The sequence below is a fragment of the Streptomyces sp. AHA2 genome (assembly GCF_036857595.1).
GTDB lineage: Bacteria > Actinomycetota > Actinomycetes > Streptomycetales > Streptomycetaceae > Streptomyces.
The window spans coordinates 228697-284136 of the sequence record NZ_JAUQWJ010000002.1 but is presented as its reverse complement, the minus strand read 5'-3'; the positions used below and the strand labels follow the sequence as shown (position 1 = coordinate 284136).

Annotated in this window: 56 protein-coding genes and 1 tRNA gene (2 of these 57 cut by a window edge); 30 read left to right on the top strand and 27 right to left on the bottom strand. The window is 72.2% G+C overall.

The window, feature by feature from the left end; all coding sequences use genetic code 11:
* Nucleotides 1-1016: the 3' portion of a peptidoglycan-binding domain-containing protein gene (locus Q5694_RS05145; protein WP_333930811.1), read on the top strand. 502 nt of this gene lie to the left of the window's left edge; 1016 of the gene's 1518 nt are visible here — the last part of the coding sequence; its start codon lies beyond the left edge, outside the window; its stop codon occupies nucleotides 1014-1016.
* Between the two features lie 26 nt (nucleotides 1017-1042).
* Nucleotides 1043-1576 (top strand): chloramphenicol phosphotransferase CPT, encoded by a 534-nt coding sequence (cpt, locus tag Q5694_RS05140; protein ID WP_333930810.1) that lies wholly within the window; start codon nucleotides 1043-1045, stop codon nucleotides 1574-1576.
* Nucleotides 1577-1791: 215 nt separating this feature from the next.
* Here cpt and Q5694_RS05135 read toward each other — a convergent pair whose 3' ends face one another.
* Both Q5694_RS05135 and Q5694_RS05130 read right to left on the bottom strand, forming a co-directional pair.
* Nucleotides 1792-2451 (bottom strand): HAD-IA family hydrolase, encoded by a 660-nt coding sequence (locus Q5694_RS05135; protein ID WP_333930809.1) that lies wholly within the window; start codon nucleotides 2449-2451, stop codon nucleotides 1792-1794.
* A gap of 202 nt (nucleotides 2452-2653) precedes the next feature.
* A complete protein-coding gene (locus Q5694_RS05130; protein WP_333930808.1) occupies nucleotides 2654-3235 on the bottom strand; it encodes a TMEM165/GDT1 family protein in 582 nt (193 codons plus the stop codon).
* Between the two features lie 387 nt (nucleotides 3236-3622).
* Here Q5694_RS05130 and Q5694_RS05125 point away from each other — a divergent pair, with 387 nt between their 5' ends.
* The 5 genes from Q5694_RS05125 to Q5694_RS05105 all read left to right on the top strand — a co-directional run bounded on the left by Q5694_RS05125 (nucleotide 3623) and on the right by Q5694_RS05105 (nucleotide 8967).
* Nucleotides 3623-4267 (top strand): HNH endonuclease family protein, encoded by a 645-nt coding sequence (locus Q5694_RS05125; protein ID WP_333930807.1) that lies wholly within the window; start codon nucleotides 3623-3625, stop codon nucleotides 4265-4267.
* A gap of 80 nt (nucleotides 4268-4347) precedes the next feature.
* Nucleotides 4348-5985, top strand: a complete 1638-nt coding sequence (locus Q5694_RS05120) for an alkaline phosphatase D family protein (RefSeq protein ID WP_333930806.1) — start codon at nucleotides 4348-4350, stop codon at nucleotides 5983-5985.
* A 243-nt stretch (nucleotides 5986-6228) separates the two neighbouring features.
* Nucleotides 6229-6678 (top strand): DoxX family protein, encoded by a 450-nt coding sequence (locus Q5694_RS05115; protein ID WP_333930805.1) that lies wholly within the window; start codon nucleotides 6229-6231, stop codon nucleotides 6676-6678.
* A gap of 278 nt (nucleotides 6679-6956) precedes the next feature.
* Complete coding sequence (locus tag Q5694_RS05110) at nucleotides 6957-7553, top strand: DedA family protein (RefSeq protein ID WP_333930804.1); 597 nt, start codon at nucleotides 6957-6959, stop codon at nucleotides 7551-7553.
* Nucleotides 7554-7683: 130 nt separating this feature from the next.
* A complete protein-coding gene (locus Q5694_RS05105) occupies nucleotides 7684-8967 on the top strand; it encodes a phosphatase PAP2 family protein (protein WP_333930803.1) in 1284 nt (427 codons plus the stop codon).
* An 18-nt stretch (nucleotides 8968-8985) separates the two neighbouring features.
* On the opposite strand, the gene Q5694_RS05100 is transcribed toward Q5694_RS05105, so the two are convergent.
* Complete coding sequence (locus Q5694_RS05100; RefSeq protein ID WP_333930802.1) at nucleotides 8986-9216, bottom strand: DUF2277 domain-containing protein; 231 nt, start codon at nucleotides 9214-9216, stop codon at nucleotides 8986-8988.
* Nucleotides 9217-9320: 104 nt separating this feature from the next.
* On the opposite strand from Q5694_RS05100, the gene Q5694_RS05095 reads away from it, so the two are divergent.
* Together Q5694_RS05095 and Q5694_RS05090 are read left to right on the top strand one after the other, a co-directional pair.
* A complete protein-coding gene (locus tag Q5694_RS05095; protein ID WP_333930801.1) occupies nucleotides 9321-10226 on the top strand; it encodes a ketopantoate reductase family protein in 906 nt (301 codons plus the stop codon).
* A gap of 51 nt (nucleotides 10227-10277) precedes the next feature.
* Nucleotides 10278-10631, top strand: a complete 354-nt coding sequence (locus Q5694_RS05090) for a hypothetical protein (protein ID WP_333930800.1) — start codon at nucleotides 10278-10280, stop codon at nucleotides 10629-10631.
* A gap of 10 nt (nucleotides 10632-10641) precedes the next feature.
* Here the strand turns inward: Q5694_RS05090 and Q5694_RS05085 are convergent, their stop codons facing one another.
* The gene (locus Q5694_RS05085) at nucleotides 10642-11274 is read right to left on the bottom strand and encodes a DUF305 domain-containing protein (protein ID WP_333930799.1); all 633 of its coding nucleotides are present in this window, start codon (nucleotides 11272-11274) and stop codon (nucleotides 10642-10644) included.
* Between the two features lie 88 nt (nucleotides 11275-11362).
* Nucleotides 11363-11785 (bottom strand): DUF6153 family protein, encoded by a 423-nt coding sequence (locus Q5694_RS05080; protein ID WP_333930798.1) that lies wholly within the window; start codon nucleotides 11783-11785, stop codon nucleotides 11363-11365.
* Nucleotides 11786-11961: 176 nt separating this feature from the next.
* On the opposite strand from Q5694_RS05080, the gene Q5694_RS05075 reads away from it, so the two are divergent.
* Nucleotides 11962-12501 (top strand): hypothetical protein, encoded by a 540-nt coding sequence (locus Q5694_RS05075; RefSeq protein WP_333930797.1) that lies wholly within the window; start codon nucleotides 11962-11964, stop codon nucleotides 12499-12501.
* Between the two features lie 61 nt (nucleotides 12502-12562).
* Here Q5694_RS05075 and Q5694_RS05070 read toward each other — a convergent pair.
* A tRNA-Val gene (locus Q5694_RS05070) sits at nucleotides 12563-12634 on the bottom strand.
* A gap of 198 nt (nucleotides 12635-12832) precedes the next feature.
* Here Q5694_RS05070 and Q5694_RS05065 point away from each other — a divergent pair.
* Both Q5694_RS05065 and Q5694_RS05060 read left to right on the top strand, forming a co-directional pair.
* Nucleotides 12833-13684, top strand: coding sequence for a DUF4097 family beta strand repeat-containing protein (locus Q5694_RS05065; protein ID WP_333930795.1), 852 nt, complete (start codon nucleotides 12833-12835; stop codon nucleotides 13682-13684).
* Nucleotides 13685-13758: 74 nt separating this feature from the next.
* Complete coding sequence (locus tag Q5694_RS05060) at nucleotides 13759-15159, top strand: hypothetical protein (protein WP_333930794.1); 1401 nt, start codon at nucleotides 13759-13761, stop codon at nucleotides 15157-15159.
* Between the two features lie 19 nt (nucleotides 15160-15178).
* Here Q5694_RS05060 and Q5694_RS05055 read toward each other — a convergent pair whose 3' ends face one another.
* From Q5694_RS05055 to Q5694_RS05045, 3 genes are read right to left on the bottom strand one after another with little or no spacing between them, the layout of a single operon-like run.
* Nucleotides 15179-16351, bottom strand: coding sequence for an amidase domain-containing protein (locus Q5694_RS05055; protein ID WP_333930793.1), 1173 nt, complete (start codon nucleotides 16349-16351; stop codon nucleotides 15179-15181).
* Between the two features lie 49 nt (nucleotides 16352-16400).
* Nucleotides 16401-17699 (bottom strand): hypothetical protein, encoded by a 1299-nt coding sequence (locus Q5694_RS05050; protein WP_333930792.1) that lies wholly within the window; start codon nucleotides 17697-17699, stop codon nucleotides 16401-16403.
* Nucleotides 17700-17754: 55 nt separating this feature from the next.
* Complete coding sequence (locus tag Q5694_RS05045) at nucleotides 17755-19929, bottom strand: transglycosylase domain-containing protein (RefSeq protein ID WP_333931296.1); 2175 nt, start codon at nucleotides 19927-19929, stop codon at nucleotides 17755-17757.
* Between the two features lie 252 nt (nucleotides 19930-20181).
* Between Q5694_RS05045 and Q5694_RS05040 the strand changes: the two genes are divergently transcribed.
* Nucleotides 20182-20406 carry an FmdB family zinc ribbon protein gene (locus Q5694_RS05040; protein WP_333930791.1) on the top strand — a complete coding sequence of 75 codons (225 nt, stop codon included), beginning with the start codon at nucleotides 20182-20184 and terminating at the stop codon, nucleotides 20404-20406.
* A 59-nt stretch (nucleotides 20407-20465) separates the two neighbouring features.
* Nucleotides 20466-21260, top strand: coding sequence for a DedA family protein (locus Q5694_RS05035; protein WP_333930790.1), 795 nt, complete (start codon nucleotides 20466-20468; stop codon nucleotides 21258-21260).
* Here Q5694_RS05035 and Q5694_RS05030 read toward each other — a convergent pair.
* From Q5694_RS05030 to Q5694_RS05020, 3 genes are all read right to left on the bottom strand, one after another.
* Nucleotides 21181-21993 (bottom strand): HAD family hydrolase, encoded by an 813-nt coding sequence (locus Q5694_RS05030; protein WP_333930789.1) that lies wholly within the window; start codon nucleotides 21991-21993, stop codon nucleotides 21181-21183. The genes Q5694_RS05035 and Q5694_RS05030 overlap by 80 nt on opposite strands.
* A complete protein-coding gene (locus Q5694_RS05025) occupies nucleotides 21990-24527 on the bottom strand; it encodes a phosphoribosyltransferase (RefSeq protein WP_333930788.1) in 2538 nt (845 codons plus the stop codon). The genes Q5694_RS05030 and Q5694_RS05025 overlap by 4 nt, the downstream gene beginning before the upstream one ends.
* A 76-nt stretch (nucleotides 24528-24603) precedes the next feature.
* The gene (locus Q5694_RS05020; protein ID WP_333930787.1) at nucleotides 24604-25770 is read right to left on the bottom strand and encodes an HpcH/HpaI aldolase/citrate lyase family protein; all 1167 of its coding nucleotides are present in this window, start codon (nucleotides 25768-25770) and stop codon (nucleotides 24604-24606) included.
* Nucleotides 25771-25997: 227 nt separating this feature from the next.
* Between Q5694_RS05020 and Q5694_RS05015 the strand changes: the two genes are divergently transcribed.
* Nucleotides 25998-26903 carry a TerD family protein gene (locus Q5694_RS05015; RefSeq protein ID WP_333930786.1) on the top strand — a complete coding sequence of 302 codons (906 nt, stop codon included), beginning with the start codon at nucleotides 25998-26000 and terminating at the stop codon, nucleotides 26901-26903.
* Nucleotides 26904-26933: 30 nt separating this feature from the next.
* On the opposite strand, the gene Q5694_RS05010 is transcribed toward Q5694_RS05015, so the two are convergent.
* From Q5694_RS05010 to Q5694_RS04985, 6 genes are all read right to left on the bottom strand, one after another.
* Nucleotides 26934-27668, bottom strand: coding sequence for a TerD family protein (locus Q5694_RS05010; RefSeq protein ID WP_333931295.1), 735 nt, complete (start codon nucleotides 27666-27668; stop codon nucleotides 26934-26936).
* A 131-nt stretch (nucleotides 27669-27799) separates the two neighbouring features.
* Complete coding sequence (locus Q5694_RS05005; RefSeq protein WP_333930785.1) at nucleotides 27800-28945, bottom strand: DUF475 domain-containing protein; 1146 nt, start codon at nucleotides 28943-28945, stop codon at nucleotides 27800-27802.
* 125 nt (nucleotides 28946-29070) lie between these two features.
* Nucleotides 29071-29646, bottom strand: coding sequence for a TerD family protein (locus tag Q5694_RS05000; RefSeq protein ID WP_333930784.1), 576 nt, complete (start codon nucleotides 29644-29646; stop codon nucleotides 29071-29073).
* A 119-nt stretch (nucleotides 29647-29765) separates the two neighbouring features.
* Nucleotides 29766-30341 (bottom strand): calcium homeostasis/redox stress adaptation protein, encoded by a 576-nt coding sequence (locus Q5694_RS04995; RefSeq protein WP_333930783.1) that lies wholly within the window; start codon nucleotides 30339-30341, stop codon nucleotides 29766-29768.
* Nucleotides 30342-30488: 147 nt separating this feature from the next.
* Nucleotides 30489-30947 carry a peroxiredoxin gene (locus tag Q5694_RS04990; protein ID WP_333930782.1) on the bottom strand — a complete coding sequence of 153 codons (459 nt, stop codon included), beginning with the start codon at nucleotides 30945-30947 and terminating at the stop codon, nucleotides 30489-30491.
* 107 nt (nucleotides 30948-31054) lie between these two features.
* Nucleotides 31055-31492, bottom strand: coding sequence for a DUF3052 domain-containing protein (locus Q5694_RS04985; protein WP_333930781.1), 438 nt, complete (start codon nucleotides 31490-31492; stop codon nucleotides 31055-31057).
* Between the two features lie 449 nt (nucleotides 31493-31941).
* Here Q5694_RS04985 and aceE point away from each other — a divergent pair, with 449 nt between their 5' ends.
* Together aceE and Q5694_RS04975 are read left to right on the top strand one after the other, a co-directional pair.
* Nucleotides 31942-34689, top strand: a complete 2748-nt coding sequence (gene aceE / locus Q5694_RS04980; RefSeq protein ID WP_333930780.1) for a pyruvate dehydrogenase (acetyl-transferring), homodimeric type — start codon at nucleotides 31942-31944, stop codon at nucleotides 34687-34689.
* Between the two features lie 84 nt (nucleotides 34690-34773).
* The gene (locus Q5694_RS04975; protein ID WP_333930779.1) at nucleotides 34774-35508 is read left to right on the top strand and encodes a potassium channel family protein; all 735 of its coding nucleotides are present in this window, start codon (nucleotides 34774-34776) and stop codon (nucleotides 35506-35508) included.
* 106 nt (nucleotides 35509-35614) lie between these two features.
* Here Q5694_RS04975 and Q5694_RS04970 read toward each other — a convergent pair whose 3' ends face one another.
* The gene (locus tag Q5694_RS04970; RefSeq protein WP_333930778.1) at nucleotides 35615-35920 is read right to left on the bottom strand and encodes a small hydrophobic protein; all 306 of its coding nucleotides are present in this window, start codon (nucleotides 35918-35920) and stop codon (nucleotides 35615-35617) included.
* 266 nt (nucleotides 35921-36186) lie between these two features.
* Nucleotides 36187-37809 carry an MFS transporter gene (locus Q5694_RS04965; protein ID WP_333930777.1) on the bottom strand — a complete coding sequence of 541 codons (1623 nt, stop codon included), beginning with the start codon at nucleotides 37807-37809 and terminating at the stop codon, nucleotides 36187-36189.
* 116 nt (nucleotides 37810-37925) lie between these two features.
* Here Q5694_RS04965 and Q5694_RS04960 point away from each other — a divergent pair, with 116 nt between their 5' ends.
* The 3 genes from Q5694_RS04960 to Q5694_RS04950 all read left to right on the top strand — a co-directional run bounded on the left by Q5694_RS04960 (nucleotide 37926) and on the right by Q5694_RS04950 (nucleotide 40767).
* A complete protein-coding gene (locus Q5694_RS04960) occupies nucleotides 37926-38558 on the top strand; it encodes a TetR family transcriptional regulator (RefSeq protein ID WP_333930776.1) in 633 nt (210 codons plus the stop codon).
* Nucleotides 38559-38631: 73 nt separating this feature from the next.
* On the top strand, nucleotides 38632-39840 hold the full coding sequence (locus Q5694_RS04955) for an alpha/beta hydrolase (RefSeq protein ID WP_333930775.1): 1209 nt from the start codon (nucleotides 38632-38634) through the stop codon (nucleotides 39838-39840).
* A 66-nt stretch (nucleotides 39841-39906) separates the two neighbouring features.
* Complete coding sequence (locus Q5694_RS04950) at nucleotides 39907-40767, top strand: DUF4429 domain-containing protein (RefSeq protein WP_333931294.1); 861 nt, start codon at nucleotides 39907-39909, stop codon at nucleotides 40765-40767.
* An 84-nt stretch (nucleotides 40768-40851) separates the two neighbouring features.
* Here the strand turns inward: Q5694_RS04950 and Q5694_RS04945 are convergent, their stop codons facing one another.
* Together Q5694_RS04945 and Q5694_RS04940 are read right to left on the bottom strand one after the other, a co-directional pair.
* Nucleotides 40852-41865 carry an aldo/keto reductase gene (locus Q5694_RS04945; RefSeq protein WP_333930774.1) on the bottom strand — a complete coding sequence of 338 codons (1014 nt, stop codon included), beginning with the start codon at nucleotides 41863-41865 and terminating at the stop codon, nucleotides 40852-40854.
* Nucleotides 41862-42326: a MerR family transcriptional regulator gene (locus Q5694_RS04940; protein ID WP_333930773.1), complete on the bottom strand. Its 465-nt coding sequence runs from the start codon at nucleotides 42324-42326 to the stop codon at nucleotides 41862-41864. The genes Q5694_RS04945 and Q5694_RS04940 overlap by 4 nt, the downstream gene beginning before the upstream one ends.
* A 96-nt stretch (nucleotides 42327-42422) precedes the next feature.
* On the opposite strand from Q5694_RS04940, the gene Q5694_RS04935 reads away from it, so the two are divergent.
* Entirely contained in the window at nucleotides 42423-42893 is a 471-nt protein-coding gene (locus Q5694_RS04935) for a GNAT family N-acetyltransferase (protein WP_333930772.1), read from the top strand.
* 18 nt (nucleotides 42894-42911) lie between these two features.
* Nucleotides 42912-43727: a serine hydrolase domain-containing protein gene (locus Q5694_RS04930; RefSeq protein WP_333930771.1), complete on the top strand. Its 816-nt coding sequence runs from the start codon at nucleotides 42912-42914 to the stop codon at nucleotides 43725-43727.
* On the opposite strand, the gene Q5694_RS04925 is transcribed toward Q5694_RS04930, so the two are convergent.
* Complete coding sequence (locus Q5694_RS04925) at nucleotides 43724-44425, bottom strand: pirin family protein (RefSeq protein WP_333931293.1); 702 nt, start codon at nucleotides 44423-44425, stop codon at nucleotides 43724-43726. The two genes, Q5694_RS04930 and Q5694_RS04925, sit on opposite strands and share 4 nt — an antisense overlap.
* Nucleotides 44426-44487: 62 nt before the next feature.
* On the opposite strand from Q5694_RS04925, the gene fasR reads away from it, so the two are divergent.
* The 5 genes from fasR (at nucleotide 44488) to fabF (ending at nucleotide 49417) form a co-directional block, all read left to right on the top strand.
* The gene (fasR, locus tag Q5694_RS04920) at nucleotides 44488-45693 is read left to right on the top strand and encodes a fatty acid biosynthesis transcriptional regulator FasR (protein ID WP_333930770.1); all 1206 of its coding nucleotides are present in this window, start codon (nucleotides 44488-44490) and stop codon (nucleotides 45691-45693) included.
* A gap of 89 nt (nucleotides 45694-45782) precedes the next feature.
* Nucleotides 45783-46712, top strand: coding sequence for an ACP S-malonyltransferase (locus tag Q5694_RS04915; protein ID WP_333930769.1), 930 nt, complete (start codon nucleotides 45783-45785; stop codon nucleotides 46710-46712).
* A gap of 15 nt (nucleotides 46713-46727) precedes the next feature.
* Complete coding sequence (locus Q5694_RS04910; RefSeq protein WP_333930768.1) at nucleotides 46728-47729, top strand: ketoacyl-ACP synthase III; 1002 nt, start codon at nucleotides 46728-46730, stop codon at nucleotides 47727-47729.
* 81 nt (nucleotides 47730-47810) lie between these two features.
* Nucleotides 47811-48059: an acyl carrier protein gene (locus Q5694_RS04905; protein ID WP_003989952.1), complete on the top strand. Its 249-nt coding sequence runs from the start codon at nucleotides 47811-47813 to the stop codon at nucleotides 48057-48059.
* Nucleotides 48060-48145: 86 nt separating this feature from the next.
* Nucleotides 48146-49417 (top strand): beta-ketoacyl-ACP synthase II, encoded by a 1272-nt coding sequence (gene fabF / locus Q5694_RS04900; RefSeq protein ID WP_333930767.1) that lies wholly within the window; start codon nucleotides 48146-48148, stop codon nucleotides 49415-49417.
* Between the two features lie 138 nt (nucleotides 49418-49555).
* Here fabF and Q5694_RS04895 read toward each other — a convergent pair whose 3' ends face one another.
* On the bottom strand, nucleotides 49556-50050 hold the full coding sequence (locus tag Q5694_RS04895; RefSeq protein ID WP_333930766.1) for a DUF3145 domain-containing protein: 495 nt from the start codon (nucleotides 50048-50050) through the stop codon (nucleotides 49556-49558).
* Nucleotides 50051-50305: 255 nt separating this feature from the next.
* On the opposite strand from Q5694_RS04895, the gene Q5694_RS04890 reads away from it, so the two are divergent.
* The 3 genes from Q5694_RS04890 to Q5694_RS04880 all read left to right on the top strand — a co-directional run bounded on the left by Q5694_RS04890 (nucleotide 50306) and on the right by Q5694_RS04880 (nucleotide 53706).
* A complete protein-coding gene (locus Q5694_RS04890) occupies nucleotides 50306-51187 on the top strand; it encodes an SGNH/GDSL hydrolase family protein (RefSeq protein ID WP_333930765.1) in 882 nt (293 codons plus the stop codon).
* 15 nt (nucleotides 51188-51202) lie between these two features.
* The gene (locus Q5694_RS04885; RefSeq protein ID WP_333930764.1) at nucleotides 51203-52177 is read left to right on the top strand and encodes an aldose epimerase family protein; all 975 of its coding nucleotides are present in this window, start codon (nucleotides 51203-51205) and stop codon (nucleotides 52175-52177) included.
* A 296-nt stretch (nucleotides 52178-52473) separates the two neighbouring features.
* The gene (locus Q5694_RS04880; RefSeq protein WP_333930763.1) at nucleotides 52474-53706 is read left to right on the top strand and encodes a pyroglutamyl peptidase; all 1233 of its coding nucleotides are present in this window, start codon (nucleotides 52474-52476) and stop codon (nucleotides 53704-53706) included.
* Here the strand turns inward: Q5694_RS04880 and Q5694_RS04875 are convergent.
* The 3 genes from Q5694_RS04875 to Q5694_RS04865 form a co-directional block, all read right to left on the bottom strand.
* Nucleotides 53657-54484 (bottom strand): EI24 domain-containing protein, encoded by an 828-nt coding sequence (locus Q5694_RS04875; protein ID WP_333930762.1) that lies wholly within the window; start codon nucleotides 54482-54484, stop codon nucleotides 53657-53659. The two genes, Q5694_RS04880 and Q5694_RS04875, sit on opposite strands and share 50 nt — an antisense overlap.
* Before the next feature lie 202 nt (nucleotides 54485-54686).
* The gene (locus Q5694_RS04870; RefSeq protein WP_333930761.1) at nucleotides 54687-55106 is read right to left on the bottom strand and encodes an organic hydroperoxide resistance protein; all 420 of its coding nucleotides are present in this window, start codon (nucleotides 55104-55106) and stop codon (nucleotides 54687-54689) included.
* 96 nt (nucleotides 55107-55202) lie between these two features.
* Nucleotides 55203-55440, bottom strand: the 3' portion of a protein-coding gene (locus Q5694_RS04865) for an NADP-dependent oxidoreductase (protein ID WP_333930760.1). Its footprint extends 785 nt past the window's final position; the window shows 238 of its 1023 coding nt (coding positions 786-1023); its start codon lies beyond the right edge, outside the window; its stop codon occupies nucleotides 55203-55205.

The following is a 55440-nucleotide window of genomic DNA, read 5'->3' as shown; positions in this document are numbered from 1 at the left end:
ATACCGGATCTCCGCACACGCACACCGCCCGTCCTCCCGGTGGCGAGTCCCCGCGCTCTCCGCACACCACGGCCGCGGCAGGCGGCACGCCGTCGCCCTCCCCCGTCGACACCACCCTGCCCCTGAGCCCGGTCGCGCCGGCCGCCGTTCCGCCGGGCCCGTCGGCCGACCCGGACGCCACCACCGTGCTGCCCACCGCACCGGCCTCGGCCCACGCCCGGCCGAGCGGACCGGCGGACACCGACACCACCACCGTGCTGCCCGCCGCCCCGGCCGCTTCGGCGGTTCCCGCGCCGCTCGCGCCCGCCGGGACCGAACCGAGCGTGGCCGATCTGCGGCTGTTCGACGGGGCGGGCGCCCCCGACCCCGGCGCGCCGGAACCGGAGGGAACCGGTCCGCGCCGGCCCGGACGGCGGCGCCGGGCCGTGATGGTGGCCGCCGCCGCGGCCGGTGTCGCCCTCATCGCGGTGGCCGGGTACGCGAGCGGCCTGTTCTCCTACGAGAGCCCGAGCCGGAACACCGCCCTGCCGGACGGCCTCCGGGCCAGCGTGCCGGACGTCCCGGCGAGCAGTGTGGACTCCACCCCGTCCGAGGGTGCCTCCACACCCGCCTCCTCCGCCCCGGCCGCGCCCTCGCCGTCCCGCACGGGCAGCCCGCCGGCCTCCCCCTCGCCATCCGCGTCGAGCGCCTCGCCGGGTCCGTCGCAGTCGGCCAGCCCGTCGGCGCCCCGGACGTCCGCGTCGGCGAGCGCCACCGGGCAGGCCCAGCCGGAGAACGACCGCCAGGGCGGCGCCACCGTCCTGCGTCTCGGTGACCGCGGCCCCGAGGTCAGCGAACTCCAGCTCCGCCTCCGGCAGGTGTACCTCTACGGCGACAACGCGGACGGCTTCTTCAGCAGCCGGCTGGAGGACGCCGTGCGCACCTACCAGTGGTCGCGCGGCGTCCAGACCCAGAACCTCGGGGTCTACGACGAGGCGACCAGGGCCAAACTGGAGTCGGAAACCCGCGAGCCCTGAGCGGCCCGGCCGCCTACTGTGACGCCGTGACCACTCAAGTGATCGTGCTCAACGGCGGTTCCAGCTCGGGCAAGTCGGGGATCGTGCGCTGCCTCCAGGCGGTCCTGCCCGACCCCTGGGCGGCGTTCGGCATCGACTCGTTCGTCGAGGCGCTGCCCGCCGGCCTGCAGGGCTCGCAGGAGGGCATCACCTTCGGCGCGGACGGCGCGGTGAGCGTGGGCGCCGGGTTCCGGGAACTGGAGGCGGCGTGGAGGCAAGGCATCGCCGCGATGGCCCGCGCCGGGGCGAGGATCGTCGTCGACGACGTGTTCCTCGGCGGCAAGGCCTCCCAGGAGCGCTGGCGCAGCGCGCTGGCCGGGCTGGACGTGCTGTGGGTCGGTGTCCGCTGCGACGGCGAGGTCGCCGCCGGACGGGAGATCGCCCGGGGGGACAGGACCGGCGGCATGGCCACGACGCAGGCGCAGCTCGTGCACCGGGGCGTGACGTACGACCTGGAGGTGGACACGACCCGGACCGAGTCCCTGGAGTGCGCCCGTCTCATCGCCGCCCACGTCGGCTGACCCCCCGGGGCATCCGACTCCGGCATCCGACTCCCCCGGCCGACGGGTCACCCGGCGTCGACGGCCACTCGTCATCGGCGACCCGGTCGGTGCCGGCGGGACGCCCGGGACAGCGGCTCACCCGGCGCGGCGTCCGCCCGCCCCGGCTCACCCGGCGCGACGGCTCACCCGGGAGCCGTGGCTCACCGGGACCGGGAAGTCGCCCGAACCGGAAGTCAGCCGATGTGGAGCCGGATCGTCCCGTCCGCCGCGCGCTCGACCCGGACCCGGGTCAGGTCCTCCACGACCACGTCCGGATCGTGGAAGCCGGCCCGGGGTCCGATGCCGACGACCTTCATGCCCGCGGCGCGCCCCGCGGCGATACCGGCTCCGGAGTCCTCGAAGACCACGCAGTCGGCGGGGGCGACGCCGAGCTCGGCGGCGCCCTTGAGGAAGCCCTCCGGGTCGGGCTTGCTGGCACCGACGGACTCCGCGGTCACCCGGACCTCCGGCAGCGCGAGTCCGGCCGCGGCCATGCGCGCGGTCGACAGCGGCACATCGGCGGAGGTCACCAGCGCGTGCGGCAGGCCGGCCAGCGAGGCCAGGAACTCCGGCGCCCCGGGGATCGCCACGACGCCCTCGGTGTCGGCCGTCTCCTCCTGGAGCATCCGGGCGTTGTCGGCGTGGTTCTGCTCCATCGGCCGGCCGGGCAGCAGCAGCGCCATGGAGGCGTAGCCCTGCCGCCCGTGGACGACCTTCATGACCTCGTCGCCGTCCAGCCCGTGGCGCTCGGCCCAGCGCCGCCACACACGCTCCACGGAGGCGTCCGAGTTGACGAGGGTGCCGTCCATGTCCAGCAGGAGGGCGCGGGCGGTGAGCACGGCGGTGGCCGTCATCGGCAGCTCCAAGGCTCGGGGCGCGTTCCAGCGCGGGCGAGGGGCGGGCGGTACGTCGCGTCCGGCGCGCCCCCGGGAGGGACAAGGCGGCCCCGCCCGCCGGTCAGGGAAAACGGGCGGAGGCCACTTTGTTTCTCCACGGTACAAAACAAACGCGCCATCGCGCCAGACGCCCCCGCCGGACGTTCACCCGGTGTTCGCCTCACCCGGTCACGGCCTCCCACAGGCTCCACACGCCGAGCGCCAGCATCACCAGGGCGGCGATCTGCGTGATCAGGCGCAGCGGCACCTTCTTCATCAGGGCCTTTCCGCCCACGATGCCGAGCCCCGCCACGGCCCACAGCGCGAGCACCGCGCCCAGGCCGACAGAGAGCGGGTCGTCGTAGCGGGCGGCCAGGTTGGCCGTCATGATCTGGGTCAGATCGCCGAACTCGGCGACGAGTATGAGCATGAACCCGGCGCCCGAGACCTTCCAGAACGACTGGTCCTCCGGCTTCCGGATCTCTTCCTCGTCCTCGCCCTTCTTCAGCAGCAGCACCGCGGCACCGCCCAGGAACAGCACGCCCGTCAGGGCCTGCACGAGCTGCTGCGGCAGCAGCGTCAGCACGCTGCCGGCCGCGACGGCGAGCGCGACGTGCAGCGCGAAGGCGGCGGCCACACCGGCGAAGACGTAGGAGGCGCGGTAGCGGGTGCCGAGGACGAGGCCGGCCAGGGCGGTCTTGTCCGGCAGTTCGGCGAGGAAGACGACGCCGAAGACGACGGCCGTCACGGTCAGGCTGATCAAGGGTTCCTCAATCGGTCGGGGCTGCCCCACCGAGAGTGCTGCTGCTCACACGACACCTCGGCACGGCAGCGCACTCGGCGCCCGCACCGGGGGGGCACGGGCGTGCACTGCTTGCCGAAGGTCTCGCTGGCGGATCCCATCCGGGACCTGCCTCCGGGCGCCGGCTCAGGCGGGCTGAGCAGTGTGTCGACGGTCCGGCGAAGAGCTACTCCCCTTCTGCGCCGTCCATGGTACGCGACGGTCCGGGCCTGAAAAGTTTCACCGCGAACCTTGTCATGTCATGGACCCGTCACTACCTTCTCACCGGGCGCACACCTGTGCGCAACACGGCTGCGCGAGCATTCCCTCGCTCGTCCGCCAACACCCCCTTCCCTCCAGGGAGTTCGCATGCCCAGGTTCTACGCGCGTCGACCGTTCGGCCTCGCCGCCGCCGCCACCGCGCTCATATCGGCCGCCACCCTCTTCAACGCCCCCACGGCCTCCGCCGCCCTCCCCACCCCCGTGAGCGGCGCCACCGCCCGTTCCTACCTCGCCACGCTCACCGTGGCGGCCGAGAACCGCACCGGGTACAACCGCGACCTCTTCCCGCACTGGATCACCCAGTCCGGCACCTGCAACACCCGCGAGGTCGTCCTCAAGCGCGACGGCACCAACGTCCAGCAGGACTCCTCCTGCGCCGCCACCAGCGGGAGCTGGTACTCCCCGTACGACGGCGCCACCTGGACGGCCGCCTCCGACCTCGACATCGACCACCTGGTGCCGCTGGCCGAGGCGTGGGACTCGGGCGCCGGCTCCTGGACGACCTCCCGCCGCCAGTCCTTCGCCAACGACCTGACCCGCCCGCAGCTCATCGCGGTCACCGACAACGTCAACCAGGCCAAGGGCGACCAGGACCCCGCCACCTGGATGCCCTCCCGGAGCGACTACCGCTGCACCTACGTCCGCGCCTGGGTCCAGGTGAAGTACTACTACGGCCTCTCGGTCGACCCGGCCGAGAAGTCGGCCCTGCAGAACCACCTCGCGAGCTGCTGACACGCGCGGAAATCGTGTCGGAACCTCCCCGCCCCTCTCCGTCGTTCCGTACCGTACGGGGCGACGGAGAGGGGAACGCCATGGCCGACCTGCGCCTCGGACCACTGCTGAGGTACACCGACGGCGCGTCCGCGACCGTCTGGATGGAGACGGACGGCCCGTGCGCCGCCGAGGTCCGCTGCGCGGACGGCGCGGGCGGGAGTGCCGGCAGCTTCCTGATCGCGGGCCACCACTACGCCCTGGTCCCGGTGACCGGCCTCACCGCCGGCACGACGACGTCGTACGAGGTGCTCCTCGACGGCGTCCGGGTGTGGCCGCTGCCCGGCTCGCCCTTCCCGCCCTCGGTGATCCACGCGCCGGGTTCGGAAGGCGCCCTCCAGGTCGCCTTCGGTTCGTGCCGCTGGGCCGCCCCGCCCGCCGGCGGGGACGATCCGGCCGGCCCCGACGCCCTGGACGCGCTCGCCACCCGTCTCGCCGCCGACCCCGACGGCGAGCGGCCCCACGTCCTGCTGCTGCTCGGCGACCAGGTGTACGCCGACGAGACCTCCGACGCCACGCAGCGCTGGCTCGCCGGGCGCCGCGACCTGAAGGAGCCCCCGGGCAGCGGGGTCGCGAACTACGAGGAGTACACGCACCTCTACTACGAGTCCTGGCTCGACCCGAGGATCCGCTGGCTGCTGTCCACGGTGCCGAGCTTCATGATCTTCGACGATCACGACGTCATCGACGACTGGAACACCTCCGCCGCCTGGCTCGCCGACATGCGCGCCACCGGCTGGTGGCAGGAGCGGCTGCTGAGCGGCCTGATGTCGTACTGGGTCCACCAGCACCTGGGCAACCTCTCCCCCGAGGAACTGGCGGCCGACCCCGTCTACGCGGCGGTGTGCTCGGCCCCGGACGGCACCGGGGCGCTGCGCGACTTCGCCGCCCGGGCCGACGCCGACGCCGCCTCGGTCCGCTGGAGCTACCGGCGCGACTTCGGCCGCGTCCGCCTGGTGATGGTCGACAGCCGGGCCGCCCGCGTGCTGGAGGAGCAGGACCGGGCGATGCTCGACCCGGGCGAGGAGGCCTGGCTGCGCGAGCAGATCACGGACCGGGGTGAGGGATACGACCACCTCCTGCTCGGCACCTCCCTGCCCTGGCTGCTGCCGCACCTCGTGCACGACGCCGAGGGGTGGAACGCGGCGCTGTGCCGGGGCGAGCGCGGCGAGCGCTGGGCACGCCTCGGGGAGAAGCTGCGGCGGGCCGCGGACCTGGAGCACTGGTCGGCGTTCCCGGAGTCCTTCGCCGGGCTCGCGGACCTGATCGCCGAGGCGGGCTCGGGACCCGGGGCGCCGGCGACCGTCTGCGTGCTGTCCGGGGACGTCCACCACGCCTACATCGCGGAGCCGTCCTGGACCGGCCGCGACCCGGACGCCCGGGTGGTGCAGCTGGTCTGCTCGCCCGTGCACAACTCGGTCCCGCTGTCGATGCGGCTGGCCTTCCGCATCGGCTGGAGCCGCGCGGCCCGGGGCTTCGGCCGCCTCCTCGCCCGGCACGGCCGGCTCGCGCGGCTGCCGGTCGGCTGGCGCAAGACGGACGGCCCGTGGTTCGGCAACCAGCTCATGACCCTGACCCTGCGCGGCCGTTCGGCCCGGCTGCGGCTGGAGCACGCGAAGGCCCGGCAGGGGTCGGGACCGGGCCTGACGACCTTGCTGGACTCCGAACTGAGCCGGTGACCGCGCCGGTGCGCCCGGGCCGGGTGTGGATTCGGTCACTCCGCTGACCACGGTCGCGGGGGCGGAAGTGGCTCCACGTGCTGCTGGGACACCGGCCGCGCGCCTCGCCGCACCCGAACCGCGTCCCAAGCCTTGGCCAAATGTTGAACTTGCAAGCATCAGTTAGGTCCACCTAACGTGATGGCTCATCGGTTCGTCCCCGACCGGCCTGCCCCGGGCCGGCCAACCGAAGGAGCCCCCCACATGACCGCACGCCTCGACGGCGCCCAGCCGTACGCACTCGGACTGTTCCGGATCGTCATGGGCCTGTTGTTCGCCTGCCACGGGGCCGTCGCGCTCTTCGGCGCCCTCGGCGGAGCGGACGGCAAGGGCGGTACGGTCGCGGCCGGCGCCTGGCCCAACTGGTACGCCGCCGTCATCGAACTGGTCGGCGGCACCCTGGTGCTGCTCGGCCTCGGCACCCGCGTCGCGGCCTTCGTCTCCTCCGGCGCCATGGCGTACGCCTACTTCAAGGTCCACCAGCCGCAGGCCCTGTGGCCGATCGAGAACAGTGGCGAGGGCGCGGCCATGTACTGCTGGGCCATGTTCCTGCTGATCTTCACGGGCTCCGGCGCGTTCGGCGTGGACCGCCTGCTGTCCCGCCGCACCTCCGCGCAGCGGCCGGCCCCGGAGCAGACGCCCGTGGCCGCCTGAGCGGCCCGGACCCGGCCCGTTCGCCCGGCGCCTCCCCGGCCGGCGGGGAGGCGCCGTCGCGTCTCCCGGCCCGAGGGGGTGCCGTGGCGTTCGTGGCCGGGGAGGGCAGAGCCGGGCGAGACGGCACGAGGTGAACAGTCGGTACCGAACGGACGAGCCCCCCGTGAACCGCCCGTCACACCCCGCGCGTACGCTGTATGGCTGTCATGGCCACTCCTGCCGCTCCCCCCGCGTCGCCGCGGCACGGTCTGGCCCACGGGGGACCACGGGGAGTTGCGGTGCTGGAGCAGGTCGGGTCACTGGTCGGCAGTCCATGGATCTATGCGGTGGTGGCCCTGTCGGTGCTCCTCGACGTGTTCCTGCCGGTGCTGCCCAGCGGCGTCCTGGTCATCACGGCCGCCACGGCCGCGGCCGCCGGCACGGCGACCGACGTGCCCGACATCCTCGCCCTGACCCTGTGCGCGGCCACCGCCTCCGTCCTCGGCGACCTGGTCGCCTACCGCCTCGCCTGGCGCGGCGGCCCCCGGCTGGACCGGGCGATCTCCCGCTCCCGGCGGCTGACCCTCGCGCAGGAACGCCTCGGCGCGGCCCTCGCGCGCGGCGGCGGCGCCCTCGTCGTCCTCGCCCGCTTCGCCCCCGCCGGGCGCTCGGTCGTCTCCCTCGGCGCGGGCGCCGCCCGCCGCCGGGCCCGCGACTTCCTCCCGTGGTCGGCGCTGGCCGGGCTGACCTGGGCCGTCTACAGCGTGGCCCTCGGCTACTTCGGGGCGCAGCTGCTGGGCGCGACCTGGGTGGCGGCGGGGGTGTCCGTGGGGGCGCTGTTCGCGGCCGGGGCCGGGGCCGCGTACCTGATGCGGCGCGAGCCGCGCACCTCGTAGACCCGGCCGACGCGCCACCACGACCACGGACACGATCGGGAAGCGGCTGAGACAGTTGACCACTCCGGCATCGCCCCAGGCGTCACGCACACGACGGATCGCGCACGCCGCGCGACGCCACCCACGGGCGGTGCTGTGGGGCACGGCGGCCGTGATCACCCTCGGTTTCCTCGTCGCGCTCCAGCTCGTCGCGCGGCACCTCGGGATACCCGGGCCGATCACCACGCAGGCCCGCGAGGTCGTGTACGCCCCGAAGTCGGGCTTCCTGCTCTACGCCAGCATGGCCCTGACGATGGTGGTGCTGACCTGGCGGCAGCGCCTGACCGCCCTGGGTGCGGCCGTCGGCATCGACCTGGTCTTCCTGGCGGTGCGCTGGGCGACCGGCGCCGACCCGGGCGAGGGCCACCCCTTCGGCAACGGCGCGCTGTGGGTGATGCTGGGCCTGGCCGTCATCGCCGTCACGCGCCGCACCGGTGCGGAACGGCTCCTGCTGCTCAAGGGCGTGGGTCTCGGTCTGCTGCTGGTGACCGGCCGCAAGACCGGGGACACCTGGCTGCTGATCACCTCGCAGACCCGGCCCGTCACCCTCGACCCGTACATCGCCATGGCCGACCACGCGCTGGGCAACCCCTCGTGGCTGGCGGGCCGGCTGCTGGAGGCGAGCGGCCCGGTCGGCCGGCACGCCCTCGACTACGTCTACGCCCAGCTCGCCGTGGCCGCGGTCGTGGTGGCGCTGTACCAGCTGCGCCACGTGGCAGCCGAGCGGCGCTTCCCGCGCCACCACCTGGTGCGGACGTTCCTGGTGATCGGCCTGGTCGGACCGGCCGTCTACATGATCTACCCGGTGGTCGGGCCGATCTTCGCCTACGGCCCCGACGGCGGGCAGTGGGCGGTGGCGAACCTGTGGCCCGACACGCTGCCGCCGGTCACCACGCCGTTCAAGCTGCCGTTCGACGAGATCACCCCGCGCAACTGCATGCCGAGCCTGCACACCGCGTGGGCCGTCACGATCTTCATCCACTCCCGGCAGGGGCCGCGCCGGCTGCGGGTGGCCGGTGCGTTCTGGCTGATCGCCACGCTGGCTGCGACCCTCGGGTTCGGCTGGCACTACGGCGTGGACCTGGTCGCGGGCGTGGTGTTCGCGTACACGATCGAGGCGGCCCTGCGCTCGTTCGACCGCGGCTGGGACCGGGCCGGGGTCCGGCTCGTCGGCTACGGCACGACGGTGTTCGCGCTGCTGCTCGCGTCCTACCGCTTCCTGCCGCTGGAGATGGCCCGCTACCCGTGGCTGGCCGGCCCGCTGCTGCTGCTGGCGATGGCGTCGGTGGTGCGCGGCTACTACCGGACCGTGCGGCTGTGGGACACGGACACCCTCGCGGCCCCGCGCCCCCAGCCGCAGCCGGAGCTGGTCTGACCCCGGGGCGGCGGGGGCCTAGCCGGCCCGGCGGGCCGTGGCCCCCCGTACCTCCAGGCCGTCGAGCAGTTCGGCCGTGGCCTGGGTGACGGCCTCGACCGCGCGGTCGAACACCTCCTGGTTGTGGGCGGCGGGGGCGCGGAAGCCCGAGACCTTCCGCACGTACTGCAACGCTGCTGCGCGCATGTCCGCCTCCGTGGCCTCTTCGGGCAGGGCGGGCGGACGAAGCGTCTTGATACTCCGGCACATGCCCCCCAGTCTCGCCCTTCCGGCCCCCCGAGGACAGCTTCGGCTGCCATGATCCTCCCGAGGCGGCCACCACGTACGGGGCCGACCGACGAGAGGAACCCTCCATGGCGAACCGACTCACCGTGGCCGTCCTGGGCCCCGGCGGCGTGGGCGGACTGCTCGCCGCCCTGCTCTCCCGCGCCGGTCACCGTGTGATCTGCCTGTCCGGCGAGCGGACGGCCGGGGTCCTGCGCGGCGACGGCATCCGGGTCCGCAGCGCCCGCTTCGGCGACTTCACGGCCCGGGTCGAGGCGGACACGGCCCTGCGCGAACCGGTCGACGCGTGCCTGGTCACGGTCAAGCACACCGCCCTCGACGCGGCCCTGGCCCGCGTCCCCGCGCCCGTCCTGTCCGACGGGCTGCTCGTGCCCTTCTTCAACGGCGTCGAACACCCGGCGGCCCTGCGCGCCCGCCACCGGGCCGACCGGGTCGCCCCGGCCGTCATCCGCGTCGAGTCCACCCGTCTCGCGCCCGGCGTCGTCGAACACGGCAGCCCGTTCGCGGACATCGACCTGACCGGGGCGCAGGTGCCCCGCTCCCGCCTGGACGCGCTCGCCGCGGCCCTCGGCGCCGCCGGCCCCGCCACACGGGTCCTGGAGGACGAGACGGCGGCCCTGTGGGCGAAGATGTCGTTCCTGGCGCCCTTCGCGCTGCTGACCACCCGGTACGGCCTGCCCCTGGGCGAGATCCGCGACCGTCACCGCGCCGAACTGACGGCCCTCGTCGCGGAGACGGCCGCGATCAGCCGCGCCTGCGGCGGGCCTGCGGACCCGGCGCAGGCCCTCGCCCGCTACGACGCCTTCCCCGCCGGGACCAAGTCGTCGATGCAGCGTGACGCGGAGGCGGGCCGGCCGCTCGAACTGGACGCCGTCGGCGGGGCGTTGCTGCGTGCGGCCGAACGGCACGGGGTGGCGGCTCCGGTCGCCGCGCGGGTGGTGCGGGAGCTGAGCCTGGCACACCCGTTCGCATGAACCACGGGAACGAACTCGCCCACCCAATTCGAACAGGCGTATCATTGCGCCGTGGCTACGACCTATGACTTTCCGAGTGACCTCCTCGCCGGTCAGGAGGAACTCCATCAGGTCCGGGCCGAGTTGTCGGCCCTGCTCAAGCGGCTGCCCTGGTCGGTCGAACCGCTGGACGGCTTCAGCGACGACAACGGCTGGCGCAAGGTGGAGCGGCCCGCCTCCCCCGGCTGGAGCGCCGACGAACAGGCCGAGGTGGAGAAGCTGCGCCGCCGGGAGCACGAACTCGCGGTGTTCGTCAGCACCCACCGCTACTGGTCCGAGCTGACCGGACCGGACCGGGTGGCGGCCCGGTCCCGGCTCAAGCACGCGCACGAGGCCCCGCCGGCGGAGAGCGGCGGAGCCCCGTGACGCGCCGGGGTCAGCGCCCGCCGTCCGCCAGGAGCCGCTTCATCTCGGCGATCTCCGCCTTCTGGGCGGTGGCGATGGCCTCGGCCATGTCCTTCGCGGGGCCGTAGCGACCCGCGGCCCGCTCGGTCCGGGCCATCGCGACGGCACCCTCGTGGTGCTTCACCATCATCGTCAGGAACGCCACGTCGAACGCCCTGCCCGTGATCTTCCCGAGCCCGGCCATCTCGCCGTCGCTCATCATCCCGGGCATGCCGGCATGGCCCGGGCCGGAGTGGTGCCCACCGCCGGCCCCCGCGTCGGGGACTTCCTCGCCCCAGGACTTCAGCCAGCCGGTCATGGTCCGGATCTCGGGGTCCTGTGCCTTCTCGATCCGCCGGGCGAGGTCCTCGACCGCGCCGGAGGAGGCCCGGCCCTCGGCGAGCTTCGCCATCTCCAGGGCCTGCCGGTGGTGTGGGATCATGCCCTGGGCGAAGGCGACGTCCTGGGCGTTGCGGGCCGCCGCGGTGTGCCGGCCGGGGGTGTCGGCCCCGGCCCCGGTGGCGCCGCCGTCGGCGCCGTCGCCGCACGCGGCGAGGACGAGGGCGGCGGCGGCCGTCGCCGCCCCGAGGGCGCCGCGGCGCGTGACGGTACGGATGCGGTTCATGGGTGAACTCCTGCTTCTGGGAGGAACGGATTCGCGGACACGGCGACACACGCCACTGATCCTTCTCGGCGTGGTGCGCGGGGTGTCTTTAGATCCGCAGGAGCTGGAGTTCGGCCAGGGAGGGCGGACCACGCGCCCCGTCCGGCTTCCCGGCGGCCCGGGCCGGCAGGGCGCTGCCGTCCGGCGCGGCCGGGGCGGGCAGGGGGACGAGCGCCGGGAGCACCGGCCCGCCGCCCAGGGCGCCCGACGCGCAGGTCGCGTCGGCGTGCCGGACGTCCCCACCGCCGCAGTGCCCGTCGGCCGCGGCCTGCCCGGCCACCGCCCCGGAAGGACCCGTACGGACCGCGTCGTGTGTCGCGTGCGCGGCCGGCGCACGGTGCGGCAGGGCTCCGCCGGGCGCCAGCCCGTGCATCCCCAGCAGCCCCGCCAGCAGCCCCAGCACGGCCAGCACCCGCCAGGACGGCGGCGCGGGGCGCGGGGCGGACGGACGGGGGCTGTTCACGCCGCACATCGTAGAGATCCGCACGGACGGGTACGACGGCACCCCCGGCGAACCCGTGTGCGTCCGGCGGGACATGGGTGCGAGTCGCCGACCCCATCGGGTGAACTCATCCAACCCTCTACAACCACCCGTGAGCCGCGGGACGTCGTACCCCCGCACGACACGATTGATCCCGAGGGGTACCCATGAGCCAGCAGCACCCGCAGCAGCCCACCCAGCCCTGTCCGCCGCAGCAGCCCGGGTTCGGCGCCCCCGTGCCGCCGCCACCGAAGAAGCGCGGCATCGGCAAGATCGCGGGGCTCGGCTGCGCGGGCGTCCTCACCCTCTTCCTCGTCGCCGCCGTCGCCACGGGCGGGGGCGGGGACGACAGCGGCGACAGCTCGAACAAGGACAAGGCCGTCACCGCCGACAGCGAGCCGAAGAAGGCCGGACCGGCCACGGGCAGGAGCCAGGCCGAGCAGTTCCGCGACTGCGTCGCCGAGAGCGGCACGGAGACGGAGAAGGCCGCCGTCGAGCACGTCACCAAGGTGACCGGCGCGGACGAGCGCAACGACGTCCTCGACGCGGCGGAGGTCTACACCGACTTCAGCGGCGGCCTGACCGGCCCGCACCAGGGCGAGGGCAAGCTCGTCGCCTCCGCGTTCACGTCCTGCTACGAGTCCGACAACGGCCTGGTCACCGTGTACGACGAGAACGGCGAGATCCTGGCCAACGCCAACTACTGACGTCCCCACCGGCGTGCGGGACAGGCCCCCGGGGGAACCCCGGGGGCCTGTCGCATCGCGGTGGGCGCGGACGGTTTCGAACCGCCGACATCCTGCTTGTAAGGCAGGCGCTCTACCCCTGAGCTACGCACCCGGCTCCCGGGTCACGCCCAGGACGAGTGGACAGCCTACCCTGCCCGGGGCGCGGTCCCGCAAACCCCTGTCCGGGCCGTGCCGGGGGTTAACCCCACCGCCGATCCGGGAGCGGCCCGGATCCTCCCGGCGGCCCCGGTTCCCTACGGTCGTGACAGCGCCCGAGAGCGCCCGTCGTTCCGTCCAGGGGGAGACCGCCATGGCCCGCACCGCACGCACCGCCCGCACGACCCGCACCGTCACCGTCCGCGCGGCCGCCCTGACCGGTGCCGTCGCGGTCCTCGTCGCCGGGCTCAGCGCCTGCGGGGCCTCCGCCGGCGACGACAAGGATCCCGACCACAAGGCCTTCGACCTCCGGGGCCGCACGCTCACCGTCGACTCGGACGACTCGGCGCTGGAGATCGTCGCCGCCGAGGAGCACCCCGCCGGCCGGATCGGGGTCACCCGCTGGTTCCAGGGCTCGGTCGTGGTCGGCAAGGACCCCGAGGTGACCTGGTCCATGCGCGACGACCGGCTCGTCCTGCGGCTGGAGTGCTCCGGCGTCGTCGCCGACTGCTCGGCCAGGCACCGCATCGAGGTGCCCCGCGGCATCACCGTGAAGGTCGAGGACGGCGACGGCAGCGTCCGCGCCCGGGGCTTCCGCGACCGGCTGGACATCCGCACCGGTGACGGCTCCGTCCGCGTCACCGACACCACCGGGCCCACCGAGCTGCGCACCGGGGACGGCTCGATCCGCGTCTCGGGCGTGAGCGGCCCGCTGCGGATGCGCACCGGAGACGGCTCCATCCGGGCCGAGGTCTCCTCGCGGGACGTGCGCACGCACACCGGTGACGGCTCCGTCCGGCTCGAACTCGGCGTCGTGCCCGACCGGGTGGAGAGCCGCAGCGGCGACGGCTCGGTCACCGTCTCGGTGCCCCGGGCGGCCTACCGGGTCACCACCCGGACCGGCGACGGGGGCGTCGACGTGTCGGTCCCGCGCGACGAGGACAGCAGGCACGTGGTCTCCGCCGAGACCGGTGACGGCAGAATCACCGTCCGAACGGCGAACTGACCGGCCCGTGTGTTCGTCCTTCACCGGTGGGAGAATGACACCGGGCAGGGTGGACCACAGCACGGGAGAGGGATGTGACGGCGACACCAGCACAGCCGTACTCGCCGTCGGTGCCGCGCGCACATCGCCCGCGCCGCCGCCCTCCCCGCGTCCCGGGCCCGCTGCGCGACGTGCTCGCGCTGGCGGCGCTGCCGGTGCTCGTCGCCCTCGCGGCGCCCGCGGCCTTCGCCGGCGGCGGCACCCGGCGCTGGTTCGGCGGCCGCGCCGACAACCAGCGCGCCGAGGCGCAGGCCGCCAAGGACGCCGCCGCTGCCGCCTTCTACGAGCTGGACACCGCCCAGCGTGATCTGCGCATCTCCATCGAGACGATCACGGCGGTCGACGACTCCCCCGCCGCCCGGCGGGCCGTCGAGGGCTTCGACGCCCTGGGGCGGCGCATCGACGAGGCCAGCCACCAGTACATCTCCGCCGTCGACGCCCACGACCTCGACCGTCACGACCTGGAGGCCGCGGCCGCCTCCCGGGCCAGGACCGAGCTGGCCGCGGCGAAGGACGAACTGGACCGGGTCAAGCGGGACCTGGACCGGTTCACCGAGGGCCTCGGCCCGCTGCTCGGCAAGGCCGAGACCCAGCTGGCCCGCCTCGCCCCCGCGGTGGAACGGGCCCGCCAGGCCCTGCTCGCCGCCTCCCACGCGCTGGACGCCGCCCGCGCCTCGGGCCTGAGGGCGGACGATCTCGCCGCACGTCTGGCGGCCCTCTCGCCGGAGCTGACCAAGCTGAACCAGGGCGCGGGGCAGCACGGCGTACCGCAGACCCTGGAGCGGGCCGAGCGGGTCACGCGCGAGGCTGAGGCGGTCCGCGTGGAGGCCGAGCGGCTGCCGGAACGCGCCGCCGAGATCGACCACCGCCTGGTCTCCCTGCGCACCCGCGCCCAGGCGCTCACCACCCGCTCCGAGCAGGTCGAGCCGACCCTGAGCGAACTGCGGCGCCGCTTCACCGCGGCCTGCTGGCAGGACCTGCAGCAGGTCCCCGACGTCGCCGCGGGCAACGTCCGCCAGGCCGAGACGAAGCTGGAAGAGGCCCGCGCGGCCCGCGACGAGCAGCGCTGGGCCGACGCCACGGCGCTGCTGTCGACCGTGCGGGCCCTGCTGAACACCACCGACGAGGCCGTCTCGGCGGCCGGTGACCGCCTGCGCCGTCTGAACGCCGTGCAGAAGGACCCCCAGCAGGAGGTCGACCGCACCCGCTTCGCGATCCGCGACGCCCAGCGGCTGGCCATGGCCGGCCGCAACACCCCCGACCCGCGCCACGCCCGCCCCCTGGACGACGCCGTCGCCCGGCTGGATCGCGCCGTCGCCGGCCTGGAGGGCCGGCACCCCGACTACTGGCACTTCCTCATGGAGACGGAGGCGGTGCGTCGGTCGGTGGCCGGTGTGGTCTCCCGGATCCGGGAAGAGCGCGGGGCCGGGCACTGAACCCGGCCCCGGCCCTGGATCAGGTGCGGTAGGCGTAGTAGTACGCCGTCGGGTACGACGCCACGAGGCTCGCCACCGACCTGCGCAGGGTGTTGTTGGAGTGGTAGGTCACGTACGGCACGCCGCGGCTCTTGTACGTGACGATCATGGTGTGGTCCTTGGACCCGTCCCGGTCGAAGTCCACCTGGAGGACGTCGCCGACCTCCAGCTGGTAGACGTTGGCGAGCGGCGTGGTCCGCTTGGAGTTCTGCGCGAACCAGGACCACTCGTTGACGCCGATGAACGAGTGCGACTGGATGTCGGCGTTGCCGAACCACCGCGTGTAGTCGTACACGTAGCCCGGGACGTGCTTCCAGCCGCCCGCCTTCAGGGACTGGCTGACGAAGTTGGTGCAGTCGCCGCCGGCGCCCTCGCCGTTGAAGTCCGGGTAGTCCTTGTTGTAGGTGTTCCAGTGCTTCTCGGCGTAGGCCGCCATGGCCTTGTAGTCGTACGTCGTGGCGGTCTTGGGCACCTGGACCGGGTAGCGGGTGGTCGCCGCCCGGGGGGCACTCGGCGTGGTGGTGGTGCCGGCCGTGGCCACCTTGACGGAGGCGGGCTTGGACAGCGTGTTCACCGCGAGGCCGCCCTCGTCGGTGTCGCGGATGGCGGTCAGCCGCCAGTTGCCGTGCCGGTCGGCCTTGAAGGTCAGCTCGTGCTCGGCCTGGAAGCCGGTGGTGCGCGGCGCGTCGCCACGGGCCCCGGCGTAGGTCAGGGTCGTGGTCTCCGTGACGGCGGCCTTGGCCGTACGGCCGGTCACCCGCGTGGCGTTCAGGGTGACGGTGGTGCCGGCCTTGCTGTACTTCTCGCCGGCCTTGGCCAGCCTCTCCTTGCGCTGCTCCAGCCGGGACAGGGTGGCGTCCTCGGTGCGGGCCGTGCCCGAGGACAGGGCGACGTCGCCGGAGAAGCGGTCGGTCAGCGGCGCGTCCTGGCCGCCCCGGCCGCCGTCGAGCAGGGCGTTGGTCCGGTCGGTGAAGACAGCGTCCGCCAGCCGCTGGAAGGTCGCCTTGGTCCGGGCGTCCACCGTCGGGTCGTCGGTGACCGCCGCGCCGGCGCTCCAGTTGGGCAGCAGGGCGACCCCGGCGACCACCGAGGTCGCCGCGGCCCCGACTATCGTGACGCGGCGTCGGGTGCCGGTCAGTCTTCTCGATCTCACTGATGTTCCTCTCTGGCCCGGCCAGGGTGTGCCGGGGCTGTGGGGTCTGTCACTTCACGACCTTCGACCAGTCGGGCGACTGCGCCGGGTCGAGGGAGCGCAGCCGCTGAAGGGTCTCGGGCTTCTGCGCGTCCAGCCAGTCGGCCAGCTCCCTGAAGGACACGCACTTGACGTCCTTCTTGGTGCACACCGTCTTGACGACCTGGTCGACGGCTCTCATGTATATGCCGCCGTTCCAGTTCTCGAAGTGGTTTCCGATGAACAGCGGGGCACGGCTGCCGTAGTACACCCGATTGAAGCCGGACATATAGGAGTTGACCGTCTGCCGTTCCCACTCGGGGTACTTCGCCGGGTCGCCCTCGGTCTCACCGTCGGACTGGTTGTACAGGAAGTTGAAGTCCATGGACAGGCCCTGGTAGTCGCCGCCCTCGTACGGCAGCATCTGCAGCGGGAAGTCCCAGATGCCGTCCCTCTTCCGCGGCCATATCTGGAAGTCGCCCGCCGAGCTGGCGTCGTAGCGCCAGCCGTACTTCTCCGCCGCCTTCAGCAGGTTGGCCTGGCCCTCCAGGCAGGGCGCGCGGCCCCCGGTGATCTCCTTCCTGGGGTCGAAGGGCAGCGGGGGGAGGTCCGTGAAGCCGGTGTTGGTCTTCCACTTCTCGACGAACGAGTAGAACTGGTCGATCTCGCTCTTCCACTCCTCGACGCTCCAGTCGCCGCCGCCCTTCTCGCCGCAGAAGTGGCCGTTGAAGTGGGTGCCGATCTCGTTGCCGTCCTTCCACGCCTTGCCCAGCTCCACCAGCGTGGTGCGGATGTGCTCGTCGGTGGGGAAGCTGATGGCCGCCGAGCCCCGGTCGTGCTGCGGCGGGGAGTAGAGGTCCCTCTTGCTCTTGGGCACCAGGTAGATGCCCGTGAGGAAGAAGGTCATGTGGGCGTCGTACTGCCGGGACAGTTCCCGGTAGTGCGCGAACAGCCCGTCGTCGCCCTGGAGCGCGCCGTCCCAGGAGAAGACGACGAACTGGGGCGGTTTCTCGCCCGGCTTGAGCGGGACCGGCTTCAACTGCTTCCTGGGCGGGCCGGTGTAGGAGGTGGAGCCGTCCCCGAGGACCTTGGTCTTGCCGTCCCACTGCGGCTGGTGGTCGTTCTTCCCGGGGGTGTTCGTGCGGGCCTCCCCGGAGGAGGCGGTCGGGGCGGTCTTCTCCTGTCGCGTCAGCACCAGATAGCCCGCGACCAGGCACGCGACGACGACGAGCGCCGCCAGGGTCAGTATGCGCGGGGACAGGGCGCCCAGCGCGCGGCGGGACGCGCTGGGGGCGCGCGGTGCGCGGCGGCGACCGGAGGGTGACTTCATGCGCGGCTCATTCTGCGAGGGAGTGGGAAGGTCTGGGTGGCGCCGGGCGCCGGGGTCAGCCGACGCCCCGGGCTCTGGACCAGATGGTGTACGGAACGCTGTCGCCGGGGGTTCCCGCGATCCCCTTCAGCGGCAGCGGTTCCAGGCTCTTGGTGAGGTCGATGCGGTAGGTGACGACGGCCGTGGACACGGACCCGGCCGTTCCGACATACCAGGACGCGGTGTCGTTCTGCGCGGTTCCGGCCTTGCCGGACACCCCGGCGGGCGCGCCCGCCTCGGGGTGGGCGGTGCGGAAGGCGTCCGTCAGGGCGGACTGGACCGCCTCGGCCGTGGACGCCTTGAGCGCCCGGCGGGACGCCGGCTCGGCCAGCGCGACCTTGGAGCCGTTGCGGGTGATCCGGTCCACCGAGTACGGCTCGACGTGTGTCCCCCCGGCCGCGAAGGTGGCGTATCCGCTGGCCATGCGGATCGCGCTGGGCGTGGCGCTGCCGAGGGACATCGCCGGTACGTGCGGGCCGAAGCTGGAGGACAGCAGGCCCGCGGCCTCGGCGGTGTCGCGCACCTTGTCCAGGCCGGTGTCCATGCCGAGCTGCATGAACGGCGTGTTCACCGACAGGGCGAGGGCCCGGGCCAGGCTGATCTGCCCGTAGGACTTCTTGCCGTCGTTGCGGGCGGCGACCTTCTTGCCGCTGCGGTCCCAGTAGGGGCCCTCGGGTGTCGTCACGGGGACGCCGTCGTCCCCGTTGTAGAGGGTCTGCGGGGTGACCTGGGTGCGGGTGCCGTCCCGGGTCTTCTGCACCCCGTGCTCCAGGGCCGCGGCGTAGACGAACGGCAGGAAGGCCGAACCGGCCGGCACGGTGGTCGCGTTGGACTCGTTGTAGCCCTGCTTGCGGTGGTCGGGGCCCCCGTGGAGGGCGAGGATGCGTCCGTCGGTGGCCACCGAGGCGGCGCCGTAGTGCACGGTCTTCGCCTTGGCCGGGTCGTCCTCGCGGGCCTGCTTGCGGGCCTTGGTCACGGCCTCGGTGAGTGCCGTCTCCTGCTTGCGGTCGAAGGTCGTGTAGATCTGGAAGCCGCCGAGGTCGAACTCCTTGTCGGAGATGCGCGCGGCCTTCTTCGCGTACTGGGTGGCCAGCTCCACGAGGTAGTCGCTCTGCTTGCCGGTGTCGTAGCCCGGCGCGTGCTTCAGCGGCTCGGGGAACTTCTTGTACTTGGCCCGCTCCGACTTCGACAGCGTCCCCACGTCGACCATGCGGTCGAGTATCCAGGACCAGCGCTCCACGGCACGGGCGTGGTTGCCTCCGCCCAGGGCGGGGTCGTAGAGTCCGGCGCCCTTGAGCAGTGAGGCGAGGAAGGCGGCCTCGCTGACGTCGAGTTCGCGGACGTCCTTGCCGTAGTAGGCCTGGGCGGCGCGCTGTATGCCGTAGGTGCCGCGGCCGAACCAGCTGGTGTTGAGGTAGCCCTCGAGGATGTCGTCCTTGTCCATCTCGTTGTCGAGCTTGAGGGCGAGCATGGCCTCGGTGAACTTGCGGCTCACCGAGCGGTCCTGGTTGAGGTAGACGTTCTTGACGTACTGCTGGGTGATGGTGGAGCCGCCCTGGGTCTCCCCCTGGCCCACCGTGCGCCACAGGGCCCGGGTGAGGCCGCTGAAGGATATGCCGGGGTCGCTGTAGAAGCTGGCGTTCTCGGCCGCCAGCACGGCGTCGCGGACGTCCACGGGTATGTCCTTCAGCGGCATCTCCTGGCGCTGCACCCAGCCGGTGCGGGCCATGGGCGTGCCGTCGGACCAGTAGTAGACGTTGTCCTGCTGCGTGGCGTACGAGTTGAGGTTCTCCGGGACGTCGGTGGCGGCGTAGGCGACGCCGAGGAACACGACGGACAGCCCGGTGAGCGTCAGCGCGGCCCCGAGCCACTGCCGCCAGGAGGGCGCCCAGCGGCGCCAGCCGGTGCGGCCGGGGTGGGGGTAGACGGGCCGCAGGCGGCGGGCGTAGGGGGCGAGGCGGGCGGCGTGGGGGGCCAGCGGGGCGAGGTACGCGGCGGGTTTGAAGGTCCTGGCGCTCTTGCGCCGGCGGCGGGACCTGCCGGAGCCGCGGCCGGAGGAGGGGGCGGTGTCGGAGGCGGCGGCGTCGGGGGTGGCGGCCGCGCTGGTGGCCGCGACCACGTCGTCCGCACGCAACTGCATGGTTTGATCGGGTTTGTCCGCATGCGGGAAAGCGGGAGCCTTCAACTGCATGGTCTCGTCCGGTTCCCGCCCAGCCTCGGTCACGGCCGTGTCTCCCCTCCCCCGCTTACGGTGGTGCCCGCGCGAGAGCCCGGCCGCCGCTGTCGACCGCGGCGCGCTCCACATCCCCCCGGCCGTGTGGCTTCTCGCGACGATGGAAAGCTACCAGTGGCCTTTACAGCTTCTCCATAGCGGTTGGGGCAAGAACGGTCACATGCGCTCCCGGCGAGTGGTATTTCCGTCGCCTCGCACTAATCTGTCCCCATGCCTCGCTACGAGTACCGCTGCCGGACCTGCGGCGACACCTTCGAACTGAGCCGTCCCATGGCCGAGTCCGCCGCCCCCGCGGCCTGCCCCGCGGGTCACGACGACACGGTGAAGCTGCTGTCGACCGTCGCGGTGGCCGGTTCGGCCTCCGCCCCGGCCCCGGCGCCCCGGGCGGGCGGCGGTGGCGGCGGGGGCTGCTGCGGCGGGGGCTGCTGCGGCTGACCCCGCCCCCGGGGTTCGTCCTCAGCTTTTCTTCAGGTCCGGTTTTCTACGGTGGCGGCATGACAGCCAACGCCGCGGACGCCGGACCGCAGTGGGTCAACGACCTCATGGACACGATGGGCGCACCGGGTGCCGGTCTCGCCATCGCCCTGGAGAACCTGTTCCCGCCCCTGCCCAGCGAGGTGATCCTGCCGCTGGCCGGCTTCGCCGCGAGCAGCGGGCGGATGAGCCTGCTCGCCGTGCTGCTGTGGACGACCGCCGGTTCGGTGATCGGCGCCCTCGCGCTGTACGGGGTCGGCGCGCTGCTCGGCCGTGACCGGACGGTGGCGATCGCCCGGCGGCTGCCGCTGGTGAAGGTCTCGGACATCGAGAAGACCGAGGCGTGGTTCGACAAACACGGCACCAAGGCCGTGTTCTTCGGCCGGATGATCCCGATCTTCCGCAGCCTGATCTCCGTACCGGCGGGCGTGGAGCGGATGCGCCTGCCGGTGTTCCTCGGTCTGACCACCCTGGGCAGCGCGATCTGGAACACGGTGTTCGTGCTCGCCGGCTACTTCCTCGGCGCGAACTGGCACACGGTGTCCGACGTCGTCTCCACCTACTCCAAGGTGGTCCTGGCGCTGGCCGCCCTGGCGGTGGCGGTGTTCATCGGCGTACGGCTGCGGCGGCGCCCTGAAGGGGCGCGGGGCCGTGACGATCAGCGGCACCGCCGCGGGGCGCGATCGGCCACGTCGGAGCCGCAGCCGCACGACGGCGACCATCCCACCCGAACGCTCAGGCGTCCCGTACCACCCCGAGAAACTCCCGGAGGATCCGCTCCCCGGCCAGAACGCCCCTCTCGGGGAGCGCCCTGACCGAAGGGGCCGTGAAGCCCGTGTCGGCCAGCTCCCCGTGGCCGGGGCGCCACCCCCGGTCCGCGGCGAGCAGCAGGTCGGCGTCGAGCAGGGAGTCGCCCGCCGCGAGCGTGAGCTGCGCCCCGGTGCGCCGGGCGACCTCCCGCAGGGCCGCGCTCTTGGTCAGCGGCCGGGGAACGGCGTAGATCTTGCGGCCCTGCAGGGACACGGTCCAGCCGCGGTCCTCCGCCCACACGGCGAGTTCCTTCACCCAGTCGTCGTCGAGCAGCTCGCGCTCGACGACGAGGTAGGCGAACAGGTCGTCCGCGACGCGGTGCTTGCGCACCCACACCGGGTCCGCCGCCCTGAGCAGGTGCTCCTGCACCTCGGCGAGCGGCGCGCACCGGTCGGCCAGCCGGGCGGTCACCTGCGCGTGCCAGTCGGGGTCGGACACCCCGTCCACCAGGAGGTGGCCGCCGTTGGCGCAGATCGCGTACGTGGGCTGCGGCCCGGGCAGGTTGATGCGCTGGTACTGCTTGCGCGTCCGGGTCGTCGTCGGCACGAACACGGCCGCGTCGCCGAGGTCCGTCAGGAGCCGGGCCGCCGTCTCCGTCATGTACGACAGCGGCCTGCTCTCGTGCACCTCCACGCACAGCAGCCGGGGCGCCCGGGCGTCCGGCATGGTCAGCGCCAGGGCCGCCGAGGAGTAGATCAGCGTCCGGTCGAGGTCGCTCGCGACGATCACGCGCGTCACAGGGTCACCGCCTTGCCGTCGGCGCCGGTCGCGCCCTTGGTGTACTTGGGGTGGATCAGGCCGACGCAGGTGTAGGGCAGCGCGTCGACCTCCTCCACCGGTACCCCGCGCTGCTCGGCGAGCAGGCGGACGTGGTCGAGGTCGCTGCCCGCCCCGGCCCGCGCCAGGACCTTCCAGGGCACGCGGCGCAGCATCACCCGGGTCGTCTCGCCCACCCCGGGCTTGACGAGGTTCACGTCGTGGATGCCGTACTCCTCACTGATGCGTTCGACGGCGGCCCAGCCCTCCCAGGTGGGGGTGCGGTCGGCGGCGAGCAGTTCCTTGGCCTGGGCGCAGGCGGCGTCCGCGACCTCGGGGAAGCGGGCCGAGACGGCGTCCAGGAACGCCACGGAGACGTCCGTGGCGGCGAGCTCGCGGTAGAACTTGGCGCCGTGGAAGTCGTGCGGGCCGACCAGGTCCGCGCGCAGCACGGTCCGCGAGATCAGCCCGGAGACGGTGGAGTTGAGACAGGCGGAGGGGATGAGGAAGTCCTCGCGGGTGCCGTAGGTGCGCACGCAGGATCCCGGGTCGGCCAGGACGGCGATCTCGGGGCTGAAGCCGGTGACGCCGTCGGACTTCTCGAACTCCGTCAGCGCCTGGGCGAGTTCACGGGTGATGGCGCCCTTGCCGGTCCAGCCGTCGACGAAGACGACGTCCCGGGGGTCGTGGTGGGCGGCGAGCCAGCGCAGGGCGTTGGCGTCGATGCCGCGGCCGCGCACGATCGACACGGCGTAGTGCGGCAGGTCCAGGCCGTGCCGGTGCTGCGCCCAGCGGCGCATGAGGATGCCGACGGGCGTGCCGGCCCGGGCCAGGGAGACCAGGACCGGGCGCGGGGACCGCTCGGCGAGGACCGTCTCGGTGACGACGCCGACCGCCCGGGCGATCCGGGCCGCGGAGGTGCTCAGCGCGGCGTGGAACAGCTCCTGGTACTGCTCGCTCGGCTGGTACTCCACCGGCAGCGACTCCGCGTAGTGGGCGCCGCCGCTCTGGATCGCCTCCTCGCGCTCCTCGGTCGGCGCCTCCAGGGTCACGTCGGAGAGGTCCTGCAGCAGCCAGCCGACCTCCTCGGGCGCGTACGAGGAGAAGGCGGGGCCACGGAGGGGCGCGGGCAGCATGGAGGGCCTTTCGGGCGCGTGCGGGGTGCCGGGGACGTACGACGGCACGACGGCGAGCAGGACGTGCGGGACGGTGCCGGCGAGGCGGTCCAGCAGTCCCTGGGGGGCGTGCAGCAGGGGGGTGTCCGCGACCGAGTCGACGACGGCGACGACGGCGTCGAGGCCTGCGCCGTCGACGTTGTAGGCGTAGCGCTCGCCCGGGCCGTCGGCGGGGTCGTCGTGGGCGGGGAAGGCCAGGCGCGTGCGTATCGCGTAGCCGGGGTCGTCCACCGCCAGGACGGGCGAGCGCGTGGTGGTGGAGTAGCGGACCTCGGCGTGCGTGATCCGCTCCAGGGCCTCGGCGAGCCGCAGCGGGGCGTACATCAGCTCCTCGAAGCCGAGGACGTGGACGCGGCGGGCGCCGTGCGGCAGGGCCTCGGCGATCCTGGCCGCCATCGCAGGCAGGGCGGCCTCCAGCCGGGCGCGGTGCGCGGGCGTGAACCCGTGCCGCCCGCCGTCCGGCAGGCCGGCGGGCCAGTGCAGGTCGACGCGGGTGGCGTGGGGGGCGGTGCCGCTGGCGTGCGGGTGCGGGCCGGTGGGGGCCGGCGCCGCGCCCGCCGACGCACCCTCCGCGTCGTACCGCGCCACCAGCTCCTGCCCCTTCTCCAGCACCCCCGCGGGCAGCCGCACGGTCCCCGAAGCCGCAGCCACGAGATCCACCCGGGCACCGATCTCACTGGCGAACGCCTCCAACCGCCCCGCGTCGGCGGCGGACCGCATGTCCACCAGCGCCACCACGACGTACCTCGGCCGCGGATACCGCGCATGGAGATCGCGCACGGTGTTCAGCACCGTGTTCCCCGTGGAGAACTCGTCGTCCACCAGGACCAGCGGCCCGTCCCCGGCGAGCAGCGCGGGGTCCTCGGGCAGCAGCAGGTGGGAGGTCGCGTGGGAGTGGGACTCCTCGAAGCCGCCGGCCGGGGTCAGGCCGGGCACCGGGCGGCGGGTGGAGTGCAGGTAGGGGGCGAGGCCCAGTCCGTCGGCGACGCAGTGGCCGAGGCCGGTCGCGGTCTCCGCGTAGCCGAGGACGACGGCCCGCCGGGCCTCCTCGTCGCCCAGCAGCTCGCGCACCCGGCGGCCGAGCGAGAACCCGTGCCCGTACACCACGGACGGCACCTGGGGGACGTGCTTGCCCAGCACGTTCGACACCAGCAGGTGGGCCCGTTTGGGGTTGCGGCGCAGGGCCATCCCCAGCAGTCCGGTCAGCCGCTCGTCACCGGCCAGCCCGACACCGAGCCGCTCGGCGACCCAGCGGCCCGTCCACACGGTCCCGGCCGGTGCGCCCGGGGGCGCCCCGTCCCGTATGCCGTGCCGCTCCCCCTCGTTCACTGCCTTCTCCATACAATCCCCGCGTCGAGTCCGCCGATGTACCGCACGGGGCCCGTCCCGCCGCTGCGGGGCCCCGCGCACGCTGCCGTCACTCCGGCAGGCCCGCCGCCAGCAGCTCCACGAAGCCGATGTCCTCGTCGGCCACGCCGAAGACCTCGGCCCGCAGCAGGGTCCGCTCGGCCCAGGCCCGATGCGGTTTCACCTCGTTCATCTTGTTCGTGTACGCCGATCTCAGCACACCCCCGCCGCCGCGCTCGGGGCGCAGGATGTCCTGGGCGTCCGAGAACTCCTCGTGGCTGACGACCGACAGGGCGTGCACCGGCAGCACATGGGAGGGGTGGATGCAGGTCTTGCCCAGCAGTCCGTTGGCCTGGTCCAGGGAGATCTCCCGCAGCAACCCGTCCATGGCGTGCTCGATCAGCTTCGCGCGCAGCTCCGCGGCCTGCACCTCCAGGAAGGGGCTCTGCCGCAGCAGCGGCTTGAACATGCGCTCCTGCACCCGGAAGTACTCCCACACCGGCCCGGTCACCGTGAAGCCGGTCCCGTCGGCCCGGCCCAGCATGTTCACCACGTCGGCGATCACCGAGGCGACGATCTGCACGTCGTAGGCGGTCATGTCCGGGCCCCTGCGCAGCCCGTAGGAGGAACAGAAGTCCGTGACGCCCAGGCGCAGGGCCAGGACGCGGTCGCGGTACTTGTCGACCGCCCGGAAGATGCCCTCCAGGGTCTCCACGCGCGACTCCCGGTAGAGCAGCTCGGGCGACTCCAGCACGGGCATGGCGAAAAGACGACGGCCGCTTTCGGCCTCGGCGGCCGTGAGGGCCTCCAGGAACGGCATGCCGCGCTCAGCGGTGAACTTGGGCAGCACGAAGCCGGACAGCAGCCGCACGGCGGGTCCCAGGCGCCGTACGAGGTCGGGTATCTGCTCGGGGGTGCGGACCCGGATGAACAGCAGCGGCAGGTCCGCGTCCGGCAGGCCGGCCAGGGCCGTGAGCTGACGGACCAGGTTCTCCTCGCCGGGGCCGACCTCGGCGTCGTCGATCGAGTCCTCCAGGCACAGCACCATCGAGACCACGCCCCGGCCGGCCTGCTTGCGGACGTCGTCGGCGAGGCGGGGCCGGGTGGCGGGGCTGTACAGCGTGGCGCCGAGGGCGGCCGACAGCAGGCGGGCCGGGGAGTCGGAGGTGAACTCGCACGGCTCGCGGTGGAAGAGGCGCCGCCGCACCTCAGGGGCGATCTGTCCGAAGTGACGCATGGATCTCCCCCGTGGTGGTTGCGCGACCTGCGAATCGACGAAAGCTGGCCGGTAATAGTACGTAGAAGTCCATGTCCCAGGTTCCCGTCAGGCATGAATTTCAGGTAACGCGGGCAAGCACAGCCGGACCCGGCCATCTCGACGGTAGTGCGCGACCGCCGGGGGCGCCGCTCGTGGCGCCGCGCCCCGCGTTGTCGTGAGCAGGACCGAGAAGGCAGGATGACCGCATGACGCACGCGATGCTGAAGGGGTCGAACGTCCCGCTGGAAGCCACCACGGTACGCGCCGTGCTGCGCTGGACACCCGGGCAGGGGGTCCCGGACGTCGACGCCTCCGCGCTGCTCCTCGGCCCCGGCGGTCGTGTGCGCTCCGACGAGGACTTCGTCTTCTACAACCAGCCCCGCCATCCCTCCGGCACGGTGTGGCGGCTCGGCAAGAAGCGGGTCGCCGAGGGCCTGACCGACACGATCCAGACGGAACTGACCGGTGTCGAGTCCGAAGTCGGCCGCATCCTGATCGTCGCCTCGGCGGACGGCGTCACCTTCGACCGCGTGCGGGCGCTGCGCATCCTGCTGTACGACGCGGCGGGCACGGGCGAGGAGGCGCTGGCGTACTTCGACGTGAAGCCGGAGACGGGCGAGGAGACGGCGCTGATCTGCGGCGAGCTGTACCGCCGCGGGGAGGGCTGGAAGTTCCGGGCGCTGGGCGAGGGCTACTCGAACGGGCTGAAGGGCCTCGCGACGGACTTCGGCATCTCGGTGGACGAGGCGGAGGCGGCCGAGGAGCCCACCGCCTCCGTCCCGACGCCCCCGACCACGGCCGGACCCGCCCCCACCACCGCCGGGCAGCCCCCGTCCGCCCCCGAGGGCTCCCGCCCGCTGCCGCCGGAGCAGCCGGCCGGGGTGCCCGCTCAGCCCGGCTACGGCTACCCGCCGCAGCAGCCCCCGGTGACACAGCCGGCCTACGGCTACCCGCAGCCCACCAGCCCGCCCGTCTACGGCTACCCGCAGCCACCGGCCACGGCGGGGGCCGCGGGCGCGCGGCCCGGCTACGGCTACCCGCCCCCACCCACCGGCGCGCCCGACCCGGACTTCCGGCTGCCCCCGCAAGGTCCGCAGTTCATCGGCCGCTGAGGCGGGGCCGACCGGCGGGGCGCGCGGGGGTCAGCGGTCGACCTTGGTCTTGTAGCCCCGGCCCCACTGCAGTCCCCAGCCGTAGAGCCGGTCCAGCTCGGCCTGGAAGCCGTAGACGAACTTCGCCTCGCGCCGGACGACGATCTCGTCCTTGACCTTCTCGATCATGACGACGGCGCAGGAGCGGGCCTGCGGCTGACGTTCGTCGAGGTGGATCTCGATGCGGGGGCCGCTGCTCGGGTAGAGCGTGACGCTGGCGTGGGTGCGGTCGAACGCGGGTGTCTGGTCGTAGATGTAGACGAACACCAGGAGCCGCTTGATGTGCTCGCGGTGGTCCAGGTTGATGTACATCGTCTCGCCGGATCCCGAGCCGAAGCGGTCGTCGCCGCTGAGCTTGACGTACGGCGGGGCGTTGACGTCCCCGAAATAGCCGCCGAGGGGCTGTACGACGCCCTTGCTGCCGTCCTGCAGCTCGTACAGGCAGCCGAGGTCCAGGTCGACGTTGACCATGGACTGGCTGTGGCCGACGACCTCCGGCGGTTTCAGCGCCCGCAAGGGGTGGCGCAGCAGGCTCTCGCGCTGGGAGCCGCCGATGTCGGACGTGCGCATCCGCCAGCTGAGGTTGACGCGCAGGTGGCCGGTGGCCGCGTCCTGCTTGGTGAGTGATATCTGCGAGCGCCGCTTGGTCAGTTCGATCGCGTTGGTTGCCGCGTTGCCCGAGTCGAACTGCGCCTCGCCGCGCCGGAGTCCGTCGAACAGGCCCATTCCGCCCCCCACGTTCACTTGGTAACCGCGGGTCACCGCCGTGCCCGCGGCCCTTCACGGCCGACGGGGCGGCCGCCGAGGAGTCGCCTCGGTGGCCGCCCCGTCGAGAGCGTTCCTCACCCGGAGGGGTGTCACACCCCGGACGAGACCTCAGTCTTGTCGCTGGACCCGGCGTTCCCCTCGGCCGCCGCGAGCGCCTTGTTGCGGCGGACGGAGGACCAGAAGGAGGCACCGATCAGGACGACGCCGATGAGGCCGGTGATGATCTCGTTGATCTCGTACTGGATGGTGACCAGCAGGATCATGGCGAGCGCGCCGATGGCGTAGTGCGCGCCGTGCTCCAGGTAGACGTAGTCGTCCAGGGTGCCCTGGCGGACGAGGTAGACCGTCAGCGAACGGACGTACATGGCGCCGATGCCCAGGCCGAGCGCCATCAGCACGATGTCGTTGGTGATGGCGAACGCACCGATCACGCCGTCGAAGGAGAAGGACGCGTCCAGGACCTCGAGGTACAGGAACATGAAGAACGCGGCCTTGCCGGCCAGCTTGACCGCCGACTTGGGCTTGCCCTCGCGGACGGCCTGCTCCTCGGCCTCGTGCTCGCGCTCCTCCTCCTCTTCGAGCTTGTCCTCGAAGAAGCTGGAGAGGCCGCCGACGATCATGTACGTGATCAGACCGGCGATGCCGGACAGCAGGACGGTCTCCGCCTTGTCGGCGTGGGTGCCGCCGTGCTGGTGGGCGTGGGCGCCGAAGGTGATCGAGGAGATGAGCAGGACGATCAGGGCGATGCAGACCGACAGCATGTCGATCTTGCCGAGCTTGGACAGCGGGCGCTCCAGCCAGCCGAGCCACTTGATGTCCCGGTCCTCGAAGATGAAGTCGAGGAAGATCATCAGCAGGAACATGCCACCGAAGGCGGCGATCGACGGATGCGCGTCGGTCACCAGCTCCTGGTAGCGGTCCTTGTCGGTGAGGGCGAGGTCGACCGCCTCGATCGGGCCCATCTGGGCGCTGACCGCGACGATCACGACGGGGAAGACCAGCCGCATGCCGAAGACGGCGATCAGGATGCCGATCGTGAGGAAGATCTTCTGCCAGAAGGCATTCATCTTCTTCAGGATTCCGGCGTTGACCACCGCGTTGTCGAAGGACAGCGAGATCTCGAGGATGGACAGGATCGCGACGATGCCGAAAGCGGTCCACCCTCCGTAGAAGACCGCTGCGACCAGGCCGAGCGCGGTGACCGCGAACGACCACCCGAAGGTTTTCAGAACCACTGGCTACCCAATCGTGTGTGTACGGGGTACCCCCGCGCCGTACCCGGCTTTACGAACTTTTGAAGCCGCAGTCTAGTGGGCCCTTCCCGGCCCTCCGCGAGGCCCCGGATTTTGCTCATATCGCGTCACGAGACGCTGACTCCGAAGTCCAGCGCGATGCCGCGCAGACCCGACGCGTACCCCTGGCCGACGGCCCTGAACTTCCATTCGCCCTGGTACCGGTACACCTCGCCGAAGATCATGGCGGTCTCGGTGGAGGCGTCCTCGCTGAGGTCGTAGCGGGCCAGTTCCTGGCCGTCGGCCTGGTTCACCACGCGGATGAAGGCGTTGCTGACCTGGCCGAAGGTCTGGCCGCGCTCGTCGGCCATGTGGATGGAGACCGGGAAGACGATCTTGTCGCACTGCGGCGGCACCTTGGCGAGGTCGATGAGCAGCGACTCGTCGTCGCCCTCGCCCTCACCGGTGAGGTTGTCGCCGGTGTGCTCGACCGAGCCGTCCGGGCTCTTGAGCTGGTTGTAGAAGACGAACCACTCGTCCCCGAGCACGCGGCCGCCGCTGCACATCAGGGCGCTGGCGTCGAGGTCGAAGGGCGCTCCCGTGGTGGAGCGCGCGTCCCAGCCGAGACCGATCATCACGTGTGTGAGGTTCGGTGCGGCCTTGGACAGGGAGACGTTGCCCCCCTTGGCAAGCGTGACGCCCATGATGCTGTCCCTCCCCGAAGGATGTGTCCCAGGTGGTCCTGCGCGTCCGGCGCCGCACGTAAACCGTGCGGCGCCGGACGAGAGGATGCGGGGCCCCGGTGCCGGGGCCGCCGGGTGGCTCAGACGTTCACGCCGAAGTCCTGCGCGATGCCGCGCAGGCCGGAGGCGTAACCCTGGCCGATGGCACGGAACTTCCACTCCGCGCCGTGCCGGTAGAGCTCACCGAAGACCATGGCGGTCTCGGTGGAGGCGTCCTCGCTCAGGTCGTACCGGGCGATCTCCGCACCGCCGGCCTGGTTCACCACGCGGATGAACGCGTTGCGGACCTGGCCGAAGGACTGCTGGCGGGTCTCGGCGTCGTAGATCGAGACGGGGAAGACGATCTTCTCCACCTCGGCCGGCACGGTCGCGAGGTTCACCTTGATCTGCTCGTCGTCGCCCTCGCCCTCACCGGTGAGGTTGTCACCGGTGTGCTCGACGGAGCCCTCCGGGCTCTTGAGGTTGTTGAAGAAGATGAAGTGCGCGTCGCTCGCGACCTTGCCGGAGCTGTTCAGCAGCAGCGCGCTGGCGTCGAGGTCGAAGTCGGTGCCGGTCGTGGTGCGGACGTCCCACCCCAGACCGATGATGACCGCGGTGAGGCCAGGCGCCTCCTTGGTCAGCGATACGTTGCCGCCCTTGCTGAGGCTGACTCCCACGAGTCCTCCATTGGTGTCCAGGGGCGGGATGCCCCGTTGTGCTCGGATGTCGGATCAACGACTCGATCCTAGTGACGGGTTCCCACGCCTCGCAGGCCCTGACGCCGACATTCGCGCGGATGTCGGGCGCGGGACGCCCGACCGGTGTCACAGCGCGTCGAGCGCCTTGACGTAGTCGTTCAGGTCGCGCGCGTCCGGCAGGCCGTTGACGACGGTCCACCGCACGACGCCCTCCTTGTCGATGACGAAGGTGCCGCGCACGGCGCAGCCCTTGTCCTCGTCGAAGACGCCGTAGGCGCGCGAGACGTTGCCGTGCGGCCAGAAGTCGGACAGCAGCGGGTACTCCAGGCCCTCCTGCTCACCGAAGACGCGCAGGGTGTGGATGGAGTCGTTGGAGACGGCGAGCAGCTGGGTGTCGCGGTCGGTGAACTGCGGCAGGTTGTCGCGCAGCTCGCACAGCTCGCCGGTGCACACGCCGGTGAAGGCGAAGGGGTAGAAGAGCAGGACGACGTTCCGGGAGCCGCGGAAGTCGGACAGCTTCACCGCGGCGCCGTGGTTGTCCCTGAGCTCGAAGTCGGGGGCCTTGTCGCCGACCTGGATCGCCATCGTCGTGGGTGTCCCTTCCTGGTGGTGTGCCGGGAGGGACCACCCTACGCAGGGGCCCGAACACGCCGACGGGCGGGCCGACGGCACGGCCCGCCCCGGCGGTACGACTACCGCTTGGACTTGGCGGCCTTCGGCGTCGCCAGCCGGCTGCCGCTCCAGTCCTTGCCGACGCTGACGCTCTTGGACGCCGTCAGACCCGCCGTGGTGGCGGCTTCCGAGATGTCGCTCGGCTCCACGTACCCCGCACGGCCGGTCTTCGGCGTCAGGAGCAGGATGGCGCCGCCCTCTTCGATGTACGTGGTGGCATCCACCAGCGCATCCGTCAGGTCGCCGTCGTCGTCACGGAACCACAGCACAACGGCGTCGGCCACGTCGTCGTAGTCCTCGTCCATCAGGTCGCCCTCGATGACGCCCTCGATGGTCTCGCGGAGCTCCTGGTCCACGTCGTCGTCGTAGCCGATCTCCTGGACCACCTGCCCGGGCTGGAACCCCAGCCTGGCGGCAGGGTTCGTCCGCTCCTCCGCGTGGTCCGCGGTCGCGCTCACGGGTTGCCTCCTGATCATGTCTTCGGATGGGGGTACCCCCTGCTCCTCTGAGCTCGGGGGAATCTCAGCCACGCGCGTGCGCGAAGCATTGGCCGTAGTCCACACGGGCGGGACCGATCGCGCAAGTACCCGGCCGTGCAGACCGCCGAAACGGTGACGATCCCGGCGGTGTCACCGCAACTCCAGGCACACCATCATGGCCCGAGGTGATGCACACCACACCTTTCTGCCCTGTTTGGGCGTTTGGGAATCGTCTGTGGGTACGAGACTCGAAGGTATTCGCCCGTGGTGTCACGGAGCCGGTCTCACGCTCGGGTTACCGCTCGGTAGAGATGACGTTTCACGGCCCCGAGGTGGACCATGGGGAGCGGCGCGCCCCCCAGCGACGACGCCCCGCGACGACAGCGAAACAGCGGCCCTCGCAGGCCCTCTGACAGGTAAGGAACAGCGTGGCTTCCGCATCCGATCGCAACCCGATCATCATTGGCGGCCTTCCGAGTCAGGTTCCTGACTTCGATCCCGAAGAGACGCAGGAGTGGCTCGACTCCCTGGACGCCGCCGTCGACGAGCGCGGCCGGGAGCGCGCCCGCTACCTGATGCTGCGGCTGATCGAGCGGGCCCGCGAGAAGCGCGTGGCCGTGCCGGAGATGCGCAGCACGGACTACGTCAACACCATCCCGACCAAGAGCGAGCCGTTCTTCCCGGGCAACGAGGAGATCGAGCGCAAGGTCCTGAACGCCACCCGCTGGAACGCGGCGGTGATGGTCTCGCGGGCCCAGCGCCCGGGCATCGGCGTCGGCGGCCACATCGCCACCTTCGCGTCCTCCGCCTCGCTGTACGACGTCGGCTTCAACCACTTCTTCCGTGGCAAGGACGAGGGCGACGGCGGTGACCAGGTCTTCTTCCAGGGGCACGCCTCCCCGGGCATCTACGCCCGCGCCTTCCTGCTGGACCGGCTGAGCGAGCAGCACCTGGACGGCTTCCGCCAGGAGAAGTCCAAGGCGCCCTACGCGCTGTCGTCCTACCCCCACCCGCGGTCGATGCCGGACTTCTGGGAGTTCCCGACGGTGTCGATGGGCCTCGGCCCGATCGGCGCGATCTACCAGGCGCGGATGAACCGCTACATGGAGGCGCGCGGGATCGCCGACACCTCCAGGTCGCACGTCTGGGCGTTCCTCGGCGACGGCGAGATGGACGAGCCGGAGTCGCTGGGCCAGTTGTCCATCGCCGCCCGCGAGGGTCTGGACAACCTGACGTTCGTCGTCAACTGCAACCTTCAGCGCCTCGACGGCCCGGTGCGCGGCAACGGCAAGATCATCCAGGAGCTGGAGTCGATCTTCCGCGGCGCCGGCTGGAACGTGATCAAGCTCGTCTGGGACCGCACCTGGGACCCACTGCTCGCCCAGGACCGCGACGGCGTGCTGGTCAACAAGATGAACACCACGCCGGACGGGCAGTTCCAGACGTACGCCACGGAGACCGGCGCGTACATCCGCGACCACTTCTTCGGCGACGACCACCGGCTGCGCGCGATGGTCGAGAACATGACCGACGACCAGATCCTGCACCTGGGCCGCGGCGGTCACGACCACCGCAAGATCTTCGCGGCGTACAAGGCGGCCGTGGAGCACAAGGGCCAGCCGACGGTGATCCTCGCCAAGACGATCAAGGGCTGGACGCTGGGCCCGAACTTCGAGGGCCGCAACGCCACGCACCAGATGAAGAAGCTGACGGTCGACGACCTCAAGCGCTTCCGCGACCGCCTGCACCTGCCGATCTCGGACAAGGAGCTGGAGTCCGGCGTCCCGCCGTACTACCACCCGGGCCGGGACTCGGAGGAGATCCAGTACATGCACGACCGCCGCAGGTCGCTCGGCGGTTACGTGCCCACGCGCGTCGTCCGGTCCAAGCCGCTGGCTCTGCCCGAGGACAAGACGTACGCGACCGTGAAGAAGGGGTCGGGTCACCAGTCCATCGCGACGACGATGGCGTTCGTCCGGCTCCTCAAGGACCTCATGCGGGACAAGGAGATCGGCAAGCGGTTCGTGCTGATCGCGCCGGACGAGTACCGCACGTTCGGCATGGACTCGTTCTTCCCGAGCGCGAAGATCTACAACCCGCTCGGACAGCAGTACGAGTCGGTCGACCGCGAGCTGCTGCTCGCCTACAAGGAGGCGCCGAACGGGCAGATGCTGCACGACGGCATCTCCGAGGCGGGCTGCACGGCCTCGCTGATCGCCGCCGGCTCGGCCTACGCCACCCACGGCGAGCCGCTGATCCCGGTCTACGTCTTCTACTCGATGTTCGGTTTCCAGCGCACCGGCGACCAGTTCTGGCAGATGGCCGACCAGCTGTCCCGCGGTTTCGTCCTGGGCGCGACCGCCGGCCGCACGACCCTGACCGGTGAGGGCCTGCAGCACGCGGACGGCCACTCGCAGCTGCTCGCGTCGACGAACCCGGCGTGCGTGGCGTACGACCCGGCGTTCGGCTTCGAGATCGCCCACATCGTCAAGGACGGTCTGCGCCGGATGTACGGCTCCTCGCAGGAGCACCCGCACGGCGAGGACGTCTTCTACTACCTGACCGTCTACAACGAGCCGATCCAGCACCCGGCCGAGCCGGAAGGCGTGGACGTCGAGGGCATCCTCCAGGGCCTCTACCGGTTCAGCGAGGGCACGGGCGGCTCGATCCCGGCGCAGATCCTGGCCTCGGGCGTCGCGGTGCCCTGGGCGGTCGAGGCGCAGAGGCTCCTGGCCGAGGAGTGGAACGTCAAGGCGGACGTCTGGTCGGCGACCTCCTGGAACGAGCTGCGGCGCGAGGCGGTGGACTGCGAGGAGCACAACCTGCTGCACCCCGAGGAGGAGCAGCGGGTGCCGTACGTGACGCGCAAGCTCGCGGACGCACAGGGCCCGGTCGTGGCGGTGTCGGACTGGATGCGCTCGGTCCCGGACCAGATCGCGCGCTGGGTGCCGCAGACGTACCAGTCGCTCGGTGCGGACGGCTTCGGCTTCGCCGACACCCGGGGTGCGGCCCGCCGCTTCTTCCACATCGACGCCCAGTCGATCGTGGTGGCGGTGCTGACCGAGCTGGCGCGGGAGGGCAAGGTCGACCGGTCGGTGCTCAAGCAGGCCATCGACCGGTACCAGCTGCTCGACGTCTCGGCCGCGGACCCGGGCCCCGCGGGCGGCGACGCGTAGCACGCCGGGAGCCCTGTCGGGGGTGGCGAGCCTCACGGACGCACCGTGGGCCCGCCACCCCTCCGGCTTTCCTACGATGCCGCCATGCAGCAGCAGTCCGCCCAGCTCCGCTGGGAGCAGCACACGCAGCGCCCCCTGTTCGCCCTGGCCCTCGCGTTCGCCGTCGCCTACGCCGTGCCGATCGTCCGGCCCGACGCCGACCGCACGGTGGTGCGGGCGTGCGCGGCCGTCGAGTGGGTGGTGTGGGCGGCCTTCGTCCTCGACTACGTCGTACGCCTGGCGCTGACCCCGCACCGGCGGTCCTTCGTACGGACGCACTGGCTCGACCTGGCCGCGGTGCTGCTGCCGCTGCTCCAGCCGCTGCGGCTGCTGCGGCTGGTGTCGACCCTGCTGCTCGTCGGGCAGCGGGCGCGCATGGCCTCGCAGATCCGGCTGACCACGTACGTCGCCGGGGCCGTGGTCGGGCTGCTGATGTTCGGCTCGCTGGCGGTGCTGTCCGTGGAGCGCGACGCGCCGGACGGGAACATCCGCACGCTGGGTGACGCGGTGTGGTGGTCCTTCACCACGATGACGACCGTGGGATACGGGGACCACGCCCCGACGACCGGTCTGGGGCGGATGCTGGCGGTCGGGCTGATGCTGTCCGGGATCGCCCTGCTGGGTGTGGTGACGGCGAACATCGCGGCCTGGTTCATCGCGCGGTTCGAGAAGGACGACGTGGAGGAGCGGCGGCAGACGGAGGCGATCCGGGAACTGACGGAGGAGGTCCGGGCGCTGCGCGCGGAGGTGGCGGCACTCAAGAGGACGTCCGTCGAGTGAGCGCCGGGTGAGAGCGGGACGGTGGCGGGCCGGCGCCGTCCCGCTCGTCCGCGCACGAGCGGGCCCCCGGCCGAACCGCCGGGGGCCCGTGCTCACTTCACCCGGTTCAGTACCAGCCCGTGCCCGGTGTCATGGCTCCGGACAGCCACAACAGGGCCAGGAGCGTGTCGATGGCGCCCAGGACGAGGGCCACCACGGCCGCGGCCGGGCGGGAGCCCGACCAGGTACGGCCCATGGCGAGCCGGCCGCAGACGATCGCGGCGGGGCCGAGGACGATCCCCAGCACGAAGAAGCCCGCGACCGCGCAGACGACTCCGATGAGCCCGAACGTCGCGCGATCCGTCCCGGTCCCTGGCCACGTCCGGCCACGTGAGCGGGGGTGCCTGCGCGTACCGTGTCCGAAGCTCGCCATCGTCGACTCCCGTGCTCCCTCGGTCGGTTGAGGCTCAACTCGGGTATGACATGGCGGGTACCCCGCGAACGCACGGCGATGCACCGCTGCCTGCGCGCCACCCCCCTCCGGCAGCGCGCCGCAGCGTCCGCCCTCCATGTCCTGCGGAGGACGTGACCCACTGTGACCTGTGAGGGGGCCCAACGGGAGGCCCGGACGGTCTCGTTCACCCTGATGAGCGAACGCCCCCGGGAGGAGTCCTCCCGGGGGCGTCCGCCGGCGGGCCGTCAGATGTGTGCGGCACCCGCACCGGCGCCGGCGTTCTCGCCGCGCTTGGTCAGGAACGCCACCAGCACCGCCACCGCGGCGACACCCGCCGCGACGAGCGAGGCCGCGCTCATGCCGGAGATGAAGGTGTCGTGCGCGACCCCCGTGATCTTCGCGGCGATCGCGTCCGGCGTCCCCGGCGCCAGCGGCGGGACGCCGACCTGGACCGCCTCGGAGGCCTGGTGCTCCTGCTCCGGGGTGAGCGGCGGAAGGCCCGCCTTCTGCCAGTTGCCCGCCAGGTCGCTGTTGACCTTGGAGGCCATGACGGCACCGAGGACGGCCGTGCCGAGGCTGCCGCCGATCTGCATGGCGGCCTGCTGCAGACCACCCGCGACACCCGACAGCTCCATCGGGGCGTTGCCCACGATGACTTCGGTCGCGCCCACCATGACCGGCGCGAGACCGAGGCCGAGCAGGGCGAACCAGAGCGACATCACGCCGCTGCCGGTGTCCGTCTCCAGGGTCGACATTCCGTACATGGCGATCGCGGTGAGTGCCATGCCGCCCGCGAGCGGGACGCGGGGACCGAACTTGGTGATCATCGCGCCGGCCAGCGGCGAGCCGACGATCATCATGCCGGTGAGCGGAAGCAGGTGCAGACCCGCGTCGACCGGGCTCATGCCGTGCACGTTCTGCAGGTAGAACGTCACGAAGAACAGACCGCCCATGAACGCGATGGCCATGAGGATCATCAGCACGACACCCGCGGACAGCGCCACGGAACGGAACAGCGCGAGCGGGATCAGCGGCTCCTTGACCTTCGTCTCCCACAAGGCGAAGAGCGCGAAGCCCAGCACGGAGGCACCGAGGAAGCCGAGCGTCCTGGCGTCGCCCCAGCCCCACTCGGACGGCGGGGCCTTGATGAGCGCCCACACCAGGCAGAAGACCGAGGCCGACAGCAGGGCGATGCCCAGCAGGTCGAAGGAGCGCGGGGCGTTCTCGGCGCGGTGGTCGAGCAGGATCCACACGCCGAGCACGACGGCGAGGACGCCGACCGGCACGTTGATGAAGAACACCGACTGCCAGTTGACGTGCTCGACGAGCACACCGCCGAGGATCGGGCCGCCGGCGGTGGACGCGCCGATGACCATGCCCCAGATGCCGATGGCCATGTTCAGCTTCTCGGCGGGGAAGGTGGCCCGCAGCAGACCCAGCGCGGCCGGCATCAGCAGCGCGCCGAACAGGCCCTGCAGGACACGGAAGACCACCACCCAGGCGATGCTGTCGGACAGGCCGATGGCGCCCGAGGCGGCGGCGAAGCCGACGACGCCGATCAGGAAGGTCTGCCGGTGCCCGAAGCGGTCGCCCAGCTTGCCCGCGGTGATCAGGGAGACGGCGAGGGCGAGGAAGTAACCGTTGGTGATCCACTGCACCTCGGCGAACGTGGCGCCGAGGTCCTTCTGGATCGCCGGGTTGGCGATGGCCACGATGGTGCCGTCCAGGGCCACCATCATGACCCCCACGGCGACGGTGATGAGGGTGAGCCAGGGGTGCCCCCGCAGCCCCTTGCCCGGAGTCGCGTCCGCCGCGCCCGGCGCCCTGCCCCCCGACCCCGACGTGTCGATGGCGGTCTGACTAGTCATACGTTCGAGGCTAGTGACAGTCACTGACAATTGACAAACCGATTCACCGGTCGGTCACCGACACGACATCCCCGATAGCCTGAACTGGGAGAACACGGCGCACGAGAGGACCTTTCTTGAACTTGCGCGAGCGCAAGAAGCAGCGCACACGCGACGCGCTGCTGCGAGCCGCCCTGGAGCTGTTCGCCACGCGCGGGTACGAGGAGACGACCGTCGACGACATCGCCGCCGCCGTCGACGTGTCGCAGCGCACCTTCTTCCGTTATTTCGCCGGCAAGGAGGAGGCGGCGCTCTTCGTGCCGCGCCTGGCGGAGGCCGTCGTCATCGACGCGCTGCGGGCGCGCCCGCCGTCCGAGCTGCCCCTGGAGGCGCTGCGCCGCGCCGTCCTGGAGAGCTGGGACGCGATCCACGAGGCCGTCGCGGAGCTGGTGCCGATCGAACTCCACCTGCGTGTGTACCGGGTGATCGAGTCGACGCCCGCGCTGCTGGCCGTCCATCTGCGGCGGGCGGCCGAGCTGGAGGAGCAACTGGCCGGCATCATCGCCGAGCGCGAAGGTGTCGACGTGGACGCCGACCCCCGGCCCAGGATCGTCGTGGCCCTCTTCGGCGGGGTGATTCGGGTCACCGAACGACTGTGGTCCACCGGGGACGACCTCACCGTGGAAGGGCTGCGCGAACTCACCGCCGCCTACCTGGACGAGGTGGGCCCGGCACTGGCCGGGAACTGGCGTCCGGGGCGGTCCCCCTGACGGCCCGGCCAAAACGTGATCCCGGTCACTTGATTGACGCGAGACCCTCTCGTTCTCCTAGTGTGTCCTTTCAGTGACTTCCTTCGACGCCTCCCCGCAACTGAACGTCTGGCGCGCACTGCTCGCTCTGGCCGTGGTGTTCGTGATGCTGGCGACCACCGGCTGGACCGCTTCGCGCAACCAGCGGGGCGACACCCCCCTGCAGGCTTCGCTCTCCGCGTGGGAGCACGGCCGCATCGGCGGTCACCGGCTGCCCGACCCGGGGTCCGCGCCGGGAAAGCTGGCCCGTTTCTTCGCCTCGCTCAGCGAGACGGAGCGCGCGGGTCTGGCCCGCAGGTACCCGCTCGCCGTCGGCAACATGAACGGCGCACCCGTCGAGCTGCGTTACCGCGCCAACCGGATCGCGCTCGCCGAGGAACGCGAGGTGGAGCGGGAGCGCCTGCACGACGACCGCCTCACACCGGCCGGGCAGCAGGACGCCGGGCGCCGCATGAACCGGCTCGACGACCTGCTGGAGAAGGGCCGCCGCATCCTGGCCTTCGACCCGGCGGGTTCGGGCCGGGTCGCCGAGGTCTTCGGCGACCTGCGCCGGGCGGACCGGGTCTCGGTCGTCGTGCCCGGCGTGGACACCGACCTGCTCACCTTCCAGCGCACACACCGCAAGTACTCGGCACCGGTCGGCATGGCCCGGTCCCTGTACGACGCCGAGCGGCAGGCGAGTCCCTCGACCCGCACCGCCGTGATCGCCTGGGCCGACTACACCGCGCCCAGCGGACTCGGCATCGACTCGGCCACCGCGATGCGCGCCGAGGAGGGCGCGGTCCGGCTGGACGCGCTGGTGCGGGCGCTGCCCGGCCGGGCGCCGGTCTCGCTGTTCTGCCACAGCTACGGCTCGGTGGTGTGCGGCGTCGCCGCACACCGGCTGCCGGGCCGGGTGTCCGACATCGCGGTCGCCGGGAGCCCCGGCATGCGGGTGGAGAACGCCGCCCAACTGCGCACCGCGGCCCGCGTGTGGGCGATGCGGGACGCCGACGACTGGATCCAGGACGTGCCCTACCTGGAGCTGGGCGGACTGGGCCACGGGGCCGACCCGGTGTCCTCCGGGTTCGGCGCGCGGGTGCTGTCGGCGGCGGGCGCGAAGGGTCACGCCGGCTACTTCGAGCCGGGAACGGCAAGTCTGTTCAATTTTGCAGAGATCGGCGTCGGCGCATACCGCTCGGTGCACTGCGCGCACGAAGACGGCGGCTGCCGTACCGGTTTGTCCGGCGCGGCGGCGGCCTGACGCGCGTAGAGGCGAAGGAACGGCGGTCTGCTCGGGAGGGGGACGGAGGAGCGCGTGCCGCATACGATGAGCCGCATGGGTGACGTACTGGCCGGATTTCATGCCGCCTGGGAGTTCGAGTCCGACTCCGTGCTCATCCGCTACGAACGGGGGATTCGCACACCCAGGCTCTTCCAGGCACTCGGGGAGCGCCGTGTGCCGCTGGAGGCGATCGCCGGGGTGTCGCTGACGCGCGGCAAGCGCGGCACGGTCGTGCTGCGCATCGAACCGCGCCCCGGGGCCGACCCGTTGACGGAGGCGGCCGCCGGTCAGCTGAAGGAGAGCTGCGACCCCTACCGGCTCGTGCTGCCCGCCGAGCGCGAGGTGCTCGCGGAGTACTACGCCCAGGAACTGAAGGCGCTGCTGCCGGAGTCCGGACCGGCGGACCGGTTCCTCGTGGAGCCGCCGCAGGGGCCGTCGTCGTTCAAGGCGTACGACGGGAAGGCGGCCTTCGACGGGCGGACCGTCAGTTTCCGCTGGTTCTGGACCGGCGCGTCGTCGGCGAAGTGGAAGGCCGGGGACCAGAGCTTCCCGGTGGGCGAGCTGAGCGGCGTCGAGTGGCGCTCGCCCGAGGTGTTCGAGGGCCATCTGCGGCTGCTGCGGCGGGACGGGGCGGCCGTCACCCCCGCGCAGGCCGACCAGGATCCGGCGGCGGTGGTGTTCGGGCTGGGGTACGGGCCGGTCCACGAGTCGCTGCCGTTCGCGGCGGCGGTGCTGGCGGCGGTGCGGACTTCCGACCCGGTGGCCGCCGTTCCCGCGGCCCGAGCGCGGCGTGACCCGGCAGACATCGCCGAGCGGATCCGGCATCTCGGGGAGCTGCACCAGGCCGGGCTGGTGACGGACGAGGAGTTCTCGGTCAAGAAGAGCGAGTTGCTGGCGGAGCTTTAGCGTCTGCGGGGCGCCGCGCGCCGGCCGGTGCGGGTCGCCTGTGGCCGGTCGCGCCGTTCCCCGCGCCCCTGAGGGAGCGCTGCCCTACTCCCTGCCCGCCGAGACGAACGCCATGTCCGCGTGGCGGTTGCCCGTCACCTGGGCCGCGATGCCGTCCAGGAGTTCCAGCTGCTCGTCCGTCAGCTCGATCCCGGAAGCCGCCGTGTTCTCCTCGACCCGCGACGGCTTGCGGGTGCCGGGGATCGGGACGACCGGCAGACCGTGGACCTCGGCCCGCCGGTGGACCCACGCCAGGGCGATCTGGCCGAGGGTGGCGTCGTGGGCCTTCGCGACCGAGCGGATCAGTTCCAGCAGGGTGACGTTGGCGGTCGCGTTCTGGCCCGTGAAGCGGGGCTGCTGACGGCGGAAGTCGTCGGCCGGCAGTTCCTCGGCCCGGGCGAAGGAGCCGGTGAGGAAGCCACGGCCGAGGGGCGAGTACGCCACGAGCGCCGCGCCCAGTTCCCGCACCGCGGGGACGACCTGTGCCTCGATGTCCCGGCTGAACAGCGACCACTCCGACTGCACGGCGGCGATGGGGTGGACGGCGTGCGCGGCGCGCAGTTCACCGGCCGTGACCTCGCTCAGGCCGAGGTGCCTGACCTTGCCCTCGCGCACCAGGTCGGCCATCGTGCCGACGCTCTCCTCGATCGGCACGTTCACATCCCGCCGGTGCATGTAACAGAGGTCGATGACGTCGACGTCCAGGCGCTTCAGGCTGGCCTCGACGGCCCGGCGGATGTAGGGCGGGTCGTTGCGGACGATGCGCCGGGTCGGCTCGTCCGGCGGTATCGACAGGGCGAACTTGGTCGCGACGACGACCTCGTCGCGGTGTGCCTTGAAGAAGGGCGCGAGGAACCGCTCGTTCTCACCGGCGCCGTAGGCGTCGGCGGTGTCGTAGAGGGTGACGCCCAGTTCGAGGGCGCGTTCCAGGGTTGCGCGGCACGCGTCCGCGTCCGCGGGGCCGTAGCCGAAGCTCATGCCCATGCAGCCGAGGCCCTGGACGCCCACCTCGGGGCCGTCCGCGCCGAGCTTCGCCGTGGTGATCCTGCCGTCCGTCATCGAGACCCCTCCGACGCCGGGGACCGCCCGGCGTCCGCGTAGACACTGATCTTCCGGTCCAGCACGGCCAGTGTGCCCCGCAGTTCGTCGATCCTCGCCAGGACGTCCTCGCGGGTCGTCCGCAGCAGCTCGAAGCGCTCGCCGTAGGTGTGGTCGCCCGCGCGGACCAGTTCCGCGTACCGGACCATGTCCGCCACCGGCATGCCCGTCAGCCGGAGTTTGCCGACGAGGTCGAGCCAGTCGAGGTCGCGGTTGGTGTAGCGGCGCTGGCCGGTGTGGGATCGGTCGATGTGCGGCATCAGGCCGATGCGCTCGTACCAGCGCAGGGTGTGGGCGGTCAGGCCGGTCAGGCCGACGACCTCGCTGATCGTGTAGCGGTCCTGGCCGTCCGGGCGCCGGTTCTGCTGCGGCGGGCCGGCACAGAGGTCGGTGCCGGTCCCCGTGGTCTCCATCACCGTCATGGCCCCACGCTAGAACCTTGGAGTGCGCTCCAAGCAAGCGCCGACGGCAGGAAATCGGCAGGACGCCCGCCGATCCGGCTGGTTAGCGTACGCGTCATGAGTGCCGTACGCCGTGCCGTGCCCGCGGACGCCGAGGAAGTCCTGCGGCTGCGTCAAGTGATGATCGACTCGCTGTTCTCCGGTGATCCGTCCACCGGATGGCACGAGACGTCGCTGCCCACGCTCAGGGCCCGGCTGGGCGACGAGGAGGGGGACTTCGCGGCGTTCGTCGTGGACCATCCGGAACGGGCCGGGGCGCTGGCGTCCCTGGTGGCGGGGACGATCGACTACCGCATCGGCAAGGCGGGCGACCCGCAGGGCCTGGTCGGCTTCGTGTTCAGCGTCGCCACCGACCCGGGTGCCCGGCGCCGGGGGTACGCGCGGGCGTGCATGACCACCCTGCTGGAGTGGTTCCGCGAGCGCGGCGCCCGGCGGGTGCATCTCACCGCCTCGCCGGAGGCCCTGCCGCTGTACGTCTCCCTCGGCTTCCGGCCCAGGCCCGACCCCTTGCTGGAGCTCACGTGGTGAGCGCTTAGGCTCGCAGGCATGTCGCTCAAGAGCCTCGCGCTGATCGAGAACTGGCCGGTTCCCACCGCCGCCGCGGGTGTCGTCCGGGCGGACGGCACCGTCCTCGGCACCCACGGCCCGGCCGGGCAGCGCTTCCCCCTCGCCTCGGTGACCAAGCCGCTGGCCGCCTATGCGGTGCTCGTCGCCTACGAGGAGGGCGCGATCGAGTTCGACGAGCCCGCGGGTCCCCCCGGATCGACGGTCCGGCACCTGCTCGCGCACACCTCGGGCCTCGCCTTCGACGAGCACGCGGTCACGGCTCCGCCCGGGGAGCGGCGGCTGTACTCCAACGCCGGTTTCGAGCAGCTCGGCGACCACCTCGCCGAGGCGACCGACATCCCCTTCGCCGAGTACCTGCGGCAGGCGGTGCTCGAGCCGCTGGGCATGACCTCGACGTCCCTGGAGGGCTCCCCGGCCAAGGACGCGGTGTCCACCTTGGAGGACCTGCTGCGGTTCGCCGCCGAACTGCAGGCGCCGCGGCTGCTGGATCCCCGTACGGTCGCCGAGGCGATGACCGTGCAGTACCCGGGCACCAAGGGCGTCCTGCCGGGCTACGGCCACCAGAACCCCAACGACTGGGGGCTGGGCTTCGAGATCCGCGACTCCAAGTCGCCGCACTGGACGGGCTCGTCGTCCTCCCCGCGCACCTTCGGGCACTTCGGCCAGTCCGGTACGTTCCTGTGGGTCGACCCCGAGGCGCGTGCCGCCTGCGTGGCGCTGACGGACCGCGCGTTCGGCCCCTGGGCGATCGAGGCGTGGCCGGTGTTCACGGACGCGGTGCGCGCGGAGCTCTAGGGGCTGTCTGACGATTCCCGCCGTCGCCCGGAGGGCGGCCTCGCGGCGTCAGCCATCTCCCAGATCAGCAGCTCGGCCCCGGTGACGGCCTCGGCCTGCAGGCCCCGCGCGCCCGTGATGCGCGCCGCGTCCCCGGCGCCGAGCTCCTCGCCGTCCAGCCGCACGGTGCCGCGCACCACGTGCACGTACAGGTACGCCCCGTCCGGCACCGCCGTCCGCTCCCCCGCCCCGAGCCGCCGCACGTGCAGCATCGCCCCGGCCTGGGGCAGGGCGTACGGCGTGGAGTCGGCGATGCCGCGGACGACCTCGTAGGACGGCTCGCCGCCGGGCCGCAGCGGGGCCAGCCACATCTGCACGAACGTCAGCGGCCCGGAGCCGTCGTTGCGCTCCACGTGCCGTACCCCGCCCGCCGAGCTGAGCCGCTGCACGTCGCCGGGGCGCACGACGCACTCGTGCCCGGCGGAGTCCCGGTGCGTGAGCTCGCCCTCCACCACCCAGGTCACGATCTCCGTGTGACTGTGCGGGTGCTCGTCGAACCCGGCGCCCGGTGCCAGCCGCTCCTCGTTGCACGCGAGCACCGCGCCGAACCGGAGGTTGTCCGGGTCGTAGTGCGGGCCGAAGGAGAAGGCGTGCCGGCTGTCGATGCCGGCGGCCGCATCCCCTCCCTGGTAGCGCCGGTCGGCGCGCCTGACGTCCATCACGCCGTCCACGGTAGACCCGGCGGCGCACCGCCCCGTCCGGATGAGGCAGTCTTGTCCCCGTGCCCGAACCCGAAACCGGCAAGAACCCGGCCGCAGCGTCCGACCTCCACCCGCATTCCGCCACGCTGAAGCGGCTGGAGAAGTCGTCAGGATCGCTCGCCGCGCAGGCCATCGCGCGGATGGACGAGACGCTGCCCTGGTACCGGGCCATGCCCCCGGAGAACCGTTCCTGGATCGGTCTGGTCGCGCAGGCGGGCATCGCCGCGTTCACCGAGTGGTTCCGGCGCCCGGACGCCCCGCAGGCCATCTCCACCGACGTGTTCGGCACCGCGCCGCGCGAGCTGACCCGGGCGATCACGCTGCGCCAGACCGTGGAGATGGTGCGCACCACCATCGAGGTCATGGAGTCCGCGATCGACGAGGTCGCGGCACCGGGCGACGAGAGCGTGCTGCGCGAGGCGCTGCTCGTCTACGCCCGGGAGATCGCCTTCGCCACGGCCCAGGTGTACGCGCAGGCCGCCGAGGCACGCGGTGCCTGGGACGCGCGGCTGGAGTCCCTGGTGGTGAACGCCGTGCTCAGCGGCGAGGCCGACGAGGGCGCCGTGTCGCGCGCCGCCGCCCTCGGCTGGAACTCGCCCGAGCACGTGTGCGTGGTGCTCGGCACGGCGCCCGACGGGGACAGCGAGCTGACCGTGGAGGCCATACGGCGGGCGTCCCGGCACGCCAAGCTCCAGGTGCTCACCGGCGTGCTCGGCGACCGGCTGGTCGTCATCGCGGGCGGCAGCGACAACCCGCTGGCCGTGGCCAAGTCGCTCATCGGACCGTTCGCGGCCGGACCGGTCGTGGCCGGACCGGTGGTGCCCGACCTGCAGGCCGCGACCCGGTCCGCGCAGGCCGCGGCGGCGGGCCTCAAGGCGTGTTCCGCCTGGCAGGACGCCCCGCGCCCGGTCCTGGCCGACGACCTGCTCCCGGAGCGGGCCATCGCCGGCGACCCCTCCGCCCGCGAGCAGTTGGTGGAGGAGATCTACAGACCGCTGGAGGAGGCCGGGGCGGCGCTCCTGGAGACGCTCAGCGTCTATCTCGAACAGGCGAGCAGTCTCGAGGGCGCCGCCCGGATGCTGTTCGTGCATCCCAACACCGTCCGCTACCGGCTCCGACGTGTGACTGACGTCACCGGCTGGTCGCCTTCCGATGTACGCTCTGCCTTCACCCTGCGGATCGCGCTGATCCTGGGGCGTCTGGTCGATGGAGATCTCCAGCCCTAAGGTTTTGTCGGGGCTCGACAAAACCCCCTCGTGTTCTTCGTCCCTGTCCCCACGGGCGGCCGTGCCCGTACCCAAGAGAGAGTGTGAGAGTGCTCGTACTCGTCGCTCCCGGCCAGGGCGCCCAGACGCCCGGCTTCCTGACCGAATGGCTCGACCTCCCCGGTGTCCGCGGTGCCCTCGAGGCCTGGTCGGACGCCGCGGGCCTCGACCTGATCCGTTACGGCACCGAGGCCGACGCGGAGGAGATCCGCGACACCGCGGTGGCGCAGCCGCTGCTCGTCGCGGCCGGACTGGCGTCCGCGTCGCTGCTGTTCGAGGACCCGGCGGACCTGCCCCGCAAGGTCGGTGCCATCGCCGGGCACAGCGTCGGCGAGATCACCGCGGCCTCGCTCGCCGGGGTGCTCCCGCACGAGGAGGCGCTCCGCCTGGTCCGCACCCGTGGTCTGGCCATGGCCGAGGCGGCCGCCGTCACCGAGACGGGCATGGCCGCGCTCCTGGGCGGCGACCCGGACGTGACGCTGCCGCACCTGGAGAAGCTGGGCCTGACGCCGGCGAACATCAACGGCGCGGGCCAGATCGTCGCGGCCGGCACCAAGGAGGAGCTCGCCGCGCTGGCGGAGGACAAGCCCGAGGGCGTGCGCAAGGTCGTGGCCCTGAAGGTGGCCGGCGCGTTCCACACGCACCACATGGCCCCCGCGGTCGACGCGCTGGCCAAGGCGGCCGAGGCCCTGACGCCGGCCGACCCCGCGCTCGCCTACGTCTCCAACAAGGACGGGCGGACCGTCGCCGCCGGCACCGAGGTGCTGGAGCGGCTGGTCGGCCAGGTCGCCAACCCGGTCCGCTGGGACCTGTGCATGGAGACCTTCAAGGAGCTCGGCGTCACGGCCCTGATCGAGGTGTGCCCCGGCGGCACGCTGACCGGCCTGGCCAAGCGCGCCCTGCCCGGTGTGAAGACGCTGGCGCTGAAGACCCCCGCCGACCTGGACGCTGCTCGCGAGCTCATCGCCGAGCACGCCTGACAAGGAGCCCGGAGCATGGCGAAGATCAAGCCCAGCAAGGGCGCCCCGTACGCGCGGATCCTGGGGGTCGGCGGGTACCGGCCGACGCGGGTCGTGCCGAACGAGGTGATCCTGGAGACGATCGAGTCCTCCGACGAGTGGATCCGCTCGCGCTCCGGCATCGAGACGCGGCACTGGGCCTCCGACGAGGAGACCGTCGCGCAGATGTCGATCGAGGCGTCCGGCAAGGCCATCGCGGACGCTGGCATCTCCGTCGAGCAGATCGGTGGCGTGATCGTCTCGACCGTGTCGCACTTCAAGCAGACTCCGGCCGTCGCCACCGAGATCGCCGACAAGCTCGGCACCGACAGGGCCGCCGCCTTCGACATCTCGGCGGGCTGCGCGGGCTTCGGCTACGGCCTCACCCTCGCCAAGGGCATGATCGTCGAGGGTTCGGCGGAGTACGTGCTGGTGATCGGCGTGGAGCGGCTGAGCGACCTGACCGACCTGGAGGACCGCGCGACGGCCTTCCTGTTCGGCGACGGCGCGGGCGCGGTCGTGGTCGGCCCGTCCCAGGAGCCCGCGATCGGCCCGACCGTGTGGGGCTCCGAGGGCGACAAGTCCGAGACCATCAAGCAGACCGTGCCGTGGACGGACTACCGCGACGGAGCGGTCGCGAAGTTCCCCGCGATCACCCAGGAAGGCCAGGCGGTGTTCCGCTGGGCCGTGTTCGAGATGGCGAAGGTCGCCCAGCAGGCGCTGGACGCGGCCGGGATCACCGCGGGCGACCTGGACGTCTTCATCCCGCACCAGGCCAACGTGCGGATCATCGACTCGATGGTGAAGACGCTGAAACTGCCGGAGCACGTCACGGTCGCCCGTGACATCCGCACCACCGGCAACACCTCGGCCGCCTCGATCCCGCTCGCGATGGAGCGGCTCCTGGCGACCGGCGAGGCGAAGAGCGGCGACACCGCGCTCGTCATCGGCTTCGGGGCGGGTCTCGTCTACGCAGCGACTGTCGTTACCCTCCCCTAGGCACTCCGTGCCGGATCATGCGGTCCGGGACGGTGCGTACCACCTGCCACACCCTCTGGATATCTACGAAGGAGCGCCAACATGGCCGCCACTCAGGAAGAGATCGTCGCCGGTCTCGCCGAGATCGTGAACGAGATCGCCGGCATCCCGGTTGAGGACGTCCAGCTGGACAAGTCCTTCACCGACGACCTGGACGTCGACTCGCTGTCCATGGTCGAGGTCGTCGTCGCCGCCGAAGAGCGCTTCGACGTCAAGATCCCGGACGAGGACGTCAAGAACCTCAAGACCGTCGGCGACGCGACCGACTACATCCTCAAGCACCAGGGCTGATCGATCGATCAGGTCCCTGGGCTGACTGCCCCGCCACCCGGCGGTGGCGCCGCTTAATCCTCGGATCCGTTGGAGAAAGAATTCCCGTGAGCTCGACCAATCGCACCGTGGTCGTCACCGGTATCGGCGCAACCACACCGCTGGGTGGCGACGCAGCCTCTACCTGGGAGGGCCTGATCGCCGGCAAGTCCGGCGTGAAGCCCCTGGAGCAGGACTGGGCGGCCGACCAGGCCGTCAGGATCGCGGCCCCGGTGGCCGTGGAGCCGACCGAGGTCATCCCGCGGCCGCAGGCCCGCCGGCTGGACCGCTCCGCGCAGTTCGCGCTGGTCGCGGCCCAGGAGGCGTGGAAGGACGCCGGCTTCGAGGCGAAGGCCGGCGAGGACCCGAACGTCGACCCCGACCGGCTCGGCGCGGTCATCGCCTCCGGCATCGGCGGCGTGACGACCCTGCTCGACCAGTACGACGTGCTGAAGGAGAAGGGCGTCCGCCGCGTCTCCCCGCACACCGTGCCGATGCTGATGCCCAACGGCCCGTCGGCCAACGTGGGCCTGGCCGTGGGCGCCCGCGCGGGCGTGCACACGCCGGTCTCCGCCTGTGCCTCCGGCGCCGAGGCCATCGGCTACGCCATCGAGATGATCCGCACCGGCCGCGCCGACGTCGTCGTCGCCGGTGGCACCGAGGCGGCGATCCACCCGCTGCCCATCGCCGCGTTCGGCAACATGATGGCGATGTCCAAGAACAACGACGACCCGCAGGGCGCCTCGCGCCCCTACGACGTCGCCCGCGACGGTTTCGTCCTCGGTGAGGGCGCCGGTGTCGTGGTCCTGGAGTCCGCCGAGCACGCCGCCAAGCGCGGTGCCCGGGTGTACGCCGAGGCGGTCGGCCAGGGCATCTCCGCCGACGCGCACGACATCGTGCAGCCGGAGCCGGAGGGCCGGGGCATCTCGCACGCCCTGCAGAACCTGCTGGAGCGCACCGACCTGGACCCGGCCGAGGTCGTGCACGTCAACGCGCACGCGACGTCGACGCCGGCCGGTGACATCGCCGAGCTGAAGGCGCTGCGCAAGGTGTTCGGCGACGACGCCGACCACATCGCGGTGTCCGCGACGAAGTCGATGACCGGGCATCTGCTCGGTGGCGCGGGCGGTGTCGAGACGGTGGCGACGGTGCTCGCGCTGTACCACCGGGTGGCTCCGCCGACGATCAACGTGGAGAACCTGGACCCGGAGGCCGAGGCGAACGCCGATGTCGTTCGGGGTGAGGCCCGGAAGCTGCCCGTCGACGGCCGCATCGCCGCGCTGAACGACTCGTTCGGGTTCGGCGGGCACAACGTGGTGCTGGCGTTCCGGACGGTTTGATCCTGAGCGTTGAGTGGCCCGGACTCCCTGGGGGAAGTTCGGGCCATTCGCCGTTCGTGTGACGTTTGTGCCGGGTGCCGGCCGGCGGGGGTGTTCGCGCAGTTCCCCGCGCCCCTGAGGGTGCGCCCCTGAAGGCGTTCACACCACCTGGTGCAGCCAGCGGACCGGGGCGCCTTCGCCTGCGTAGCGGAAGGGTTCGAGCTCGTCGTCCCAGGGCTTGCCGAGCAGCTTGTTGAGTTCGGCCTCCAGCTTGGTCTCCCCCTGACCGCTGCGCTGCAGGGCCGCACGCAGGCGGTCCTCGGGGATCAGGATGTCGCCGTGGATGCCGGTGACGGCGTGGAAGATGCCCAGGTCGGGGGTGCAGCTGTAGCGTTCGCCCTCGGCGGTGGGGCAGGGTTCCGCGGTGACCTCGAAGCGCAGCAGGTGCCAGCCGCGCAGCGCGGAGGCCAGTTTGGACGCCGTGCCCGCCTGGCCCTGCCAGGAGAACTCCGAGCGCCAGGTGCCCGGCGCGGCGGGCTGCCGGATCCAGTCCAGGCTGACGCGTGTGCCGAGCACCCCGGCGACGGCCCACTCGACGTGCGGGCACAGCGCGCGCGGCGCGGAGTGCACGTACAGAACTCCACGTGTCGTCACCGGAACCTCCGGGCAGAGCGGGACATCTTGCGAACGGGCGAACGGCTGTGACCGGGCGGGTCACGTTGATGGCGAGGCTACCGTGCGTCGGCGCAAGGAGTGTGACGTACGGTCGGTCCCGAGGCCGGGAAACTCCCGCCATTCACCCAGGGGGACGCTTGTACGGGTGTGAGCCGTTGCACCCGGCGGGCCGGGAACCCCCGTGCGTTGTCATGGGTGAGGGCGGGAACCACTCGGCGAGGGGATGGAGCAGGGATGCGGATGCGAGGCCACCGGGGCGTTCTGGCCGTGGTCGTGGCCGCCGTGGTCGGTGTCACCGGGTGTGACGCCGTGGGGGGCGACGCCGCCGCCCCGTCCCGGAGCGCCCGGCCGTCACCGGAGCGGACGCCCTCGTGGGACCCCAGCCCGCGTTCCGTCGCGGCCGTCGGGGACTCCATCACGCGGGGGTTCGACGCGTGCGACGTGCTGTCGGACTGTCCGGAGGCGTCCTGGGCGACCGGCGCCAGTACCGAGGTCGACTCGCTCGCCGTACGGCTGCTGGGCCGCGCCGGTGCGGCGGAACGGAGCTGGAACTACGCGGTGACGGGGGCGCGGATGGCCGACCTGCCCGGTCAGATGGCGCGGGCGGTGCGGCGGAAGCCGCAGCTGGTGACGGTGATGGTCGGGGCGAACGACGCCTGCCGGGCCACGCCTTCGGCGATGACCCCGGTCTCCGCCTTCCGCGCCGACTTCGAGGACGCGCTGCGCAGTCTGCGCAAGGCCCTGCCGAAGGCGCAGGTGTTCGTGGCGAGCGTGCCGAACCTGAAGCGGCTGTGGTCCGAGGGCCGCACCAGCCCGGTGGGCAAGCAGGTGTGGAAGCTGGGCATCTGCCCGTCGATGCTGGGGGACGCGGACCGGCTGGACGCGGAGGCGGATCGGCGGCGCGACACGGTGTCCGAGCGCGTCGAGGACTACAACAAGGTCCTCGAGGAGGTCTGCGCCGAGGACGAGCGGTGCCGCCACGACGGGGGCGCGGTGTACGACTACCGTTTCGGCACGGCCCAGTTGAGCCGCTGGGACTACTTCCACCCGAGTGTGAACGGGCAGGCGCGCCTCGCGGAGATCGCCTACCGCACCGTCACGGCGAAACGCCCCTGACCTAAGCTTCCGCACATGAACGAACTCTTCGGCACACTTTCCGACGGCACCGAGGTGTACCGCTGGACGCTGGAGCGGGCGGGCGTGCGGGTGCGGGTCCTGACGTACGGCGGGATCGTGCAGTGCGTGGAGGTGCCGGACCGGGAGGGGCACACCGGGAACGTGGTGCTGGGGTTCGGGGACCTCGACGGCTATCTGAACCATCCGGAGCCCTACCTCGGCGCCCTGATCGGGCGGTACGCCAACCGGATCGCCGGCGGGCGCTTCGTCCTGGACGGCCGGACGTACGCGCTGGAGCCCAACAACGGGCCGAACTCGCTGCACGGCGGGGCGCGGGGCTTCGACAAGCGGGTGTGGGACGCGCAGGCGGACGGGCGGCACGGCGTGCGGCTGTCGCGGACCAGTCCGCACGGCGAGGAGGGGTTCCCGGGGCGGCTGGAGGTCTCGGCGACGTACGCGCTCGACGGGAGCGGGGCGCTGCGGATCGCCTACGAGGCGGTGACGGACGCGCCGACCGTGGTGAACCTGACGAACCACAGCTACTTCAACCTGGCCGGCTCCGGTCACGCGGGCGGGCACGAACTGCGGCTGGCCGCCTCCCGGTACACGCCCGTCGACGCGGAGCTGATCCCGGACGGTGACCCGGCGGAGGTGACCGGCACGCGTTTCGACTTCCGCGAGGGGCGCAGGACCGGCACCGGCTACGACCACAACTTCGTGCTGGACAAGGGCGTGACCCCCGCTCCCGCCGAGGCCGCCGAGCTGTACGACCCGGTGTCCGGGCGGGTGCTGTCGGTGGCGACGACCGAGCCGGGTCTCCAGCTGTACACCGGTGACCACCTGACGGGGCCGTTCGCGCCGGGCGACGGGGTCGCGCTGGAGACGCAGCACTTCCCCGACTCGCCGAACCGGCCGGACTTCCCGTCGACCGTGCTGCGGCCGGGCGAGGTGTTCCGCTCGGAGAGCGTGTACCGCTTCGGCGTGCGGTAGGACCCGGGCGGGCGCCCGCCCCGGTCCGGGGGTCAGGTCCCGGACCGGGGCTGCCCGATGGGGAACTCGTCCCGTACCCGACGGTAATCCCCACGGTGGTCCCGCGGCCGGTGATCGGGCGCCCGGCCCCGATCCCGTACGAACCCTTCACAATCCGGACCTGGCGGTCCCCTGCCGGTCACCGTGCGATGCGGACCGCCGCACGGACTCCCGGCCCGCCCCATGGCGTGGGCCACCAACGTCACGCGATACTGCGGCCGTCCGCACCCCCACCGCGACGGAAGGCCCGAACCCCCTTGACCTCCATACGCGTTCGCCTCGGCGTCCTCGGCCTCGCCCTGCTGACCGGCCTCACCGTCCCCGCCGGGGCGAGCGCCGCCGGGACGGCCCCCTCCCCCACCGTCGAGGAACAGCGGCTGGACCGGGCGGCCCCGCAGGAGATCCTGCACCGCTCCGGCTTCGGCACCGTCGCCCCGCGGCTGGCCCGGGCACTGGAGACGGCCCGCACCTACGCGCAGGCCCGGCGGGCCGTCACCCGTGAGGGCACGGAGCTGTGGCGGCGGGCCGTGGACCGGGCGCAGGGGCGCGGTCCGGCCGGCGGGGACCTGAGCCGGGACGACGACCGGCCGCTGTACTGGGCACGGCTCGGCATGACGCGTGAGGTGCGCACCTGGACACCGCGGTTCGGCCTGACGGAGGAACAACGCGCCGCGCTGCTGAAGGAGCTGGAGCGCACCTCGCGCGGCCAGACGTCCGTCCGGTATCCGCACGGCACGGGGCTGAAGCGGATCCTGCTGACCGGCTTCGACCCGTTCACGCTGGACCGGGACGTCCGCATCTCCAATCCGTCGGGCGCCACCGCGCTCGCCCTCGACGGCACGGTCGTCGAGACGGCAAACGGGCCGGCCCGGATCGAGACGGCCGTGTTCCCGGTGCGCTGGCGGGACTTCACCGAGGGCACGGTGGAGCGGGCGCTGCGGCCGCACCTGCCGGAGGTCGACCTGTTCACGACCGTGAGCCAGGGCCGCGTGGGACGGTTCGACATCGAGCGGACCAACGGGGCCTGGCGCGGCGGCTTCGGGGACAACGAGAACGTCGGCCGCACGGAGACCGTGCCCGTGAGCGACCCCGCCTCGCAGCCGCAGTGGACGACGACGACCCTGCCCCACGCGGCGATCGTCGCCGCGGACACGGGCCGGTTCCCGGTCTACGACAACACGAGTGTCACGGAGATCCCGGCGGGCGGCACCGAGCCCGTCGTCCGCCCCGGCGGGCCCACGCCGGGCTCGACCGCCCGTGCGGGCGGCGGCGGGGACTACCTGTCCAACGAGATCGCCTACCGGGCGACGCTGCTGCGGGACCGGCTGGGGCTGCACGACCGGCTGCCGGGCGGGCACGTGCACACCCCGGTGCTGCAGTTCGGCGCCGGGAACACCACCGGGGTCACCGACCCGGAGTTCGTGCGCAACCGGCTGGACATCATCGCCCAGGTGCGGAGGATCCTGACGGTGGCTGCGGAGAACTCGTAACGGCCCGGCCGTCCTTGCCGCCACCCTCGGTGATCTCCTCGCCCAGCAGGTCACGCGCCATGAGGGTGGCGCCCGCGACCGCGCCCGGCATCAGGAACACCGCGACGAACGGCACCAGGAAGGACACGGCCAGGGGGGTGCCGAAGCCCCAGACCAGGGTCTTGCGCTCGCGCAGGAGCCCGAGGCGGGAGCGCAGTTCGACGCCGCGGCGCTGGAGGGCGACGGCGGTCAGTTCCTCGGTGAGGAAGAACCCGGTGACGAAGAACCCGATCACCGGGACGGCCGTCTGCCCGACGACCGGGATGAATCCGCACGCGAACAGCAGCACGCCCCACAGGGCGGCCCGCACGACGATCCGCAGGCTGTCCCGGGCGGAGATCCACAACTCCCGCCAGAGCGGCAGGCCCGACTCGGGCGCGTGCCCGTCCGGGGAGACGTCGCGGTCGACCTTCTCGGAGAGGTTCTCGTAGAAGGGCTGGCCGATCAGCAGGGTCACGGCCGTGAAGGTCACGACGGCGAGGAGGAGGGCGAGGGCGAACAGCACGCCGGTGAGCAGACCGCGGAAGAGGCCGCGCCACGAGCTCGACCAGTCGTCGGCGAAGGGCGTCGCCCAGCCCACCGCGTCCTCGCCCCACAGCGCCAGCGCCACCAGCGCCGCTGCGTACAGGACGAGGGTGATCAGGCCCGGGAGCAGCCCGAAGCCGTACTGCCTGCCGTGCCGGGCCACCCATCGCTGGCCTTTGAGCAAGTACCGGAATCCCGTCCCCAGATCGCGCATGGGCACGACCCTATCCGGGTCGCCGTCCCAGGCTTGACGCGCTCCGGTCACACCGGTGTCACGGGCCGCCGGAGCCGGGCACCGCGCGGTCCGCGGGCCTCGGGTCCGGTCGGCGCCGACGCGCCCCGGGCCCCCGTCGAGACGGGCGGAAGGCCGCACCCCACGTCCGAGGGTGCGGCCTCCCCGTACGCAACGACCGTCCTCACACGAGCGTCACGGTGATGTTCCCGCGCGTCGCCTTCGAGTACGGGCACACCTCGTGCGCCTTCTCGATCAGCGCCCGTGCGGTGCCCCGGTCGGCCTTGGGGATGTCGGCCGAGATCTCGACGATGATCCCGAACCCGTCCCCGTTCTTGCCCAGGCCCACCTTCGCGGTGACGGTCGAACCGGTGAGGTCGGCGCCCTCCTGGCGGGCCACCACACCGAGCGCGCCCTGGAAGCAGGCGCTGTAGCCGGCGGCGAACAGCTGCTCCGGGTTGGTCCCGGCGCCGCTGCCGCCCATCTCCTTCGGCGGGTTGACGACGACGTCGAGCTTGCCGTCGTCGGTGGCCACCCGCCCGTCGCGCCCGTTCTCGGCGGTGGCGACGGCGGTGTACAGGACGTCGGACTGCTGGATCGGCATGCGGTTGTGTTCCTTCGGTCGTCCGCCGCGGCTCGCGCCCGGGCCGGGACGGATTCGGAAACAAGTTACCGCATGCCGGAATCCCGCCGGAAGACGTCAGAGCTTGACGATCATCTTGCCGGTGTTGTCGCCGCGCAGTACGCCGAGGAACGCCTCGAGGTTGTTCTCGATGCCCTCGACGACGGTCTCCCGGTACTTCAGCTCGCCGGAGGCGACCCAAGGGGCGACCTCCTGGACGAACTGCGGCTGCAGGTCGTAGTGGTCCCCGACCAGGAAGCCCTCGATGCGGCCGCGGGTCTGGATGAGACGGGCGAGGTTGCGCGGACCCGGGGCG

Coding starts and splice junctions, on each gene's coding strand:
- Q5694_RS04945 (WP_333930774.1), bottom strand. CDS start 41,865: ATGACGGACGGCAGGATCACCACGGCGAAGCTCGGCGCGGACGGCCCC.
- Q5694_RS04905 (WP_003989952.1), top strand. CDS start 47,811: ATGGCCGCCACTCAGGAAGAGATCGTCGCCGGTCTCGCCGAGATCGTG.
- Q5694_RS04935 (WP_333930772.1), top strand. CDS start 42,423: ATGAGTGCCGTACGCCGTGCCGTGCCCGCGGACGCCGAGGAAGTCCTG.
- Q5694_RS05075 (WP_333930797.1), top strand. CDS start 11,962: ATGAGCCAGCAGCACCCGCAGCAGCCCACCCAGCCCTGTCCGCCGCAG.
- Q5694_RS05120 (WP_333930806.1), top strand. CDS start 4,348: ATGGCCGACCTGCGCCTCGGACCACTGCTGAGGTACACCGACGGCGCG.
- Q5694_RS05000 (WP_333930784.1), bottom strand. CDS start 29,646: ATGGGCGTCACGCTTGCCAAGGGGGGCAACGTCTCCCTGTCCAAGGCC.
- Q5694_RS05095 (WP_333930801.1), top strand. CDS start 9,321: ATGGCGAACCGACTCACCGTGGCCGTCCTGGGCCCCGGCGGCGTGGGC.
- Q5694_RS05085 (WP_333930799.1), bottom strand. CDS start 11,274: ATGAACCGCATCCGTACCGTCACGCGCCGCGGCGCCCTCGGGGCGGCG.
- Q5694_RS05135 (WP_333930809.1), bottom strand. CDS start 2,451: ATGACGGCCACCGCCGTGCTCACCGCCCGCGCCCTCCTGCTGGACATG.
- Q5694_RS05035 (WP_333930790.1), top strand. CDS start 20,466: ATGACAGCCAACGCCGCGGACGCCGGACCGCAGTGGGTCAACGACCTC.
- Q5694_RS04990 (WP_333930782.1), bottom strand. CDS start 30,947: ATGGCGATCCAGGTCGGCGACAAGGCCCCCGACTTCGAGCTCAGGGAC.
- Q5694_RS05015 (WP_333930786.1), top strand. CDS start 25,998: ATGACGCACGCGATGCTGAAGGGGTCGAACGTCCCGCTGGAAGCCACC.
- Q5694_RS05020 (WP_333930787.1), bottom strand. CDS start 25,770: ATGCGTCACTTCGGACAGATCGCCCCTGAGGTGCGGCGGCGCCTCTTC.
- Q5694_RS05010 (WP_333931295.1), bottom strand. CDS start 27,668: ATGGGCCTGTTCGACGGACTCCGGCGCGGCGAGGCGCAGTTCGACTCG.
- Q5694_RS04910 (WP_333930768.1), top strand. CDS start 46,728: ATGGCGAAGATCAAGCCCAGCAAGGGCGCCCCGTACGCGCGGATCCTG.
- Q5694_RS05125 (WP_333930807.1), top strand. CDS start 3,623: ATGCCCAGGTTCTACGCGCGTCGACCGTTCGGCCTCGCCGCCGCCGCC.
- Q5694_RS05100 (WP_333930802.1), bottom strand. CDS start 9,216: ATGTGCCGGAGTATCAAGACGCTTCGTCCGCCCGCCCTGCCCGAAGAG.
- Q5694_RS04975 (WP_333930779.1), top strand. CDS start 34,774: ATGCAGCAGCAGTCCGCCCAGCTCCGCTGGGAGCAGCACACGCAGCGC.
- Q5694_RS05080 (WP_333930798.1), bottom strand. CDS start 11,785: ATGTGCGGCGTGAACAGCCCCCGTCCGTCCGCCCCGCGCCCCGCGCCG.
- Q5694_RS05040 (WP_333930791.1), top strand. CDS start 20,182: ATGCCTCGCTACGAGTACCGCTGCCGGACCTGCGGCGACACCTTCGAA.
- Q5694_RS04875 (WP_333930762.1), bottom strand. CDS start 54,484: ATGCGCGATCTGGGGACGGGATTCCGGTACTTGCTCAAAGGCCAGCGA.
- Q5694_RS04930 (WP_333930771.1), top strand. CDS start 42,912: ATGTCGCTCAAGAGCCTCGCGCTGATCGAGAACTGGCCGGTTCCCACC.
- Q5694_RS04950 (WP_333931294.1), top strand. CDS start 39,907: ATGAGCCGCATGGGTGACGTACTGGCCGGATTTCATGCCGCCTGGGAG.
- Q5694_RS04965 (WP_333930777.1), bottom strand. CDS start 37,809: ATGACTAGTCAGACCGCCATCGACACGTCGGGGTCGGGGGGCAGGGCG.
- Q5694_RS05065 (WP_333930795.1), top strand. CDS start 12,833: ATGGCCCGCACCGCACGCACCGCCCGCACGACCCGCACCGTCACCGTC.
- Q5694_RS05025 (WP_333930788.1), bottom strand. CDS start 24,527: ATGGAGAAGGCAGTGAACGAGGGGGAGCGGCACGGCATACGGGACGGG.
- Q5694_RS04870 (WP_333930761.1), bottom strand. CDS start 55,106: ATGCCGATCCAGCAGTCCGACGTCCTGTACACCGCCGTCGCCACCGCC.
- Q5694_RS04940 (WP_333930773.1), bottom strand. CDS start 42,326: ATGACGGTGATGGAGACCACGGGGACCGGCACCGACCTCTGTGCCGGC.
- Q5694_RS05050 (WP_333930792.1), bottom strand. CDS start 17,699: ATGAAGTCACCCTCCGGTCGCCGCCGCGCACCGCGCGCCCCCAGCGCG.
- Q5694_RS04970 (WP_333930778.1), bottom strand. CDS start 35,920: ATGGCGAGCTTCGGACACGGTACGCGCAGGCACCCCCGCTCACGTGGC.
- Q5694_RS04885 (WP_333930764.1), top strand. CDS start 51,203: ATGAACGAACTCTTCGGCACACTTTCCGACGGCACCGAGGTGTACCGC.
- Q5694_RS04890 (WP_333930765.1), top strand. CDS start 50,306: ATGCGGATGCGAGGCCACCGGGGCGTTCTGGCCGTGGTCGTGGCCGCC.
- Q5694_RS05115 (WP_333930805.1), top strand. CDS start 6,229: ATGACCGCACGCCTCGACGGCGCCCAGCCGTACGCACTCGGACTGTTC.
- Q5694_RS05045 (WP_333931296.1), bottom strand. CDS start 19,929: ATGCAGTTGAAGGCTCCCGCTTTCCCGCATGCGGACAAACCCGATCAA.
- Q5694_RS04925 (WP_333931293.1), bottom strand. CDS start 44,425: ATGGACGTCAGGCGCGCCGACCGGCGCTACCAGGGAGGGGATGCGGCC.